Genomic DNA, 55797 nt, shown 5'->3' with positions numbered 1-55797 from the left:
TGCTCTCCAGCACCCATCGGCGCTCCCTGCGTATATTGGGTGGAGGGATAACGCAGGACTCTCAATTGGGCCATCGGCTTCTTGAATTTATCATCGAAGTAATCGATCGGCATATTGAGCGCAAGGGCAAACACGTTTAGCAGTTTTTTTCCGAACGCAAGCATTTGCGAGTGATATTCCCTCATCGCAAGCTTGAAGTCGGGTAATTCCTCTGGCCATACATTGGGGCCGTAAAAAGGTAATTTGGCTTTTACGAACTCGTCGTCAAGCGACAAGTCCGCGGCCATGTCAAAACCCTCTTTGACATCGCCCAATATGCCATCCGACTTATCAGCGCCTTCGCTAAAGTAGCCACGCATATAGGGGGATTTATGAATTTCGATTTTTTCCTTGGCCTGAACAGGCAGGTCAAAAAACGATTCTATTTGAGAGAAGACAGTTGAAATAAGCGTGTTATCTACACCGTGATTGACGACGGTGAAAAATCCGACCTCCCTGCACGCGTTGTCGATCTCCTTTACTAGACGTGGTGATATCTCTGCTCCCTGCGTCAAACTACCGACGTCAATGATAGGTATGTTCTTTTCCATGAATGCACCACTTGCTCTAAAAAAGGCGCAACGAGACCTACTCCATGAACGCTGAAGTGCACTCAGGGATAGACCGTATATAGGCCAGTGTCATTTAGTTAGACTAAAGAATTTCGTCAATCCGCAAGCGCAGTCAGTATGGACTCGACATTCTCGATCGACGCGCCTCCTGTTACCGGCTAGGTGGCGTAGCCTAGAATTCACTTCTATGAAAGCGAAGGCAAATCAGATAAAGTAAGCCTGGCTTAGTTTTTTTACCATGGAAGGGGGATTGATTAATGTTCGCAAAATTGCCGTTGACAGCCATTCGTGCATTTGAATCTGCCGCAAGACTCGGTGGGTTTAAAGCAGCCTCCGCGGAGTTGTTTGTTACCCCAGCGGCAGTATCACAACAAATAAAAACACTTGAAAACTTACTGGGCAGTATGCTTTTTGTACGCACTCCCCACGGTGTTCAACTCACAGCGAACGGTGAGAGGCTATATTCAAAGGTGCATCTTTCGTTTCTGGATATAAGCGGTAGTATGTCTTCGCTCAAGCCACCCGCCGACTCCAACACACTCCGAGTTTCTACCACGCCGGCATTTGCGTCTTTATGGTTGATCCCTCGGCTGGCGAAATTTTATAGCGAACATCCAGACATTCATGTCAGTGTTGAAACCAGTAATGAAGTGGTGGATTTGTTTCGTGACTCATCTGTTGATTTAGCTATTCGTTGTGGGTTTCGCGATTTTCCAGACTTGTACAGCCACGCGCTTATGCGCGAACAGTTTGGTGTTTTCTCTCATGCCCACTGGAGGCAAGAGGAAGTTAAAACTTCGTTGAAACTTATAAATATACGTTGGGCGACGTCATCGCCCGCTTCAATTAGTTGGGCGTCCTGGTGCGCGGCTGCGAATCATGAAAGTTGGCTATCAAACGCGGTCTATCGTGAATACAACGATGAGCATTTTGCGCTCCAGGCCGCTATTGCCGGGCATGGCTTGACGCTGGCGAGCACGGTCTTGGCGGCAGACTATGTTGCGAATGGATTGCTGATTCCTTACAGACCCGACATCAAGATTCCGGGCGCGCAGTTTTCAGCTGTATGCGTGCCGGGGCGTGAGCGTTCAGGTGCCGTAAAGCAGTTTCTGGCGTGGATGGTCAAAGTAATAGCAGACTGCCATATCGATTGCCCTGTCGCTCGGGATGTCGCGTCACAGGCTGTCACTAAGCGCCGAACGTCACTGGCTATCTGATTAGGGGGTGGAGAGCTTGATCAGGCGCGTTCCTATAACAAACCCTGATCCGCACACACCTTCACCACTTGTTCCCGAAACCAGGTATTGGCGCTGTCCTGCCCACTGGTTTCGTTCCACTGCATATCCAGGGTGAACCCCGGCAAACCGTTAGGTGCTTCGCAAACACCGAATGCCGGCGCCGGTGCCAGTAACTTTTGCACGCGGCGGGGCAAGGTGACGATGAAGTCAGTGCCGGCAATCATCTTCAATGCCGCGCTGTAGCTGTTGGCCCGTGCAATCACCTGACGCTTGCGGGCCTGGCGCGCAAGCCAGCCATCTATCATGTTGGTGTCGGAGGTCCACGGCGTAGGGAATACGTGGCGCCGCTCAACGAAGGATTGCAGGCTGAACGCCTGTTCTCTCGGCGCTGAGCGTTGGTCGCACACGCAGACCAAGTCGTCCTCCAACAGCATCTGGGTCTTGAAGTCTTTGTGAGCGCGGTGAAAGTGCGGGCCGAAGCAGATCACCAGGTCCAGGCGACCTTCACGCAGGTCGTCGGCGGGGATGTCGGTTTCCAGCTTCTGCACATTGACGATTACCGGCAGGTCGGCATGGTCGAAGCGCTTCAGCAGGCGCGGCAGGATCAACTGTTCGAAATATTCCGGCGCGCACACATTGAAGGTCACGGCCTGTTGGGTCGGATCAAAAGCCTGGCCACCGGCATGGCACAGGTTGATGCTTTCCAGAATCTTGTGCACGTGCTCGTACATGGTGGTGGCCTTGTACGTAGGACGCATGCCTGCGCGGGTGTTGATAAACAGCTCATCTTCAAAGCTGGTGCGCAGCTTCTTCAGGCTATAGCTCACGGTGGACTGGCTGACGAACAGCGTTTCAGACACCTCGGTAACGCTGCTCTGGTCGTAGACGGCGATAAATACCATCAAATCCTGCATATCGAGCTTTCTGAGCAAGTTACTGTTTAGCATCGGTTTCGTCCGTAAACCCTTTGTACCGAACTCAGTACAAGACTGAGCAAAATGTTAACGGAACGCTCGTACCAATAGAAAGCTCTGTAGGACCCTTCAATGTTTTGTGTGGGACAAAAAATGTTTGTAATACGACGTCAGCGGATATGGCGTGCGTAATGCGCCGGGTTGAAACGCATGACGATCAGCAGCATCAGCCCGCTCACTGCCATCAATGACCACCAGGCCCATTCGAAGCTGCCCAATTGGTCGCGGATTATGCCGGCAATGAGTGGCGACAGGCCGGCGATCAGATAACCGATGCCCTGCACAAACGCGGTAAGGCCACCGGCGCGGCGCGGGTTGTCGAGGTGGTCCAGGGACAGGATCAGGCTCATCGGAAACAGGCCGCCAATCCCCAGGCCGAGCAGGCATGGCCACAACAGGCTCCAGTGTTGCGGGCTGAGAATGAGCCCGCAGAAACCCAGGATGATCAGCACCAGCAACACCGCCACCACGCCACGCTTATCCTGGCGGCGGTTGGCGATGGCCGGGGTGACCAGGCCGGAGATCACTTCCATGGCGGTCAAGAAGCCCAGCAGCAAGCCGGCATTCTGTTCACTCCAACCCTGCTCGACGTAGTAGGGCGCCAGCCACGCCAGCACACAGGTGTAGGACGCGGTGCCGAGGCCAAAAAAGATCGCCAGCAACCAGGCGCGGCGATTGCTGAAAAAAGCCTCCTGAGGGCCCGAACCGGCTTGAGGCAACGGCGGCAGAGCCGCACGCTGGGCATACCAGAACACCAGGGCCAGCAACGCCAGCAGTGCCCAGATAGCCAGGCCGATACGCCAACTGCCGGTCCGGGCTTGCACCAACGGCGAGAACGAAGCAGCCAGGGCCGCGCCGCCCATGATCGCGGTGACATACAGGCCCATGAATAACGAGACATTGGCGCTGAACCGCGACTTGATCAGCGCCGGCATCAATGCCTGAATCAGCGCAATGCCGACTCCCGCCGCGATGGCACTCACTATCAGCTCCAGTGCCGAATCCAGGAACAACCGCGACAAGGTCGCCAGCCCAATCACCAGCAGCGACAGCACAATGCTGCGATGCTCGCCCACGCGCTTGGCCAGGCCCATGCCAAAGAACATCGCCAGGCCCATGGCCATGACCGGCAACATGGTCAGTAAGGCGGCGCTGCTGAAACTTAGCGGCACATCCGCACGAATCGACGCCAGCAAGGGCCCCACGGCCGCCATCGAGGGGCGCAAGTTGAGAGCGACGAGCACTACGCTGATCATCAGCCATAGTGCCGAGGTGGATTTTGCCTGAACGTTTTCCATGGGCCTGCCTTGAATGAACAAGGGCGAATCAGGCCATGGAGCGTGCAGCGGGGCAAATCAGAAAGTCGCAGGGGCTATTGAAAAAATGCGGATGCCGAGTGGTGAGGTAATCGCGCATAGGGCGTTGGCTGGCAGGGCGTCACGGGAGCAAGCTCCCCCGCCACAGGTCCAGCGTTGCGGGATTACAGATTCGTCAACTCCCACCGCCCTTGGTCGATTTCAAGCAGCGTCGGCCCCTGGCGGTCAGCAGCAGCATGCAATGCGGTGCGAAGATGTTCGATGCCGCGGATGCTTTCTGCCGCGCAACCCAGGGCCGTGGCCACGCCGATAAAGTCCGGCGTGTAGATGTCCACACCCACCGGCTCGATATCACGGTTGACCATGTATTTCTTGATCTCTTCATAACCCTGGTTATTCCACAGCAGCACGATCACCGGTGTACGCGCTTCCACCGCGCTGGCCAGCTCCGGCAGGGTAAATTGCAGGCCGCCGTCGCCGATCAGGCACACCACCGCTTGGCCATCGCCGCGCCCGAGCCAGGCACCCATGGCGGCGGGCAGGGCATAACCCAGGGTGCCGTAACCGGTGGAGGAATTGAACCAGCGGCGTGGGTGGTCGAGGTTAAGGGTCAGGTTGCCGCTGTACACCGGTTGAGTGGAGTCGCCCACGAACACCACGCCGGGCAATTCCTCCAGAACGGCGTTGAGAAACCGGGTTTGCGCACGCGTCGAAGCGTCCCAGGCAGGTTCCAGCTCGGCCCACAAACGGGCGACGCGTGCTGCACCCCAGTCGGCAGTGCGCGGCGCCAGCGGCTGGCGGTTGATTTCGGTAAGCAGGGCTTGGGCGGCAATGCGCGCATCGGCCACCAGTGCCACTTGGGGCGGGTAGTTTCGTACGGTCTGGTCCGGGTCGATATCGATGCGCAGCAGCGTTCCGGGAATGTTGAAACCGCCGGCGAAGGTGACGTCGTAGTCGGTCTCCGCCAACTCGGTGCCGATCGCCAATACCACGTCAGCTTCAGCCACCAAGGCACGGGTGGCGGGCAGTGTTTGCGTGGAGCCGATCAGCAGCGGGTGCGCGGCGGGCAACATACCCTTTGCGTTAATGGTCAAGGCCACGGGCGCGCCGAGGGTTTCTGCGAGGTGGGTCAGTTCGGTGGCGGCGTCAATGGCGCCGCCACCGGCCAGGATCAGCGGGCGCTTGGCCGCAGCCAGCCACTGGCGCATCTGCTCAATGGCAGCCGGGGCTGGGCCGGCACGGGTGACGCTGACAGGCGTGCTGCCCAGCAACGCGTCGGCATTTTCCACCAACACATCCAGGGGGATCTCGATATGCACCGGGCGCGGCCGACCAGCCTGGAACAACGCAAACGCCCGCGCCAGCACGGCGGGCAGTTCGGCCGCTGACATCAAGGTATGGGAGAACGCCGCCACCCCGGCTACCAGCGCGCTCTGGTTCGGCAGTTCATGCAACTTGCCGCGCCCGCCGCCCAACTGGCTGCGTGCCTGCACGCTGGAAATCACCAGCATCGGGATCGAGTCGGCATAGGCCTGGCCCATGGCGGTGGTGATATTGGTCATGCCGGGGCCGGTGATGATAAAGCACACGCCGGGCTTGCCAGAGGTGCGCGCATAACCGTCGGCCATGAAGCCGGCGCCCTGTTCGTGGCGCGGGGTGACATGCCGAATACTGGAGCGCGCCAAGCCCCGGTACAGCTCCACGGTGTGTACGCCGGGAATGCCGAACACGTGGTCCACGCCGTAGCGTTCCAGGAGGTGCACCAATACTTCGCCGCAGGTCGCCATACAGGTCGCTCTTGTGATGGATTCGAAGCGCCATTGGAGCGGTTGGCCGGTGGCGGCAACAATCGATAAAAAGTCATACTCGCCATGTCCTCCCGTCATGGCTGCGCCCCGATGAAACGCCTCCCTCCGTTACCTGCGTTGCACACCTTCTGGGTCACGGCCCAGTGCTGCAACTTCACCCGTGCCGCCGAACACCTGCACATCACCCAGGGCGCGGTGAGCCGGCAGGTGGCCGGGTTGGAAAGCCAGTTGGGCTATGCCTTGTTCCGGCGCCAGGCGCGTGGCTTGAGCCTGACGGAGGAGGGGCGCGAATGGCTGGCGTGCGCGCGACAGGTGTTTGGCTTGCTCGCTGACGCGGTGGAGCACATCGGTGACCGGCGCCGCACCTTGCAGCTCAAAGCGTCCACCTGCGTGATGCGCTGGTTGTTGCCGCGCTTGCTGCAATGGCAAAAAGAACGCCCGGATGTGCCGGTGGAGCTCACCACGACGGTGGCCTATAACGTCGACTTTCGTCGTGAGACGTTTGACGCGGCGGTGATCTATGGGCCCATCGCCGAGCAGTCCGCCGAGGCGCGGCACTTTTTCGACGAGCGCCTAACGCCGGTCTGCGTGCCTGGGTTGCTGGGCAGTTTGCGTACGCCGCAGGATTTGCAGCATCAGGTACTGTTGCACCCGACCCGAGACGAGCGCGATTGGACGTTGTGGCTCAAGGCTGCCAATGCCTGCTTGAGCGATCCCATCCAACGGCACCACTTCGAAACCTTGGACTTGGCAATGACCGTAGCGTCCCAGGGCACCGGGGTGGCGATGGGCGACAGTGCGCTGATTGGCGAGGATCTGAAGGCGGGGCGGTTGGCGATGCCGTTTGAACTGCGGGTGTCGACGGGGATGGGGTATTTCCTGGTGTATCCGCCGGGGAAGGAACCGTCGGTTGGGTTGGTCGCGCTGATGGATTGGTTGGTGAGTGAGGCCCGTGCGTGAGCTGGCTTGCCCGTACATCGCCCTATGTAGGAGCGAGCTTGCTCGCGAAAAACGTCAACGATAACGCCTACATCCTGAATGAACGCGGCGCCTGTGAGTTTTTCGCGAGCAAGCTCGCTCCTACAAAAAAGGCAAGTCAGCGTTGGGTCAGTAACCGACGGTAAAGCGCTGGCGCGAATGCTTCGGTGTTTCCACTTCATCCAGCATGGCGATGGCGAAGTCGGCAAAACTGATCGAGCTATTGCCGTCACTGTCCATCAGCAGCTCATCCTTGCCCAGGCGGAATTTGCCCGTGCGCTCGGTGCCGTCGAACAGGGCCGATGGCGACAGAAAGGTCCAATCCAGCTCCTTTTCCTGACGCAACGTTTCCAGGAAGTCAGCCCCGGCACTGGCTTCAGCTTTATATTCAGCCGGGAACCCTTCGCTGTCGATCACGCGCCCGCCACCGGGCAACAACAGCGAACCTGCGCCGCCGACCACCAACAAACGTTTCACCCCGGCCTTTTTCACCGGGCCGATCACGGCGCTGGCGGGAAGGGTGGCGAAGTGCGCCGCGCTGATCACCACGTCGCTACCGCTGATGGCGTGTTGCAAGGCCTCGGCATCCAGGGCATCAACCTGTTTGACCGTAACGCCTGGGCGCACAGCCAGCTTGTCGGTATTGCGGGCGATGGCGGTGACGGTATGCCCGCGACGCAGCGCTTCTTCCAGCAGTTGGCTACCGGCGCGGCCGGTGGCACCAATGATTGCAATCTTGCTCATGATGTTCTCCAACAGGGTTAAGGTTTAAAGCCAGTTACCACTTCATTTCGCCCTTGGCGACTTTGGCGCTCAGTTCCAGCGAGCTTTCGTCGGCGAGGGTGGGGTAGCGTTTTTTCATGGCCGCAATCAGGCCGGCGGAGTCCTTGGCCTTGGCGGTTTCGAGGTCGAAGGCCTTGATGTAATCGGCGGTGAAGTTGACCGAGGCCAGCGATGGCGTGCCCAGGTAATGGCCTGGCACCACGGTGTTCGGTTTCAGGTCTTCAATGCGCTTGAGGGTGGCCAACCAGTCTTTATGGGATTGCGCGCTCTGGGTATCAGCCATCCAGATGTGGATGTTTTCAGCGATAACCACACCACCAACCACGGCCTTGATCGACGGGATCCACACAAAGCTGCGATCTGGCTGCGGGCCGTCGAGGCCCACCACTTCAAGCTGCTGTCTTTCCAGGGTCAGGCTGTGGCCTTTAAGTACCTGCGGTACAAGGGTCTTGGCCGGTTTGTCTGCGCCCATTTTCGGGCCCCAGAAGGCCAGCTTGTCGGCGACAGTGGCGTTGATATGGTCGACCACTGGCTGCGGCGCCAGCACCTTGGCGTCGGGGAAAGCGGCGGTGAGGGTGTCCAGGCCGAAGTAGTAGTCCGGGTCGCCATGGCTGATGTAGATGGTGGTCAGGCGTTTGCCGCTGGCGCGGATCTTCTGCACCAGTTGCTCGGCTTGGCCTTTGCCGAATTGCGCATCCACCAGGATCGCGTCTTTCTCGCCGCTCACCAGCACCGAGCTGACCGGGAAGATCGCGGCTTCGCCTGGGTTGTACACGTCCAGTTTCAGCTCTGCCGCCGCTGCGTGGGCAGCGAATGCCAGGGCGGCAGTAGCCAGGGTCAAGCGTTTGAAGGTCGAGAACATCGGGCAGCTCCTGCCATAGATAAGGGATGCACAGAGCTTAGTTGCATAAAACGCGACAAAAAATGCGATGCTGGGACATAGTTTGTTTCTAAAAGCGGGCAAATCATGGATCGTCTTCAAGCAATGCGCGTGTTTGTCACCGTGGTGGACCTGGGCAGCCAATCCGCCGCCGCCGACCACCTTGACCTGTCGCGCCCGGTGGTCTCGCGTTACCTGGCGGAGCTGGAAGACTGGGTGGGTGCACGCCTGCTACACCGCACCACGCGCAAGCTCAGCCTCACTGCCGCCGGGGGGGAAACACTACCGCGTTGCCGGCAATTGTTGGACTTGTGTGGGGATATGCAGGCCGCCGTCAGCGAACCCGATGACGCGCCCCGAGGTCTGTTGCGCCTGAGCGTCAGCACCTCGTTCGGCCAGGCGCAGCTGGGCGCGGCGATTGCCGAATACGTCAAGCTTTACCCCCTGGTGACGGTGGATTTGCAGATGCTTGATCGCACGGTGAACCTGGTGGACGAGCGCATCGACCTGGCGATCCGCACCAGCAATGATCTGGACCCTAACCTGATCGCCCGGCGCCTGACCGTATGTCGCTCGGTGGTGTGCGCCACACCGGCTTATCTGCGCGAGCATCCGGCGCCGCAGAAAGTCGAAGACCTGGCCCGGCACAATTGCCTGACCCACTCTTACTTCGGCAAGAGCCTGTGGCATTTCGAAGAAAACGGAGAGCATGTGTCGGTGCCGGTCCACGGCAATATCACGGCCAATGAGGCCAGCACGTTGATGCGCGTGACGCTGGCCGGGGCAGGGGTGGCGATGCTGCCCAGTTATCAGGCCGGCGAGCTGATTCGCAGTGGGGAGTTGGTGCGCTTGCTGCCGCACGCCGAGCCACGACAAATGAACATCTATGCGGTGTACGCCTCACGCAAACACATGCCTTCGGCGTTGCGTAGCCTCCTGGATTTCCTGGTGCTGCGCTTTCCTGAAGAGCCGGGTTGGGATGTCGGGCTTTGAGCTGAAATAAGCGCGCTGAATGGCATCGCATCAGGGCAAGTTGACCTATGCTTTAAACAGCACCCTGTAGATCCGTTCAGAGGTCTGTGCCATGAGCATCAAAACCAGAAAGTACCTGACAATTTTCACCCTCTGCGCATTGGCGACAGCGCTGTATGGGACTGCCGCCTACCGCGTCGAGCAAACGCGCATGCAGCCAGCGGCGTTCGCTATCAGTTGCCATCAGGACCAATGCGTTCCCCGCACCGGCAGTTTCAGTGCGCTCAGGTAGGCTGCTCTGCCTTCAGTTGTTCACGAAACGCCTTGGGTGAAAACCCGACCCTGCGGCGAAACAGCCGTGAGAAGTTGGTCGGGTCGGAAAAACCCAGCACCTCGGACATTTCATTGATGGTCATGCTGGTGTAGGTCAGCAGGCGCTTGGCTTCCAGCAATTGGCGGTCATGCATGATCTGCAACGCCGGTTGCCCACCCAATTCCCGACACGTCCCGTTCAAGTGTGAGACCGAGATGCCCAGCTTGTGGGCCAGGTCTTCAATCTTCGGGTGTTCGCGGTAATGCTGTTCGACCAGTTGCGTAAACCGCCGAAAGTACTCACGACCCCGCGGCGCGCGTGGATGGCGGCGCTGGATCGCCTGGCGGCTGACCCATACCAACAACACGCTGACCAGGGCGTGCAGCATCATGTCCCGTGCCGGTTGGTCATCGGCGTATTCGTCCTGCAAGCGTACGAACAGGCTGTTCAAGTAATCGCTGTCCTTGCCCGCCGGGTAGCTGCCAAGTGTGTGCAGGCCATCGACGGTAGAGCCCAGTTGCGCCTGCAAGTGGCTGACCAGCGGCGCCGAAAGCGTTACCACAAACCCTTCCACATCCTCGGAAAAACGAAAGCCATGCACGCACAGCGGTGGCAGCACTTGCAGGCTCGACTCGTTAAGCGTGGTGCGCTGGCCCTCGATTTCCAGTTGTGCCTGGCCTTTGTGCACATACAGCAACTGGCACAGGTCCGCGTGCCGGTGGGGCTGGATTTCCCACTGGTATTCCCGACTGCGCCGGGAAATGGTTTCGCAGTGCAACAAATCGGGAGTCGGCCACTGCTGGCTTTCCCCGTAAAGCTTGAAGACCGGAATCGCGGTTTTGGTCATGGTTTCAATCCGATACTCAGGATAATGGTTCGGTAATCGCCCCGATTGGCGAAAAGCACAGGTTTTGACGCAGTTTTCACCTTCTTATGAGCCTCACTCAAGTGAAAAATGTCAGCCACAAGAGCAATGACAACTCTTTCACTCCATACGTTCGCGTGAAGCTTGAAGGTCATAAAAATAATGAAAACCCTGAAAACCCAAGTCGCCATTATTGGTGCCGGTCCTTCCGGATTGCTGCTCGGCCAACTGCTGCACAACGCTGGCATCCAGACCCTCGTTCTAGAGCGTCAGAGCGCCGATTACGTACAAGGCCGTATCCGCGCCGGTGTGTTGGAACAGGGCATGGTCGACCTGCTGCGCGAAGCCGGCGTCAGCCAACGCATGGACGCCGAGGGTCTGGTGCACGACGGGTTTGATATTGCCCTCAATGGCCAACTCACCTCCATCGACCTCAAGGCCTTGACCGGCGGCCAGTCGGTGATGATCTACGGCCAGACCGAGGTCACCCGCGACCTGATGGCCGCCCGCGCAGCCGCCGGTGCCACCACTCTGTACGAAGCCTCCAATGTTCAACCCCATGACCTGAAAAGTGAACAGCCGTGGCTGACCTTCGAGCACGAAGGCCAAGCCTGTCGCCTGGAGTGCGACTACATTGCTGGCTGCGACGGTTTCCATGGCGTGGCCCGCCAGTCGATACCGGCGCAAGCGCTGAAGGTGTTCGAACGGGTCTATCCCTTCGGCTGGCTGGGCGTGCTGGCCGACACGCCGCCGGTACATGCCGAGCTGGTGTACGCCAAACATGCGCGGGGTTTTGCGCTGTGCAGCATGCGGTCGCCGACCCGCAGCCGTTACTACCTGCAAGTGCCGGTCGAAGAGAAGCTGGAAGACTGGGCGGATGAACGTTTCTGGGATGAACTCAAAAGCCGCCTGCCCGGCTCATTGGCCGAACAATTGGTGACCGGCCCGTCAATCGAGAAAAGCATCGCGCCGCTGCGCAGCTTTGTGGTGGAACCCATGCAGTACGGGCGCCTGTTCCTGCTCGGCGATGCCGCGCACATTGTGCCGCCCACTGGTGCCAAGGGCTTGAACCTGGCAGCCAGTGATGTGAGCACCTTGTTCCGCATCTTGCTCAAGGTGTACCGCGAAGGGCGCCTGGACTTGCTGGAAAAATACTCGGCAATCTGCCTGCGCCGAGTGTGGAAAGCCGAGCGGTTTTCCTGGTGGATGACCTCGATGCTGCATCAGTTTCCCCAGGCGGATGACTTCAGCCAGCGTATTGCCGAAAGCGAACTGGACTATTTCATTCGCTCTGAGGCTGGGCGTAAAACCATCGCAGAAAATTACGTCGGCCTTCCTTACGAGCCTATCGAATAGCCTGCTATCGTATCGAGCATTCCCACCGGTGACCGTTGCCTGTGGGCCCTGCTCGAAGGTTCTGCCGTGACACACCTCAATCAGCCCGCTCCAACCGTTCCCGCCGTGCGCAGTATCCTGGTCGCGCTGATGATGGCGATCTTCCTGGGTGCCCTGGACCAGACCATTGTCGCCGTGTCCATGCCGGCCATTTCCGCACAGTTCCATGACGTCAACCTGCTCGCCTGGGTGATCTCCGGCTACATGGTGGCGATGACCGTGGCGGTGCCGATCTACGGCAAGCTCGGTGACCTGTATGGGCGCCGCCCCATGATGCTCATCGGCATGGGCGTGTTCACCCTCGCGTCGCTGTTCTGCGGCCTTGCGCAAAGCATGGAGCAACTGGTGCTGGCGCGGGTTCTGCAGGGTATCGGCGCTGGCGGGATGGTCTCGGTGAGCCAGGCGATCATTGGCGACATTATTCCTCCCCGCGAACGGGGACGTTATCAGGGGTATTTCAGCAGCATGTACGCGGTGGCCAGCGTGGCCGGGCCGGTACTGGGCGGTTATATGACCGAGTACCTGTCGTGGCGATGGGTGTTTTTGATCAACCTGCCACTGGGCGTCGGTGCCTGGTACGTGGCCCATCGCACTCTGGTGGGGCTGCCGGTGCCGCAGCGCAAGCCGATCATCGATTACCTCGGCACGGTGCTGATGATCGTCGGCCTCACCGCCTTGTTGCTGGGCATCACTGAAATCGGCCAGGGCCATTCGTGGCGTGACGATCAAGTGCTGGGGTTGCTGGCCTGTGCCCTGTTGGCCTTGAGCGTGTTTGTATGGCACGAACGCCGCGCACGGGAACCGCTGTTGCCGATGCACTTGTTTGCCAACCGCAGTGCGGTGTTGTGCTGGTGCACGATTTTCGTCACCAGCTTCCAGGCGATTTCCCTGACGGTGCTGATGCCCCTGCGCTACCAGACCGTGACCGGCGCTGGTGCCGACAGCGCAGCCCTGCACTTGCTGCCGTTGGCGATGGGCTTGCCGATGGGCGCGTATTTCGCCGGGCGCATGACCTCGGTGACCGGCCGCTATAAACCGATGATCCTCAGCGGCGCGGTGTTGAGCCCGCTGGCGATTCTCGGCATGGCCTACAGCGCCCCCCAGGCGGTGGCGCTTACCAGCGTCTTCATGTTGTTGTGCGGTATCGCCGCCGGCATGCAGTTCCCGACCTCGTTGGTGGGTACGCAGAACTCGGTAGAGCAACGGGATATCGGTGTGGCCACCAGCACCACCAACCTCTTTCGCTCCCTGGGCGGGGCAGTGGGGGTGGCTTGCATGTCGGCGTTGCTGCTGGCGCTGTTACACGATTCCAGTTTCGCCCATCTGGCAAGCGGCGCACTGGTGGCCGAAGGCAGTTCCGGCAACGTGCTGCTCGACGGCCTCAACGCCGCACCCGGCCCCGCGCAAGATGCGTTGCGCGGCGAGCTGGCGGTGACGTTCCGGCATTTGCTGATGGTGAGTGCGGCGGTGTCGCTGCTGGGGTTGGCGGCTGCGATAGCGATGCCGAATCGGGTACTGCGCGGCCGTGAAGACAAAGTTAGATAAGCGGACGCGGAGCGTCCCAGGCGGCGTTCCCACGCAGAGCGTGGGAACGATCAGGATCAGGGGCTGTAATACCCCACCGCAACCATGAAATGCCCGCTCTTGCGCACATAGGCGTGCTTGTTCTCGACCTTGCCCGTCACCGGGTTTTTCCAGCGGTATTTGTATTCGCCCTGGTCCTGTTCAGCCATCATCTGGAGGATCGGCACACCCACCGGTTTGCCATCCGGGTCCTTGATCTTGGCAAAATCGGTGTTGATCAGGCGCAGGTTGGTGCCGTGGGCGACGTAGCGCCGGGTGTTCAGGTCCACCACAAACACGTACAGGTCATCTTGCAGGAAGCCACCCTGCAAAGAGTTGATCGCCTTGAGCGTGCCGGTTTCATCCTTGACCAACGCTTCCACCGCCTTGTTGCGCAGCGCCCGTGCCTGTTCCGGCGTGGCGCGCGGCAAGTAATAACCGACCGCCAGGATGCGTTCGCCCACCCGCTGATAAAACACATGCTTGTGTTCGACCTTGCCGTCATTCCAGTTCTGCCAGCGATAGTCAGCCTGCTGGATACCCTGGCCTTCGGGCACGCTAAGGGCTTGTTTGAACGAGGCTTGCAGGTCGGGCCCGAGCACCTCGGACACATCGCGACCGATCAGCGCGGAGGAGGGCCCGCCACTGGCCAACAGCACGCCTTTTGTATCGACCACAAACACATAGCGGTCCTGGTCGATGAACTCGCCCTGACGGCTGAAGGCGGCGAACGCCTTGTCACCTTGCTTGTGGTAGTACGCCAAGGCTTTTTCCAGCAGGGCCTTGGCGGCTTGGGCATCCGCTTCCTGTGCCGTGGCGGCATGCACCTGGCTGCAACACAACAGCAGCAGCCAGGTGAATCGGAGCAGTCTCTTCATTTACCCGTCCCTCGTTCTTGTTGGTGTGCCAAGAGCGTAGACGGTTGGCGGCAAATCAGAAGGGTTTGGTCGGCAGGTATTTACCGTCCAGGGTGATGACCGCACGGGAGCCGCCGTCCGGGTCTTCGACTTTCTTGATGTCCAGCTTGAAGTTGATGGCGCTGATGATGCCGTCGCCGAATTGCTCATGCACCAGGGCCTTCAAGGTAGAGCCGTAGACCTGCAGCATTTCGTAGAAACGGTACATGGTTGGGTCGGTCGGCACACCGCTCGGGAAGCTGCCGCGCAGTGGGACGCTTTGCAGCAGTCGGCTGGCGTCCTCGTCAAGGCCGAGTTTGCCGCACACGATGTCGGCCGCCTCCTTGGGCAGCGGGTGCTGGCCGAGCAGGGCTGCGGTGACGAATGCCAGGCTCAGCCCGGTGCCGTCGGTGAGGTCCTGCCACGACAGGTTTTTGCGTGCCTTGAGGTCGATAACGGTGTCGGCCAGGGCCAGGCGTGGGGTTTGGGCGAATTGGGATTGCAACATGGTGACGTCCTCTTGGGTTGAATAAGGTTCAGGCGGCGTGGGCGCGGGTGCTGGGGTGGTCGAGCAGGGAGACGAAGCGCCCGGTGTGCCCGTCCAAAGCGTCGATGCCGCCGGTTTCGATGTCGTACACCCAGCCATGCAGGTTCATCCGGCCTTGTTCCAGCGCCAGGGCGACCGAAGGGTGGGTCTTGAGATTAGCCAGTTGGGCGACCACGTTTTCGCGCACCAAGGCATCCAGGCGGGCAGCGTCCGAGGCATGCGTACGGACTGCATTGATCACCTTGGCCGACTCGGCATGGCGCAACCAGTTGGCCACGGCGGGCAGGTGGTCCAGGCATTTGCAGGTAGAAATTGCAGTCATTGCACCGCAGTCCGAGTGCCCGCAAATCACAATGTCGCTGACGCCCAGCACCGCTACGGCATATTCGACTGTGGCCGACACGCCTCCCGGTTCCGGGCCGTAGGACGGCACTATGTTGCCGGCGTTACGGATGACGAACAGGTCACCGGGTTCCTGCTGGGTCAACAGCTCGGGGACTACGCGGCTGTCAGAGCAGGACACGAACAAGGTGCCGGGGTTTTGCGTGGTCGCCAGGTGTTTGAACAAGTCACTGCGCGGGGTAAAGGCTTCACGTTGGAATTTGCGAAAGCCGTCGATGAGGTGCTGCATGGTGGTTCTCCTTGCGTCGCTGATGGGGCAAGGATGGAAGTTTTCGGCTATAGCGTCCAAGACCGGTTTATTATGCTTTCTATAAGTTATGCCTATAGTTGGAGCACTGCCCATGCTGTTGCGTCATATCCGTTACTTGCTGGCCGTTGCCGAGCATCGCAATTTCACGCGTGCCGCCGAGGCGCTGCACGTGTCGCAGCCGACCTTGTCGCAACAGATCAAGCAACTGGAAGAAAGCCTGGGCGCGCCACTGCTGGACCGTTCCGGGCGCAGTGTCAGCCTGACCGACGCGGGGCAGGCCTATGTGCGTTATGCGCGGCTGGCCTTGCAGGATCTACAGGCCGGCACCCGCGCCATACATGACGTGCAGGACCTGCGCCGGGGGCATTTGCGCCTGGCCATGACGCCGACCTTCACCGCCTACCTGATCGGCCCGCTGCTGGCACGCTTCAATGCGTCGTATCCCGGCATCACCCTGAGCATTGAGGAACTGACCCAAGACCGCATCGAAGCCGCCCTGGGCGAGGACCTGCTGGATATCGGCATCGGCTTTACCGGCGAGCATGGGCTGGAGATCGACTGTGAGGCGCTGTTTGTCGAAGAGCTGAGCCTGGTCGTCAGTGCCAGCCATCCAGAACGCACACAACCAGCCTGGCTCGAACAGCCCCTGGTGCTACTGAACACAGGCTTCGCCACCCGCCGCTATATCGACGACTACTGCCACCAGCAAGGGGTTAAACCGCAGATTGCCATGGAGGCCAACTCCATCAGCGCGATCATCGAAATCGTGCGCAGCACGCCCCTGGCAACCATCCTGCCCCGCGCACTGGCCGAGGCCCAGGCAGGCCTGCATGCCGTGGTGATCAATCCACCGTTGCCGCAGCGCACCGCGGCACTGCTGAGTCGCAAGGGCGCGTATCGCAGCGCTGCGTGTGCGGCGTTTGTAGCGTTGATCAAGGCGTAGGACCGGGCTGACGCCCCAGGATCCCAATGTGGGAGCTGGCTTGCCTGCGATGACGGCCGGACAATCAACACCGATCTACCTGACACCCCGCATTTCAAGGCGCAGCCAACCACTGCCCCACAATCCCTGCATACGCCCCCGTCGCCACACTCAAATGCAACCACTGATCCACGTAACTCTTCCAGGCCACATCATCTCGCGGCAACAAAAACGCTTTTTCACTGTACTGCATCGGTTGCTCCGGGTTGACCGCGCACAACCCAGGCTTGAGCTTCTGCTGATAACGCGCCTCGCTGGCGTCGGTAATCATCACATCGGCTTTGCCCGCCAGCAGTTCATCAAAAATCGTCACGTTGTCATGCAGGCGAATCTGCGTCTGGCCCAGGTGCGCACGGGCAAACACTTCATTGGTGCCACCGGCGGGTTCGATCACTCGCACCTGGGGCTGGTTGATCTGTTCCACCGTCTGGTAGCGCTGCACATCGGCGCAGCGCACCAGTGGGATCTTGCCATCGACCCCGAGCGACTGGCTGAAGAAGGCTTTTTTCTGACGTTCCAACGACACGGAAATACCGCCCACCGCGATGTCGCAGCGTTGGGTCAGAAAGTCCGGCATCAGGGTTTTCCAGGTGGTGGGCACCCAGTTGATTTTGGCGTTGAGGCTCTTGGCCAGGGACTCGGCCATGGCAATGTCGATACCTTCATAGCCGCCGTCGCTGCGCAGCGAGGTGTAAGGCTTGTAGTCGCCGGTGGTACACACGGTGAGGGTGCCGCGCGCAATCACGTCGTCAAGGCGAGATGCAGCGGTGTCGGCCTGGGCGACATTGGCCAGGCTTGCCAGTACACAGAGGGCCAGAGGCGCTTTCATGGAGTCGAATCCTTGGGGCTCGGTTGAAGCAGCCATAATGCCCGTTTTGGTAGGAACGAGCTTGCTCGCGGAAAAGCTGTGTGCGCCGCTGTGAACCAGGCACCCCGCGTTATCGTTAACGATCTTCGCGAGCAAGCTCGCTCCTCCAGACAGAATGTTTAGCCAAACTGCAACCAAACTCCATCAAGCCTGAATTTACCCGTGTAACCTCGCGTGTGACGCTCAAGTCTTTCTATCACTGTGAATCGCGCATGCACGCTTGCCCCGACACTCACACCGCGACATTGCCGTCTGCGCTTGCGTTCTGGGCCTTGTTCCATTGCCGACACGCGCGCCCGCCAGATACCTCTCTCCTACGTTGATCTACCCCAAGGATGACGCGCACCTGTGCGCATCTGCCCGGCGGCGCCTGCGCGCTTGCCTGACGCAAACGTATGAGAATTCCCATGAGTGTTTTTGCCAGCCTGCATGAAGCCCAGACCTTCCTTGAACAGAACCCCGACATTGAGATGTTCGAGCTGTTTATCCTCGATAACAACGGCGTACCGCGCGGCAAGCTGCTGCACCGCGACGAACTGCTGGCGGTGTACGAAAGTGGCCGGCCTCTGCCCAGTACCATCCTCGGCCTGACCATCAATGGCGATGACGTAGAAAACTCCGGGCTGGTCTGGGAGGTGGGGGATATTGACTGCCGCGCCTACCCGATCAGCGGCAGCTTGCAGCGCATGCCATGGCGCTTGATCCCCACCGCAGCGGTGCAAGTCAGCATGCACCCCACCGAAGGCCTGCCCGCCACCGTGGCCGACCCCAGGCACCTGCTGGCCAATGTTATCGAGGCGCTCAAGGCCGACGGTTATTACCCGGTGATGGCGGCGGAGCTGGAGTTCTATCTGCTCGACCAGAAGCCCGACAGCAACGGCCGCCCGCAACCGGCGCGGGATGTGGATGGCAATCGCCCGCGTTCGACGCAAGTCTACGGCCTGCGCGAACTGGAGCAGATCGAGCCGTTTCTTGCCGACCTCTACAGCGCCTGCAAACTGCAAGGGATTCCGGCGCGCACAGCTATCTCCGAGTACGCGCCGGGCCAAGTGGAAATCACCCTCGAACACCGCACCGACGCGCTGCAGGCGATGGACGAAGCCGTGCGCTACAAACGCCTGGTCAAGGGCGTGGCGCACAAACATGGAATGACCGCCTGTTTCATGGCCAAGCCGTTCGACGACCTGGCCGGCACCGGTATGCACATGCACGTCAGCCTGGCCGATGCCCAGGGCAATAACCTGTTTGCCAGTGAAGCGACCGACGGCACGCCACTGCTGCGCCAGGCCGTGGGCGGCATGCTCAGTACCTTGCTCGATTCACTGTTGATGTTCTGCCCCAACGCCAACTCTTATCGACGCTTCCAAACCAACAGCTATGCGCCGCTCGCTGCCACCTGGGGCGTGGACAACCGCACCGTCAGCCTGCGCGTGCCCGGTGGCCCGGCTCTATCCCGGCATATCGAACACCGCATCTGCGGTGCCGACGCCAACCCCTACCTGGCGGCTGCTGCGATCCTGGCCGGGATTCATCGAGGCATCCGCGAACAGCTCGACCCTGGCGCCCCGGTGCAAGGCAACGGCTACGCCCAGGCCAAGGAACTGCTGCCCACCGACTGGCTGACCACCTTGCGCGCGCTGGAAACCTCCCGCTGGGCACCGGATGCGTTCGGGCGCGAATTCCTAAGCGTTTACCTGGCGGTCAAACGTGCCGAATACCGCCAGTTCATGGGCGAGGTGGGGGAGCAGGATTGGCGGTGGTACTTGCATCAAGCGTGACCGGTTTTAGCGGGGTGGGCTTTCGACCTTTTTTTCACGTTGCGAAGGTTAAGCTGCGGATCAAGGTCGTTCACTACCGTTTCATTCACATGAGCCCGCGATGTCGCCACAACCTCCATCCTCCATCGAGACCGAATTCACCGAGCGCTATGACCGTGAGCATGCCAGGGGCTGTGGCGACCCGCGTCCGCCCAGGCTGTTGCAGCGCCTGTCGGCGTGGCGCGATGCGCGGTTGGTACGCCAGGCCCTGAAAGTGGCGGGCGAGCCAGGGCTTATCCTCGACCTGGCGTGTGGTTCCGGGCGCTTCTGGCCGGTGCTGGCCGAACACGTCAACCGTGTGATCCTGGCCTCGGACAACTCCCAGGCGATGCTCGATCACGCGCGCACCCATCACCCGGGCGCGTTGCTCAAGCGTGTCAAAACATTCCAGGGCTCGGCGTTTTCCATTGGCCTTTCGGCGAATGCGGTGGACTGCATTTTCTGCCTGGATTTGTTTCGCCATGTGCCCGGCAGCGATGCACGGCTCATGTTATTGCATGAGTTTCACCGCGTCAGTCGCGACACGGTGATTGTTGCCGTGAACGTGGGCACGCCGGTAGAGAGCGAGTTTCGCCAAGCCGGCTTCAAAATCCTCAATTACCAAGAGTTCCTGCCGGGCTCGCGGCGATGGTGCGTCTACGTTTTGCGTAAGAGAGGATAACGCCCGTTTGTCGGACTATTCTTCATCTCCTGTCGGAGTTTTCATGATGGCGTGTGCACTGCGGATGCTCGCAAGCCCCTTTCGCGATATATACTGCGCGCCATTCTTCAAGGGAGAGCCGTGTGGCCATCGATATTCACTGGATCTGCGACAACGATAGCCTCGGCCAGCATTGCGCCGAATGGCAGCAGTTGCCATTCGTCGCCCTCGACACCGAATTCATGCGGGTCGACACCTTTTACCCTATTGCCGGGCTGATCCAGATCGGTGATGGCGTGCGCGCTTACCTGATCGACCCCCTGACTATCGACAATTGGCAACCCTTGGCCGCCTTGCTGGAGAACCCGGCGGTGATCAAGGTGGTGCACGCCTGCAGCGAAGACCTGGAAGTGCTGTTGCGCCTGACTGGCAGCTTGCCAGTGCCGTTGTTCGACACCCAATTGGCGGCGGCGTACCTCAACCTCGGTTTCTCCATGGGCTACTCGCGCCTGGTGCAGGCGGTGTTGGATATCGAGCTGCCCAAGGGCGAAACCCGCTCCGACTGGCTGCAGCGGCCATTGTCAGAGACGCAGGTCAGCTACGCCGCCGAAGACGCCGTGCACCTGGCCGAGGTTTACACCCGCCTGCGCCCGCAACTGTCGGACGACAAATACGCGTGGGTATTGGAAGACGGCGCCGAACTGGTGGCCAACCTGCGCCGTGAGATCGACCCCTACGAGCTGTACCGCGACGCCAAGCTGGCGTGGAAATTGTCCCGTGCCCAACTCGCAGTGCTGCGTGAGCTCTGCGCCTGGCGCGAGCAGCAGGCCCGTGCCCGCGACTTGCCGCGCAACCGCATCGTTCGCGAGCACTCGTTATGGCCCCTGGCCAAATCCCAGCCGGATAACCTCGCCGCCCTGGGCAAGATCGAAGACATGCACCCGCGTACGGTGCGCCAGGACGGCCAGTTCCTGCTGGACCTGATCAAACGCACTGCCAGCCTGCCCATGGACCAATGGCCGCCTGCCGTGGCAGAGCCGTTACCGGTGGACGCTGCAGCGTTGATCAAGCAACTGCGTGCCCTGGGCCAAACCTTCGCCGAGCGCCTGGACATGGCGCCGGAACTGATGCTGCGCAAGAAAACCCTCGAAGCCCTGGTTAAAAGTGGCTACCCCGATGGGCCTTACCAATTGCCAGACTCGCTGCGTGGCTGGCGCCGCGAGTTGATGGGCCAGGCGTTGCTCGACAGCCTGGCCAATGCCGGAGAACAGCCTTGAAACGTATTTGCTCCATCTACCGCAGCAAGAAAAAAGACGGCATGTACCTCTATGTGCTCAAAAGCGATGCCCTGGAGCGCGTGCCCGAGCCGTTGATGGAAGCCTTTGGCAAGGCGCATCACGCCTTTGACATGGTGCTGACGCCGGAGCGCAAGCTGTCGCGCGAAGACATCGCCGTGGTGCTGGAAAACCTCGACAAGCAGGGCTACCACCTGCAAATGCCGCCGGCCGAGGACGAGTACATCGAGCACTTGCCCGAAGAGCTGCTGCGCCGCAACGACCCGATGTGATCGACCAGTGCCCGCTTCAGGGCACAGCTTCAATGGAATCGTATTAGAGGACGGTGGCCGTAAGGATGCGGGCGGCCGTCTGCACTGTTTTTTCAAAGGTTTGAACCATGCGTGTTCTGATTGCTGAACAGGATCATCCGCTCTACGCCCAATTGCTCAGGGACGCCGCCCCAGACCTCGAAGTGCTGACCAGCGGCGACTCGGCCGAACTCTCGCGCCTGGCCGCCGACTGTCCGGTGTGGCTGGGCCAGCCCGATCTGTTGGCTACCCTGCTGCGCCAGGGCCATTATCCGCAATGGCTGCAATCGACCTGGGCGGGCATCACGCCCCTGCTGGCCGATGGCTTGCCACGCGACTACCGGCTGACCCGCGCGGTAGGCATTTTTGGCCAGGTCATGGCCGAGTTTGTCCTCACCTACATGCTGGGCCACGAGCGTGAAGTGCTGGCGCGGTTGGTCAGCCAGGTGGAGCGCAAATGGGATAACCGCATGGGCCAGAGCCTGGCGGGGCGTAAGGCGCTGATCGTCGGCACCGGTGACATCGGCCAGCGCGTGGCCGAGTTTCTGCTGCCGTTCGGCGTGCAGTTGTATGGCATCGCCAGCCAGGCCCGCGAGCAGGCACCGTTTATCGAAGTGGCGGGGCTCGACCAGTTGGGCCGGCTGGTGGGGGAGGTAGATTACGTGATCAACCTGCTGCCCAACACGCCTGATACCCATGACCTGTACGACGCGGCGCTGTTCAAGCAATTCCAGCCCACCGGGTTGTTTATCAACGTCGGACGCGGCGTGGCGGTGGTGGACGCCGATCTGGTCGAGGCGCTCAAAGAAGGGCACCTGGCCGGCGCGGTGATCGACGTGTGCCGCCAGGAGCCCTTGCCGCAACGCCACCCGTTCTGGACGGCGTGGGGTTTGCTGTTGACCGGGCACAGCTCGGCCCCGACCTCGCCGCCAATGATGGTGGAGTTGTTTGTGCAGAACCTGCGGGCGTATCAGGCCAAGCAAGCGCTGCGCGGGGAAGTGGATTTCGAGCGCGGCTACTGAAGAGCTTGCCCGATGGCCTCATGTAGGAGCGAGCTTGCTCGCGAAAAACTCACAGGCGCCGCGCTTATTCAGAAAGTGCGCGTCATCGTTGACGTTCTTCGCGAGCAAGCTCGCTCCTACAGAGGATGAGAGGGCGATGCTTAGAGACTGAAGTTCCCCTCGGACACCAGCTCGCTCAACGGCTTGCGCGGGCTCGGCATTTCGCGCCCTTGCAGGTACTCCGGCAAACTCGACTTGTCACCCAGCTTGCCCACCGCCACGGCCGCATGCAGCGCATAACCCTGGGGAATCTTGAGCTCCTTGCGGGTCAGTTCCTGGTCGAAACCGGCCATGCCGTGGGTGTGCCAGCCACTGAGGCTGGCTTGCAGCGCCAGGTGGCCCCAGGCCGAGCCGGTGTCGAAGGTGTGCCACAGCGCCGGGGTTTCTTCGGTAGCACCCGGGGCGATGAAGTCGGTTTTCGACGCGATGATGATCAGGGCCGACGCATGCTGCGCCCAATTGCGGTTGAATTCATTCAGCAGGCCCAGGAAGCGCTCCCAGTCCGGCGTGTCACGGCGCGCATACAGAAACCGCCACGGCTGCGAGTTGTAGGCCGAAGGCGCCCAGCGTGCCGCTTCGAAGAAACTCAGCAGCGTCTCCTGCGGGATGCTCTCGCCGGTAAAGGCGCGGGGCGACCAGCGCTCGGTGAATTGGGTGTGGATCGGATAATCGGCAACACGGGGGTTATTGCTCATGGACAGACCCTGATGAAAAAAACGGGATTCAAAACTACTGCGCCCACCCAGGCCTGACAAGTCTTGCAACACCGTCAGTCGTAAGCGCTTGGCCCCAACGGGCTTGGGCACTAGACTGGCGGCCTTTTCACCTTCCGATACTGATGCAGAGCCATGGCCGCCAAAGTCGAACCTTTCTGGATACGCAAAACCCTTGAGCACCTCGACCAAGAGGAGTGGGAGTCATTGTGCGACGGCTGTGGCCTGTGCTGCCTGCAAAAGCTTGAGGATGAGGACGACAACAGCGTCTATTACACGCGTATCGCCTGCAAACTGCTCGACCTGAAAACCTGCCAGTGCACTGATTACCCCAACCGCCGCGCCTCGGTGCCTGATTGCATCCAGCTCACGCCGGGCCAGGCCGATCAGTTCAAATGGTTGCCGCCGACCTGCGGTTACCGCCTGGTCAGCGAGCGCAAGGACTTGCCGCTGTGGCATCATCTGGTCTGCGGCGACCGTGACGCGGTGCACCACGAACGCATTTCCCAGTCCGGGCGCATGCTCAGCGAAGGCAGCGTGCCCGAGGACGACTGGGAGGATTACCTGATTTTCCGCGCAGGCTGAATGAGGAGTGTGTATGAAGGTGGCCGCCAAGTGGGCAGCGGGCCTGGTCGTGCTGGCGCTGAGCGGGCCGGGCTGGTGCGCGAAGAAAGTCGACCTGGATTACCACATCAAGCTGTTGCCCCAAAGCCAGCAGGCCGAGGTGCGCGTCAGCCTGTCCCAGGGCGCGGCGGTGCGCAGCCTGAACTTCGACCTGGGCCGCGACGGTGACTACAGCGACTTCAAGGCCGATGGCCAGTGGCAAGTCACGGGCAACCGTGGCCTGTGGCAACCCAGCCCTGACAAGGCCAGCCTGACCTACCGGGTGCGCCTGGCCCATGCGCGCAAGCCCGGCGTGTATGACACACGCATCACGCCCGGCTGGGCGTTACTGCGCGGCGAAGACCTGGTGCCGGCCGCACGTCTCGACCAGCAAGACGGCGTCGAGCTGGTCTCACGTCTGATGTTCGAACTGCCGACGGGTTGGAAGAGCGTCGAAACGGCCTGGCCGCGCATCGGCCAGAACAAATTCCGCATCGACAACGTGTCCCGCCTGTTCGACCGTCCCACCGGCTGGATGCTGGCGGGCAACCTCGGCAGCCGCCGCCTGCGCCTGGGTGAAACCGACGTCACCGTGGCCTCGCCCAAGGGCCAGGGCATGCGCCGCATGGACGTGCTGACGTTGCTGACGTTTGTCTGGCCCCAGGTGGAAGCCGCGTTCCCGCGCCATCCCGGCAAACTGTTGATTGTCGGTGCCAGTGACCCGATGCGGCGGGGCGCTTATTCGTTACGCGATTCGATCTACCTCAACAGCCGCACGCCGCTGGTGGGCGAAAATGGCAGCAGCCCGTTGCTGCGCGAAGTGGTGCAGGCCATCGGACGCTTCAATGACCACGACAGCAGCGACTGGATCAGCGAGGGCTTGGGCGAGTACTACGCGATTGAGCTGATGCGACGTGCCGGTGGCATCACCGATGAACGCTATGCGGCGATCCAGGCGCGGCTGACCAAAGAAGGCAAAGACGTCACCACTCTCAAAGGCGAGCACGTCAACGGCGCGACGCTGGCGCGTTCGGTGGTGGTATTGCAGGAGCTGGACCGTGAGATCCGCGTGAAGACCCACAACAAACGCTCCCTGGACGATCTGGCGCAGGCGTTGATGCGGGTGAACAGCGTCAACACCAAAGAGTTCGTGCAGTTGGCCGAGAGCGTGATCGGTGAGTCGTCGGTGGTACTGGACAGCAAACTGCTGCGCTGATCCAAACCCCTGTGCAATTCAAAATGTGGGAGGGGGCAAGCCCCCTCCCACATTTGAATCTCCAGCATGTCCAAGTCTCAGGTCAGGCTTTAGGTTTCACCGCCTTTTCAGCCGCCACTTCGGCCTTGGTCTTCAGGTTCTTCAACTCTTCACCGGCCCGTTCGATCTTGGTGCGCACGCTGTTCATTTCCTTGCGGCCCTGTTCCAGTTTGTCCTTGAGCGAACTGTGCCCGGTAAAGCCACGGGCCAGTGCCACGCCACCAATCGCCACCTGGATCAAGCCGAAAATCCCGCCGCGGCGCAAGCCTTTACCCACCATCATTACCCCGCCGGCCACCGAGCCGATGCGCTCCCAGCCATGCACGTTCTGGGTGGGTTGAGGCTTCAAGGGGGCGGCTTCGATGATAGGTCGCAAGGTTTTGCTGTCGCTCATGATCAGTCTCCAACAAGTGCAAGTGTTACTAGCTGACTGCGCGCATGTGCCGGATGTTCCCGCAATGTCAGTACTTGGGGCCCGAACGGGTGTTATTGCCCTTGGCCAGGCGGTCATAGAGCACCACGTTGACCGTGGCCGCCAGGTTCATGCAGCCGGTGGTGGGGATGTACACCACGTCCTCGCACCAGTCGCGGATCTCTTTGTCCAGGGAGCCGTCTTCGGGGCCGAAAATATACAGGGCGCGGTCGGGGTGGGTGTATTCAGGCAGCGGACGGGCGCCTTCGACCAGTTCCACGGCCACCGGAATGCAGCCCAGGGGCAGGATCTTTTTCAGGTCGTCGATGCCGATCAGCGGGATATCGTGGTGCACCTTCTTGGTGTCGGTGATGAAATCCCGGGCGCGCTCGTAACGCACGCCGGTGTAGAACACCGAGGCCACGCCGTAGCAGCCGGCGGCACGCATCACCGAGCCGACGTTTTCGGGGGATTTGGGGTTATACAGACCGATGCAGCTGTAGCGTTTATTGCCCACGGGAGTGCCTTTGAAAAAGGCAGCAGTATAGCTGCAAGCTACAAGCTGCAAGTTAAAAACCGAGCGGCTTTTTCTTGAGGCTTGCAGCTTGGAGCATTCAGCTGCCTTTTTTCATCAACCCCGCCAACGCCGCAAACGGGTTGTGCGTCGCCTTGGCAATGCTCGGGCTGCTGGTGGAGCCTTCGCCGAAGTATTGCTGGTCGGTGTAGCGCGAGTGTTCGTTGTCGTGGCAGTACAGGCACAGCAACTCCCAGTTGGAGCCGTCCTGGGGGTTGTCATCATGGTTGTGGTTGCGGTGGTGGACGGTCAGTTCACTCAAGCGCTTGCCGGAAAACTCACGGGCGCAGCGGCCACACACGTGGGGGTACATCTTCAAGGCTTTATCGCGGTAGCCCATTTCGCGGTCGCGCTGGGCATCGGCGAGGATGCGGTCCAGCTTGGCGGTGTGGGAGGGCGGGTTGTTCGAGCTCATCATGGCTCCTGGCTATTATTGGGTGGTTCACGGACAAGGTTGATTCTAGCCGCTCCCACAGCGGATTGGCGCGATTGAATCAACCGTGATCAGCCCTTGAGCTTCTCTGCAATCCAGATGGTATGCCGCGTGCCCTTGTTGCCATGGGCAAACACTTGCACTTCCTCGGCCTTGAAACCGGCCTTGCGCAGTTTGTCACTGAACAGCTTGTCGGCGCTGGCCGACCACACCGCCAGCACACCCTTGGGCCGCAGGGCCTTGGCGCACGCGGCCAGGCCACTGGCCGAGTACAGCCAACTGTTAGCTTTTTGCGTGAGCCCCTCGGGGCCGTTGTCGACGTCTAGCATGATCGCATCAAAGCCTTGGGGCTCGGCCTGCAGTACCTTGGCCACGTCTTCCAGGCGGACCACGGTGCGCGGGTCCAGCAGCGGGCGTCCGGATTTCTCCCCCAGCGGCCCACGGTTCCATTCCACGACGCCGGGCACCAGTTCGGCCACCACCACTTCGGCGCTCTTGCCCAAATGCTTGAGCGCCGCGGCCAAGGTAAAGCCCATGCCCAGGCCGCCGATCAGCACACGTGAACCCGGGCGCCCGGCCACTTTGCGGCAGGGAATCTCCGCCAGGGCATCTTCGGAGCCATGCATGCGCGTGTTCATCAACTGGCCACCGTCACCGCCCTGGATCTTGATGACGAAGTCCTCGCCGTATTCGAACAGGCACAAGGCACCGCCGTTGTCGGGGATTGGGGTGGTGTCCAGCAGAACAAAACGTTTCATGGAAATCTCATTGGGAAGGGCATTCTTGCGCGGTTGGGAGTAGCCTTAGGGCATTCCGGTCAGGCCATGGAGCCATCGATGAAGTGCAGCATTCTAACGGTCATTGTGTTGAGCGCGCTCGCATTGGGTACCGCGCAGGCTCAGGAGTTACAAACCGTACCGGTCGCGCCCACGCCAACCCCAGGCGCGCCGGGCACGCCAACACCCACGTTGTACCCGCAAGTCACGCCGCCCGTTGCGCCCAAGACCCAGAATGGCTCGCCGCCGCTGGCGCCCATCGTGCTGCCGGCGCCGCCCAAGGACCAGACGGTCCCTGGCCTGCAGCAGAACGACAGCAAGCCGAAAACGCCGGGCGGTTAGACCAGACCGAGGGCCTTGAACACAAAGGCATATTCGAGGGCCACGTCACGTAAGCCCTGATAGCGCCCGCTCATGCCGCCATGGCCGGCACCCAGCTCGGTCTTGAGCAGCAGCAGGTTGTCGTCCGTCTTGATATCCCGCAGCTTGGCCACCCACTTGGCGGCTTCCCAGTACTGCACGCGGCTGTCGTTATAGCCGGCGATCACCAGCGTGGCCGGGTAAGCCTGGGCGCTGACGTTCTCGTACGGCGCGTAAGCCTTGATGCGCGCGTACACCTCGGGGTCCTCGGGGTTGCCCCACTCGTCGTACTCGGTGATGGTCAGCGGCAGTTCCGGGTCGAGCATGGTATTGAGCACATCGACGAACGGCACTTCGGCAATCGCCGCCTGGAACAATTCCGGACGCTGGTTGAGCACCGCGCCGATCAACAGGCCGCCGGCACTGCCGCCACTGATCGCCAGTTGCTGGGAGGTGGTCAGGCCCTCGGCGATCAAATGTTCGGCGCAGGCGATAAAGTCGCTGAAGGTGTTCTGCTTGTGTTCCTGCTTGCCGTTGCGATACCAGGCTTCCCCCAGCTCACCGCCGCCGCGCACATGGGCGATGGCAAACGCCACGCCACGGTCGAGCAAGCTCAGGCGCGCATGGGAGAACCACGGGTCCAGGCTTGAGCCGTAGGCACCGTAGCCATACAGGTACAGCGGCGTCGGCTTGCCGAGCTGGTCACGCTTGACCACCAGGCTGATGGGTACCTGAGTGCCGTCGGCGGAAGTGGCCCACAGGCGTTGGCTGACGTAATCGTCGGCGTTGAAGACGCCCAGTACCGGGGTTTCCTTGAGCACGACCTGCGCGCCTGTCGCCAGCTCGAGCTGACGCACTTGGGCCGGGCGATTCAAGGCCTCATAGCGCAGGCGGATCTTGTCGCTGGGGAACTCCAGGCTGTTCTGCACGTAGAGGCTGTAGGCGGCGTCAGGCAATTGCACCCGATAGGCCGGCACATCCTCCGGGTGCACTTCGATGACCGGCAGGCCACCGATGCGCAGGCTCAAGGTCATGGCGCTGGCGTTCAGGCTCACGCCGTCAAGCATGACCTCGTCGCTGTGGGGGATCAGGTTCTGCCAGTCGGCTTCGGTGGGCGGCGTGCCGGTGTCGGCGGCCACGTACAGCGCATGGTTGATGCCGTCGCGGTTGCTGCGGATAAACCAGGTCCACTGGCCATTGCGCTTGCCGTGGTCGACGTCGTATTCGTGGTCTTCGACCCGTGGCGCCAGGCAGGTGAAGGCCAGGTGCGGTTGCTCGGCGTCCAGCGCCCAGACTTCGCTGGTGGTCTTGCTGCCCAGGGCCAGCAACAGTTGGCGTTCGGAGCTTGAGCGGTAGCAATGCAGGAAGAAACGGCCGTCGGGCTCGTGGAAGACTTCCTGCGCGGCGGTGCCGTCCAGGCGATAGCGATACAGTTTGTGCGGGCGATGGGTGTCGTCCAGCTCACCGAAAAACAGCGTCAGGCTGTCATTGGCCCAGGTCATGCTGCCATCGCAGTTGTCGAACGCCAGTTCGCTGACCTTGTCGGTCGCCAATTCCTTCACGAACAGGGTGTAGATCTCTTCGCCGCTGGTATCGAGGCTGTAGGCCAAGCGTTGGTGATCGGGGCTGATGCTGAACGCGCCCAGGGAGAAAAATCCGCCATTGGCCAGCACGTTCGGGTCCAGCAACAGCTCTTCGCTGCTGGTGTCCACCTGGTTGCTGTCATCGGCCGGGCGGCGGCAGCGGTAGTGGCGGGCGTATTCGTCGCCGGCGGTGGTGCGGGTGTAATACAGATACGGGCCCCAAGGGGAGGGCAGGGACAGGTCGGTTTCCAGAATGCGGCCCTTGATCTCTTCGAACAGGGTCTCGCGCAACGCTTGCTGATCGGCCAGTTGGGCTTCCTGCCAGGCGTTTTCGGCCTTGAGGTAGTCGAGCACCTCAGGGTTGTCGCGTTCTTGCAGCCAGGCGTACGGGTCTGGGCCTGGGGCCTTGCGGGCAATCGGTGCGGTGGAAATAGGCATGGATAATTTCCTATCTGGCAGACGGTGGCAGGCATTGCAGCCGCGACACGCAAAAGCCGTTATCATAGCCGCCTGTTTGCCAACCTTGCCATGGACACCATGACCGAGAACGACTATCTGACCGCTTGGGGCCTTTACGCCTTCGCCGCTTTGGGCTGCCTGTTGGTGTGGTGGCGCATGACCCGCTGGATCTGGCGCTGGCTGCGCGAGCCCCTGCAATTGCTGATGGCGGTGTTGCTGCTCAGCCCGACCATTGTCGACCCGGTCAAGACCCAGTTTGCGCCGGCCGTGGCCATTACCGCCCTGGACCTGGTGCTCAAAGTCGGCAACAACGCCTGGCGCGCCATTTCCGACCTGTTCATGTACACGATGATCGCGTTTGCCCTGTACATCGTGTTTGTGCTGATCCGCTGGCCCATCGAGCGCGCCGCCAATGCTCGCCGTGAGCGCAAGGCTGCTGCGGATGCGGCCTTGGCCGCCGAGCCGGAAGACGACGAACCCTTCCGTCGTCCGGCGCCTGCCGGTGGTATGCGGGTCGAACCGCGCCTTTAACGTTGTCTGCCCTGCAGCGAGAGCCCTGGCATGTGTGAATTATTGGGCATGAGTGCCAACGTCCCCACCGATATCGTGTTCAGCTTTACCGGGCTGATGCAGCGCGGTGGGCGCACTGGCCCGCACCGCGACGGCTGGGGCATTGCCTTCTATGAAGGCCGTGGCCTGCGCCTGTTCCAGGACCCGGCTGCCAGTAGCGAGTCGGAAGTCGCATTGCTGGTTCAGCGTTACCCCATCAAGAGCGAAGTGGTGATCGGCCATATCCGCCAGGCCAATGTGGGCAAGGTCAGCTTGGCCAATACCCATCCGTTCGTGCGCGAGCTGTGGGGGCGTAACTGGTGTTTTGCCCACAACGGCCAACTGGCGGACTTCAATCCCCGCGCCACTTTCTACCGCCCGGTGGGCGATACCGACAGCGAAGCGGCGTTCTGCGACCTGCTCAACCGCGTGCGCGAGGCCTTTCCCGAGCCGGTGGACATCGAACAGGTGCTGCCCGACCTGATCGCCGCCTGCGCCGAATACCGCAGCAAGGGCGTGTTCAACTGCCTGCTCAGCGACGGCGACTGGCTGTTCTGCTATTGCTCGACCAAGCTGGCGCAGATCACCCGGCGTGCGCCTTTTGGCCCGGCGCGTTTGAAAGATGTCGACGTGATCGTCGATTTTCAGGCCGAAACCACCCCCAATGATGTGGTAACGGTGATCGCCACCGAACCCTTGACCGACAACGAAAACTGGACCCGCTACGAACCGGGCCAATGGAGCCTGTGGCGACGCGGTGAATGTGTCAGCCAGGGCGTTACCGAGTAAGGAATCGAGCATGTTGCTTAGCTATCTGCGGTTGGTGCTGTTTGCCGTTGGCTTGTTGGTCGGCGTGCAGGTGCCGGGGTTTATCAATGACTACGCCAAGCGCGTCGAAGCCCACTTGATCGAGGCCCAGACCGGCTTGCGCGGTTTCGAGTCCACGGCGCAGCAGTTTTTCAACGGTGATATGCAAGCCTTGGTGGCGCATTACCGCGCCAGCGATGACCCGGTGTTCCAGAGCGACGCCAGCAGCCTGGGCGCTATGCTCGATCGCCAACTCGAGTTGGACAAGCAATACCAGGCCATGCAGGGCCCGTGGTACATCCGTGCCCTGCAAGTGGCGGTGGCTGCCGACCCGGATATCCGTTCGGAGACCTGGAATGGCTACAGCTACCAGATTCTGCTGACGCCTGAAGCCATGGGCTGGGGCCTGGGCGGGGCGATGCTGTTGTCGTTCGGCATCGAGTGCCTGTACCGCTTGATCGACTGGGTGGTGTTAGGCGGCCGGCGCCTGCGCCAGAGCCGGCCCATCGAAGAACGGGACCTCAAGGGCCTCTAACGACCCACTGATCGTTCCCACGCTCCGCGTGGGAATGCTTTTTCTGACGCTCCGCGTCGCGCTTGGAGGCGCAGAGCGCCCTAGGCTGCGTTCCCACGCAGGGCGTGGGAACGATTAATCGGGTTTATGCAGTTGCATGCGTTCTGCACCGACTTGCTCGGCATAGCGGGCGACGACTTTCTGGCACAACCCCACAATTTCCTCCACCAACTCCACTCCTACGCGCCACGACACCACCACCTGCAAGTTCGGCAGGCGCTGGGCCATGGGCAGCATCACCAATTCCCCTCGCTCCAGCTCTTCGCTCACCAGCACCGGCGGCAGTGCGCCGATGCCGAAGCCATCGCGCAGCAACCGGGTAATCGCCGACACCGAGTTCACGCAGTTCATGCGCGGTGCGGCCACGCCATTGGCCTGCATCAAACTCAACACGTCCTGATGCGGGTGAGAGTTTTTCGAGTAGGTGATGATGCGCTCCTGGGCCAGTTCGGCGAGGGAGGCGTAGTCGCGGTTGTAGATCGACTGGCTGGCCACGATCCAGGCCATGGGGTGGCTGGCCAGTTCCAGGCTGCGCACGGTTTCCAGGCGCAGCAGGTCGGTTTGCAGGATCAGGTCAAGAAAGCCTTTTTGTAGCTGATCGCTGAGGTTCAGCGCGGTATCGGCGATCAGCTCGATCTCCACCAGCGGGAACAGTTTCATCAGTTCAGCGACCAGCGGGCTGAGCCAGGTGTGGATCACCGTGTCCATCGCGCCGATCCGAATGCGCCCGACCTTGCTGCTGGTGGTCTCCAGAGACTGCTTCAAACCCTGCATGGTCACCATCATTTGCTCGGCATAGTCGAGCACTTTCAAGCCTTCCGGGGTCAGGCTCACGCCTCGCGAGTCACGCAGGAACAGCTTCACGCCCAGCTCGCTTTCAAGCACGGCAATGCGGCTGGAAATCGAGGCCTGGGTGGTGAACAGCTTCTCGGCAGTCAGGCGAAAGCTCTTGAGCCTGGCCACCCAGACGAAGGTTTCGAGGAACTTTAAATTCATGGGATCAACTTTTTCTTATGCATGAATCGGTTTTTATTAGTTGGACGTCGCACCGGGCAAGCGCCAAAAATCGAGCCGTTCCACGATAAGCGTCGTTGGGGTGCCAGGACAAGTTGCGAGTTCTGTGTAATAAATCCCACACTACAAAAAAACAAAACCTACAGGAGCGACCACCGTGAGCCGCCTGCTACTGAACTGCGACATCGGCGAAAGCTTTGGCAACTGGACCATGGGTCTGGACGCCGAAGTCATGCCGTTCATTGATTGCGCCAACGTGGCTTGCGGTTTCCATGCCGGCGACCCGAGCATCATGCGCAAGACCGTCAGTCTGGCGTTCAAGCACGGCGTACAAGTGGGCGCCCACCCGGCCTACCAGGACCTGCAAGGCTTCGGCCGGCGCTCCATGAACTACACGCCGCAGGAAATCCAGGACCTGTTGCACTATCAGATCGGCGCGCTGGACGGCATCTGCCGCGCTCAGGGCGGGCGCGTCAGCTATGTGAAACCCCATGGTGCGATGTACAACGACATGATGGCCAACCCCGCGCAGTTGCGTGCGGTGATCCAGGCCGTGGCCGCCTACGGCGACCTGCCGCTGATGCTGCTGGCCACCCGGGATAACCGCGCGGCCCAAGCGTTGGGTGATGAATACGGGGTGACGCTGTGGTTCGAAGCCTTTGCCGACCGTGCCTATGACAGCAAGGGCCATCTGGTTTCCCGCCAGTTGCCCGGCGCGGTGCACCATGACAGCGAAACCATTGTGCAGCAGGCCCTGACCCTTTCCCGTGGCGAATCGCTGATTGCCAGCGACGGCAGTCCATTGGTACTCCAGGCCAATACCCTGTGTGTGCATGGCGACAACGCCAGCTCGGTGGCTGCCGTGCAGCGTATCCGTGAAGCGTTGAAAACAGCATGAACCCACGCATCGAAGTGGTGGCGATCGACTGCCTGATGGTGCGCCTGTTTGACGTGATCGCCGAAGCCAACATGCCGTGGATGCTCGCGGCTACCGAGCGCCTGCGCAATGGCTTTGGCTTGGCATTGGTGGACCTGGTGCCGTCCTACACCACCTTGATGGTGCATTACGATCTCACTGCGCTAACCCCGGCCCAGGCCCGGGCGCTGATTGACCAGGCCCTTACCGACCTGCAACCCCAGGCCCAGGGCAGCGGCCAATGCCATGTGTTGCCAGTGTGGTACGACCTGAGTGTCGGCCCGGAACTGACCTTGCTGTCCCAGCGCAGCGGGCTGGCCGTGGAGGAGGTGATCCGCCGTCACAGCGCCCACGAGTACCAGGTATTCGCCCTGGGCTTTGCCCCTGGGTTTGCCTTTATGGGGCTGGTGGACGAAGTGCTCGCCACCCCACGCCTCAACACGCCGCGCAAACGCGTGGCCGCTGGCAGTGTCGGTATCGCCGAACGGCAAACCGCTGCGTACCCGGTGGTGTCCCCGGGCGGCTGGAACCTGATCGGCCGCACCCCGGCCAAACTGTTCGACCGGGAGCGCGACGGCTACAGCCTGATGCAACCCGGCGACACGGTGCGCTTCGCCTCGGTCAGCCACGCCGAATTCATCCACTTGGGTGGCGACGACACGCCGCTGGAGGCGCAAGCATGAGCCGCTTGATCATCGAGGCCAGCACGCCACTGTGCCTGTTGCAGGACGCCGGTCGTTTTGGCGTACGCCACCTGGGCGTGACCCAGGGCGGCGCGCTGGATTGGGTGTCGATGTCCTGGGCCAACTGGCTTTTGGACAATGCCCTGGATGCGCCGGTGGTGGAGATCACCCTTGGGGGCTTTACCGTACAGGCCGAGGATTATTGCCTGCTGGCCTTGGCCGGTGCGGATCTGGGCGCCTATGTCGATGAGCGAGCGATAAGCCCCGGTCGCAGTTTTATCCTGCAAAAGGGCCAGCGACTGCGCTTCACCCAGCCGTTCACTGGGGCACGCGCTTATCTGGCCGCGCCCGGTGGTTTTGATGCGCAGACTGTACTGGGCAGTTGTGCCACGGTCGTGCGCGAAGCGTTGGGCGGGGTGGACGGTTGCGGCAAGGCACTGGCCGAAGGCGGGCGGTTGGCCTATTCCGGTACGGGCGGTGCAATGAAGGTGCTGGCCAACCCGGATGTGCAATCCGCTGCATCACTGGACGTGATCATCGGCGCGCAGATAGGCCAGTTCAGCGGGCAGAGCCTGTTCGATGCTTTCAACACCGAATGGGCTCTGGACAGCCGTGCAGACCGCATGGGCATGCGCTTGCTCGGCACGCCGTTGCAGTATCAGGGGCCGTCGTTGATTTCCGAAGGGATACCGTTGGGCGCGATTCAGGTGCCCCCGGATGGGCAACCGATTGTGTTGCTCAATGACCGGCAGACGATCGGCGGTTACCCGCGGTTGGGCGCGTTGACACCTTTATCCTTGGCGCGGCTGGCGCAGTGTCTGCCGGGGGAGAAGGTGCGGTTGGCACCGGTGGTGCAGGAGGCTGCGCATCGGCAGCACATCAAGTTTTTGCAGCAGTTTGCCGATCGCTAAAAAGCATCGCAGGCAAGCCAGCTCCCACAGAGGAATGCATTCCAACTTTGAAATGCAGTCAACATGTGGGCGCTGGCTTGCCTGCGATGAGGCCGGTCAAAACACCGCCTATTTCGAGAGAAAGCGCATACCTTCTTCCAACCCGCGCAGCGTCAGCGGGTACATCTGATCCTCCACCAACTCGCGAACAATCCCCGTCGACGCTGTATAGCCCCAAGTATCTTTCGGGTAGGGGTTAATCCAGATCAGCTTCTTGTACTTGGCCATGAAGCGCTGCATCCACACATACCCCGGCTCCTCGTTCCAATGCTCGACGCTGCCGCCGGCCTGAGTGATTTCATAGGGCGCCATGGCCGCATCGCCGATAAAGATCACTTTGTAGTCGGCGCCGTATTTGTGCAGCAGATCCTGGGTGGACGTGCGCTCCGAGGTGCGACGCTGGTTGTTCTTCCACACCGACTCGTACACAAAGTTATGGAAATAGAAGTACTCCAGGTGCTTGAACTCGGTCTTGCACGCGGAGAACAGCTCTTCGCAGATCTTCACGTGGGCATCCATCGAGCCGCCGATGTCGAACAGCAGCAACAGCTTGATAGTGTTACGCCGTTCGGGGCGCATCTGAATATTCAGCAAGCCGGCATCGCGAGCGGTGTGGTCGATGGTGCCATCGATATCCAGCTCTTCGGCCGCACCCTGGCGCGCAAACTTGCGCAGGCGGCGCAGGGCGATCTTGATGTTGCGCGTGCCCAGTTCCACCTGGTCGTCGAGGTTCTTGTACTCGCGCTGGTCCCAGACTTTCACCGCCTTGCCCTGACGCTTGCCGGCGTCACCGACGCGAATGCCTTCAGGGTTGTAGCCGCCAGAACCAAAGGGGCTGGTGCCGCCGGTGCCGATCCACTTGTTGCCACCGGCGTGGCGTTCTTTCTGTTCTTCCAGGCGTTTCTTGAACTCCTCGATCAGCTTGTCGAGGCCACCCAGGGACTGGATCTGCGCGCGTTCTTCATCGCTCAAGGAACGTTCGAATTCCTTGCGTAGCCATTCTTCGGGGATCAGCGCCTGCAGGTGGTCGTCGAGCTTTTCCAGGCCGTTGAAATAGGCGCCGAAGGCCCGGTCGAACTTGTCGAAATGCCGCTCGTCCTTGACCAGGATCGCCCGGGCCAGGTAGTAGAACTCGTCCATGTCGGCGAAGGTCACGCGCTGTTTGAGCGCGTTGATCAGGTCGAGCAGCTCGCGCACCGACACCGGTACCTTGGCGGCACGCATTTCGTTGAACAGGTTGAGCAGCATCAGCGATTACCGCGACGGCTCATGAACGCCAGACGCTCCAGCAACTGCACGTCTTGCTCGTTCTTCACCAAGGCGCCAGCCAGGGGAGGGATGGCCTTGGTCGGGTCGCGCTCGCGCAGCACTGCTTCGCCAATATTGTCGGCCATCAGCAGCTTGAGCCAGTCGACCAGCTCGGAGGTGGACGGTTTTTTCTTCAGGCCCGGCACCTTGCGCACATCGAAGAACACGTCCAGCGCTTCGCTGACCAGGTCTTTCTTGATGTCCGGGTAGTGCACATCCACGATCTTTTGCAGGGTGGTACGGTCGGGGAAGGCGATGTAGTGGAAGAAGCAGCGGCGCAGGAACGCGTCCGGCAGCTCTTTTTCGTTGTTGGAGGTAATGATGATGATCGGGCGCTTCTTGGCTTTGATGGTCTCATCGATTTCGTAGACGTAGAACTCCATCTTGTCGAGTTCTTGCAGCAGGTCGTTGGGGAACTCGATGTCGGCCTTGTCGATTTCATCGATCAGCAGGATCACCCGCTCTTCGGACTCGAAGGCTTCCCACAGCTTGCCCTTCTTCAGATAGTTGCGCACGTCGTGCACCTTGTCCACGCCCAGTTGCGAGTCGCGCAGGCGGCTGACCGCGTCGTACTCGTACAGGCCCTGGTGCGCCTTGGTGGTGGACTTGATGTGCCAGGTGATCAACCTGGCACCGAAGGATTCGGCCAGTTGCTCGGCAAGCATGGTCTTGCCGGTGCCCGGTTCGCCCTTGACCAGCAGCGGCCGCTCCAGGGTGATGGCGGCGTTGACGGCCAGTTTCAGGTCATCGGTAGCCACATAGGCCTGGGTGCCTTCGAACTTCATCGGTCATTCCTCGAATTCATCAATGGCCTGACTATACCGCGCAGCCCCGGCGACTGTGAACGCAGACGGGTTATTCAGTCTCTGAATGGCCGGTCACATCAGCCCTGGCCCATGCAGGAAGTTGTGGGAGCTGGCTTGCCTGCGATGACGGTGTATCAGTGACAGATGAGCTGGCTGACCCACCGCCATCGCAGGCAAGCCAGCTCCCACAGGGTTAATCAGCGCTGGGCCTGGGCTGTTCGTAACGAGCATTGAACGCCTGGATGAACCCATTGCGCAGAATCGCGATCACCGCAGAAAACGCGCTGACATTTTGCTGATGCACGCTACCGCTCAGCTCTACACGGGTGGCGAACTGGTTTTTACGCTGGTTTTTCAGCACGGTTTCGCTGGCGCCCACCACGGCTTCCCAGATCGAACGGAAGATATTCTTGTCCTGGTTTTCAACGTCTTGTTGCCAGTCGAACACCTCCACATCGCGCAGCAGCGGCTTGATGTAGCCGCTGAGCCGGCCACTTTCAGCCTGGGCTTCGATCACCACATCGCCCGTGCCAGCCTTGAAGTCGAACTTGCCATAGGCAGAGGCGAAGTCATTCATGCGTTTTAGTTGCAGGTCGCGGGCACGGAAGCGGAACTCGAACTCTTCGAAATCGCTCAGCGGGTCAAAGGTGGCGTTGGCTTCCAGAGGCGCCTGGCCTTGCAGCAGTGCCTTGCCTTCAAAGCGTGCATCGCGCTTGCCTTTGACATCCACCACATTGGTCAGGTTATAGAAGCTGGCGTTGACCGCGGTGGCGTTGATATTCACCTGGGGCTTGGAGCTGAAGTTATGGAAGGCGATCTCGCCGTCTTCGATGCGCACTTCATTGAGGGTAATCGGCAGCAGCTTGCGCAGTTGTTCCTGCCAGTCGGTGCCCTTACCGGTCTGGGACGCCTGTTTGTTGGCCCCGCCATCGACGAAGTTGATCTGCGGGCGCACAAAATGCCCCTCGGCCACGACGGCATGGTCGTACCACAGCGAATGCCAGCTCACCGCGAACTCGATCAGCGGCGCCTTGACGAACGGCACCGGGACCTTGCCGTCCACCTTGACGATTTGCAGGCCGTTGATCCGGTATGCGCCGCGCCATAGCGCAAGGTCCACATCGGCAATCTCGCCACGGTAATCGCCCATGTTGGCGAGTTTGTCGTTCAGGTAGTTGCGCACCAGGTAGGGCAGCGCGATGTGCACGGCAATCAGGACCAGCACCAGAGCGGCGATTGTCCCTAACGGCCAACTGTAGCGACGTTTCATTGGGCAGTTCTCCTAGCTTGTAGGGGATTGACTGTTCTGATCGTCGCAACGTTCCTCCTTCTGGACGCTTGGGAGCACGAGGCATACCCTTGGGGCCTTTCCCAAAGTCTCGACAACAGGAATCGCCATGAGCCGCATCTTCGCAGACAACGCGCACTCCATCGGTAATACGCCTCTGGTTCAGATCAACCGCATCGCACCGCGTGGCGTGACGATCCTGGCCAAGATCGAAGGGCGCAACCCGAGTTATTCGGTCAAGTGTCGCATTGGCGCCAGCATGGTCTGGGATGCAGAAAGCAGCGGCAAGCTCAAGCAGGGCATGACCATTGTCGAGCCGACTTCGGGCAACACCGGTATCGGCCTGGCGTTTGTCGCCGCCGCCCGTGGCTACAAATTGCTGCTGACCATGCCGTCGTCCATGAGCCTTGAGCGCCGTAAAGTGCTCAAGGCTCTGGGCGCCGAACTGGTGCTGACCGAGCCGGCCAAGGGCATGAAGGGCGCCATCGACAAGGCTGCCGAGATCGTCGCCAGCGACCCGGCCACCTACTTTATGCCGGCCCAGTTCGATAACCCGGCAAACCCTGCGATCCACGAGAAAACCACCGGCCCGGAAATCTGGAACGACACCGATGGCGCCGTGGACGTGCTGGTGGCAGGCGTGGGGACCGGCGGCACGATCACCGGAGTATCACGCTATATCAAGAACACGGCGGGCAAGCCGATTCTGTCGGTGGCCGTGGAACCCATGGTTTCCCCGGTGATCACTCAGGCCTTGGCGGGTGAAGAGATCAAGCCCAGCCCGCACAAGATCCAGGGCATCGGCGCCGGTTTCGTGCCAAAAAACCTCGACCTGTCGATGGTCGACCGCGTGGAGCTGGCGACCGACGAAGAGTCCAAGGCCATGGCCCGACGCTTGATGCTGGAAGAAGGCATCTTGTGCGGGATCTCCTGTGGCGCCGCCATGGCCGTGGCCGTGCGCCTGGCCGAGAAGCCGGAGATGCAGGGCAAGACTATTGTGGTGATCTTGCCGGACTCCGGTGAGCGCTACCTGTCGAGCATGTTGTTCAGCGATTTGTTTACCGAGCAGGAAAACCAGGCCTGATCTTAAGGGCAACCCTGTGGCGAGGGAGCTTGCTCCCGCTGGGTTGCGCAGCGGCCCCATTATTCTGGGAGCGCTTCGCACTCCAGCGGGAGCAAGCTCCCTCGCCACAAGGTTGATGTATGTCACCCGGTCGGTCTGGGCCTTCTGCATAATGGCTCAAGTGTTTATCATGGCCGGCTGTTACGTCTGGTTTCCCATTGACGGAAATTTGCTGGCCAGGCGCTTATTTCCAGGAGTTGCTGCATGACCTTTTCTTTGGCCGCCAAACTGTCGGTGTTGCTGCTGTTCATCGGCAGCACGCTGTATGTGCACCTGCGTGGCAAGGCCCGTTTGCCGATGTTGCGTCAGTTCGTCAACCATTCGGCGCTGTTCGCCCCATATAACGCCCTGATGTACCTGTTTTCTGCGGTGCCGTCCAAGCCCTACCTGGACCGCAGCAAGTTCCCGGAACTGGATGTGCTCAAGGACAACTGGGAAGTGATCCGCGAAGAGGCCATGCACCTGTTCGACGAGGGCTATATCCGCGCTGCCGAAAAGAACAACGACGCCGGCTTCGGTTCGTTCTTCAAGAAGGGCTGGAAGCGTTTCTACCTCAAGTGGTACGACAAACCGCTGCCTTCGGCCGAGGCACTGTGCCCCAAGACTGTGGCTCTGGTGAGCAGCATCCCTAACGTCAAGGGCGCGATGTTCGCGCTGTTGCCGGGTGGCAGCCACCTCAACCCGCACCGCGACCCGTTTGCCGGTTCCCTGCGTTATCACCTGGGGCTGTCCACGCCGAACTCCGACGACTGCCGTATCTTCGTCGACGGCCAGGTCTACGCCTGGCGCGACGGTGAAGACGTGATGTTCGATGAAACCTACGTGCACTGGGTGAAAAACGAAACCGAACAGACCCGTGTGATCCTGTTCTGCGACATCGAACGCCCATTGAGCAACCGCGTGATGACCCGCATCAACCGCTGGGTCAGCAAGCAACTGGGCCGCGCAACCGCACCGCAGAACCTCGATGACGAGCGCGTGGGCGGCATCAACCAGGCGTACGCCTGGAGCAAGACCTTCAGCGACAAGTTCAGCGGCCAGGTCAAACAGTGGAAGCGCAAGCATCCCAAAGCCTACCGCATTGCGCGGCCGGTGCTGGCGGTGGCGGTGCTGGTGCTGCTCTGGAAGTGGTTGTTCGGGTAAAAGCAGTTTCTAGAGACAAGCTACAAGCTACAAGCTACAAGCTGGCAACTTACTTGCAGCTCAAAGCTTGTAGCTTGAGGCTGTCCTTTAGGACGCGATCAACTGGCGCAGCACGTAGTGCAGAATCCCACCGGCCTTGAAATACTCCACTTCATTCAAGGTATCAATCCGGCACAGCACCTCAACCTTCTCGCTGCTGCCATCCTCCCGAGTGATCACCAACGTCAGGTTCATCCGCGGCTCGATCTCGGCATCGGTCAGCCCGAGGATATCGATCTTCTCCCTGCCGGTGAGCTTAAGTGTCTTGCGGTTCTGATCCAGCTTGAACTGCAACGGCAACACGCCCATGCCTACCAGGTTGGAGCGATGGATACGCTCGAAACTCTCGGCGATCACCGCCTTGACCCCTAGCAGGTTAGTGCCCTTGGCCGCCCAGTCGCGGCTGGAGCCGGTACCGTATTCCTGGCCGGAGATCACCACCAGCGGTGTGCCCGAGGCCTGGTACTGCATGGCGGCATCGTAGATCGCCATTTTCTCGCCCGTAGGGATATACAGCGTGTTACCGCCTTCTTCGCCGCCGAGCATTTCATTGCGGATACGGATATTGGCGAAAGTGCCGCGCATCATCACTTCATGGTTGCCCCGGCGTGAGCCGTAGGAGTTGAAGTCACGCGGCTCCACGCCCTGTTCGCGCAGGTAGCGCCCGGCCGGGCTGTCGGCCTTGATATTGCCGGCAGGGGAGATGTGGTCGGTGGTTACCGAATCCCCCAGCAGGGCCAGCACGTTGGCGCCCTTGACGTCCTCGATCACCGGCAGCGGGCCAGCAATGTCGTCGAAGAACGGCGGGTGCTGGATGTAAGTGGAATCTTGCTGCCATACGTAGGTGGCTGCCTGCGGTACTTCAATGGCTTGCCATTGCTCGTCGCCGGCAAACACTTCGGCATATTCCTTGTGGAACATGCTGGTGCTGACTTGGGCCACCGCTTCGGCGATTTCCTGGCTGCTGGGCCAGATGTCCTTGAGGTACACCGGATTACCCTGCTGGTCATTGCCCAGCGGCTCGCTGCTGATGTCGATGCGCACGGTGCCGGCCAGCGCGTAGGCGACGACCAGGGGGGGCGAGGCCAGCCAATTGGTTTTCACCAGTGGGTGCACGCGGCCTTCGAAGTTACGGTTGCCGGACAGCACCGAGGCCACGGTGAGGTCGGCCTTCTGGATGGCTTTTTCGATCGGCTCGGGCAGGGGCCCGGAGTTGCCGATACAGGTGGTGCAGCCGTAGCCCACCAGGTCGAAGCCAAGCTTGTCCAGGTACTGGGTGAGGCCCGCAGCCTTGTAGTAGTCGGTGACCACTTTGGAGCCCGGCGCCAGGGAGCTTTTCACCCAGGGCTTGCGGGTCAGGCCTTTTTCCACGGCTTTTTTCGCCACCAGCCCGGCCGCCATCATCACGCTGGGGTTGGAGGTGTTGGTGCAGGAGGTAATCGCGGCGATCACCACCGCGCCGTTTTTCAGGCGATAGGTGTTGCCTTCGTATTCATAATCCGCCTCGCCGACCAGGTCGGCATTGCCCACGGCAACGCCGCCTCCGCCCTCGCTTTCCAGGCGGCCTTCTTCTTTGCTGGTGGGCTTGAATTGCAGGTCGAGAAAATCGCTGAACGCTTGGCCTACATTCGGCAGGGCGACGCGGTCCTGGGGGCGTTTGGGCCCGGCAAGGCTGGCCTCGACAGTGCCCATGTCCAGGGCCAGGGTATCGGTGAACACCGGCTCCTGGCCAACGTTGCGCCACAGGCCCTGGGCCTTGGTATAGGCTTCCACCAACTTGACCGTCTCAGCCGGGCGGCCGGACAGGCGCAGGTAGTCCAGGGTCACCTCATCCACCGGGAAAAAGCCACAGGTCGCGCCATATTCCGGTGCCATGTTGGCGATGGTCGCGCGGTCGGCCAGGGGCAAATCGGCCAGCCCGTCGCCGTAGAACTCGACGAACTTGCCCACCACGCCTTTCTTGCGCAGCATTTGCGTCACGGTCAGCACCAGGTCGGTGGCGGTGATGCCTTCCTTGAGCTTGCCGGTGAGCTTGAAGCCGATCACTTCCGGGATCAGCATCGACACCGGCTGGCCAAGCATCGCCGCTTCGGCTTCGATGCCGCCCACGCCCCAGCCGAGTACGCCGAGTCCGTTGATCATGGTGGTGTGGGAGTCGGTGCCGACCAGGGTGTCGGGGAAGGCGTAGGTGCGGCCGTCTTCCTCTTTGGTCCACACGGTGCGGCCCAGGTATTCGAGGTTGACCTGGTGGCAGATGCCGGTACCCGGCGGTACCACGCTGAAGTTGTCGAAAGCGCTCTGGCCCCAGCGCAGGAAGGCGTAGCGTTCGCCGTTGCGCTGCATCTCGATATCGACGTTCTGCTCGAAGGCGCTGGTGCTGCCAAACTTGTCGACCATCACCGAGTGGTCAATCACCAGGTCCACCGGTGACAGCGGGTTGATGCGCTGTGGGTCACCCCCGGCCTTGGCCACGGCAGCGCGCATGGCGGCCAGGTCGACCACGGCGGGTACCCCGGTAAAGTCTTGCATCAGCACGCGAGCGGGGCGGTACTGGATCTCGCGGTCGGACTGGCGTTCTTTGAGCCAGGCGGCGATGGCCTTGAGGTCGGTGCCGGTGACGGTCTTGGCGTCTTCCCAGCGCAGCAGGTTTTCCAGCAGCACCTTGAGGGACATCGGCAGCTTGTCCAGGTCACCCAGGCTCTTGGCGGCTTCGGGCAGGCTGAAGTAGTGGTAGGTTTTGCTGTCTATTTGCAGTGTCTTAAGGGTTCTCAGGCTATCAAGGGATGACATTACATGACTCCTTATGGTCCGCACGGCTACGGACCTGACGGGACGAACAGAGCTATCACGTTAGCGCTGTTTTCATTAGCAGGCTAATAACTGGACTCTATCGCTGAGTCCAAGGTTCCGAACTCGGCTATCATGCGCGCGTTTTCATGACAGGTATTGCGATAGCGCAACGCCGGTTGATTCACCAGGAGATTCAATGAACACCCTTTTTATGCACTGCCGCCCGGGTTTTGAAGGCGAAGTCTGTTCCGAGATCGCGGAGCACGCTGCGCGCCTGAACGTTTCCGGCTACGCCAAGGCCAAGACCGGCAGCGCCTGCGCCGAATTTGTCTGCACCGAAGAAGACGGCGCCCAGCGCCTGATGCACGGCCAGCGCTTTGCCGAGCTGATCTTCCCAAGGCAGTGGGCGCGCGGGGTGTTTATCGACCTGCCGGAAACCGACCGCATCAGCGTGATCCTCGCCCACCTGCGCGAATTCCCCGTGTGCGGCAGCCTGTGGCTGGAGATGGTCGACACCAATGACGGCAAGGAACTGTCGAACTTCTGCAAGAAATTCGAAGTGCACCTGCGCAAAGCCCTGCTTAACGCCGGCAAGCTGGTGGACGACCCGAGCAAGCCGCGCCTGCTGCTGACCTTCAAGAGCGGCCGCGAAGTGTTCATGGGCCTGGCCGAGTCGAACAACTCGGCGATGTGGCCCATGGGCATCCCGCGCCTCAAGTTCCCGCGTGATGCGCCCAGCCGCTCGACCCTCAAGCTGGAAGAGGCCTGGCACCACTTCATCCCCCGTGACCAGTGGGACGAACGCCTGCACGGCGACATGACCGGCGTCGACCTCGGCGCAGCACCGGGCGGCTGGACCTGGCAACTGGTCAACCGTGGCATGCTGGTGACCGCCATCGACAACGGCCCCATGGCCGAAAGCCTGATGGACACAGGCCTGGTGCAACACCTGATGGCCGACGGCTTCACCTTCGTGCCCAAGCAGCCGGTAGACTGGATGGTCTGCGACATCGTTGAGAAGCCCGCTCGCAACGCGGCACTCTTGGAAACGTGGATTGGCGAAGGGCATTGCCGCGAGGCGGTGGTGAACCTGAAGTTGCCGATGAAACAGCGTTACGCCGAAGTGAAGCGTTTGCTGGAGCGCATCGAAGATGGCTTCAAGGCGCGTGGCATTCGTGTGGAGATCGGCTGCAAGCAGCTCTACCATGATCGCGAAGAAGTGACCTGTCACCTGCGCCGCCTGGTAGACGTAAAGAAATCCAAAGGCCGCTGATATTAAATGTGGGAACTGGCTTGCCTGCGAAAGCGGTATAACAGTCGAAATTTATGTTGAATGTGCCCCCGTCATCGCGGGCAAGCCCGCTCCCACATTGTTGAGCGGTGCCAGTTTTAGGAGTGAAGTATGAGTCTTGAACTGCCGGTTGATGGCACCCTCGACGCCACCGGCCTCAACTGCCCGGAACCCGTGATGATGCTGCACCAGCACATCCGCGACCTGCCGGCGGGCGGCCTGCTCAAGGTGATCGCGACCGACCCGTCGACCCGTCGCGATATCCCCAAGTTCTGCGTGTTTCTCGACCATGAACTGGTGGATCAGCAGGAAGATGCTGGCACCTACCTGTACTGGATCCGCAAGAAAGCCGATTAAGCCTGCGCCTTTTCGGCCCGAATGCGTCGGCGTGCACTGCGCGCCAGGCGCACCACCAACATCCCCGCCGCACAGCTCAAGCCCACGATCAGCCCTTGCCATAAACCGCTCGGGCCGCTGGGTTCGCCGAGCCAGTTGGTCAGGCCCAGGGCGTAACCCACCGGCAGGCCCACGCCCCAATAGGCGAACAAGGTCAGCACCATGGTCACCCGGGTGTCCTGGTAGCCGCGCAATGCGCCGGCGGCGGTGACCTGGATCGAGTCAGAGAACTGGAACAGCGCCGAGAACACGATCAGCATCGACGCCAGGTGGATCACTACCGGATCGGGGGTGTAGATCGCTGCAATCTGCTCGCGAAACAACAGCATCAAGCTGCAGGAAAAACAGGCATACGCCAGTGCGGTGCCCATGCCGACGCCGGCGGCGAAGCGTGCTTGCCGAGGTTCGCCGCGCCCCAGCGCCTGGCCGACGCGCACGGTGACGGCCATGCTCAGGGAATAGGGGATCATGAACACCAGGGAGCTGACGTTCAGCGCGATCTGGTGACCGGAGACCACCGTGGCGCCCAGGCTGCCGATCAACAAGGCGATCACCGCAAAAATACTCGATTCGGCAAAGATCGCCACGCCTATCGGCAGGCCAATGCCCAACACGCGCTTGATCACCGCCCACTGCGGCCAGTCGAAGCGCTTGAACAATTCGCTGCTTTGATAGGCCGCGCCCCAGCGCGTCCAGATGGCCAGGCCGATCATCATCACCCACATCGCAATCGCGGTAGCCCAGCCACAACCCACGCCGCCCATGGCCGGTACGCCCAAGTGGCCGTAGATGAAGATGTAGTTCAGCGGAATATTCAGCGCCAAGCCGCACAAGCCCATGACCATGCTCGGCCGTGTGCGGCCCAGGCCGTCACTGAAACAGCGAAACACGTAGTACAACGCCACCGCCGGCATACCGGCGGCGATGCCGTGCAGGTAGCCCATGGACGGCGCGATCAAGTCGGGTTCGACCTTCATCGCATGCAGGATCGGCTCGGCGCATAGCAACAACAGCGCCCCTGCGATGCCAACCACGGCGGCCAGCCACAATGACTGACGCACCAAGGGCCCGATCTCGCTGAACTGGCCCGCACCGTAGCGCTGGGCGACTTTCGGCGTGGTGGCAAGCAGAGTGCCGGTCATCAACAGGTACACCGGGATCCAGATCGAATTACCCAGGCCCACCGCCGCCAGGTCCTGCGGGCTCACGCGCCCGGCCATCACCGCGTCGACGAAGCTCATCGCGGTGGTGGCCAGTTGGCCGATCATGATCGGCAAGGCCAGCGTCAGCAGGCCGCGCACTTCCCGGCTGATGCGGGCGGGGCGGGAGAGGGTAGCGGTGGCAGTGTTCACGTACAGGTGTCCAATAAAAAGGCAGTCGCAAGGACGGCGGATTCTACGCGTTGACGCAGCGGTCAGGAAAAAACCTGTGTTAGGGATTTGTAAGCGATGCGCCCGGGCCAGCGCTGATCCCTGTGGGAGCTGGCTTGCCTGCGATGCAGGCACCTCGGTACATCAGGCAAACCGGGTCGATGCAATCACAGGCAAGCCAGCTCCTACACAGGATCTTCTGTACACTGCCAATCCGCCAAAGGAGCCTGCCATGCTGATTGTTGCCGACGAAAATATCCCGCTGATCGATGCATTCTTCGAAGGGTTTGGCGAGATTCGCCGGGTGCCCGGCCGCTCCATCGACCGCGCCACCGTCGAGCAGGCCGATGTACTGCTGGTGCGCTCGGTGACCAACGTCAACCGTGCCTTGCTTGAGGGCAGTAACGTGCGCTTTGTCGGCACCTGCACCATCGGCACCGACCACCTGGACCTCGACTACTTCAAGCAAGCGGGTATCCAGTGGTCCAGCGCGCCCGGCTGCAATGCGCGTGGGGTGGTGGACTACGTGCTTGGCAGCTTGCAGACCCTGGCTGAAATCGAAGGCGCTGACCTCAAGCAGCGTACCTATGGCATCGTCGGTGCCGGCGAAGTCGGCGGGCGCTTGGTCAAGGTGCTCAAGGGCCTGGGCTGGAATGTGTTGGTGTGCGATCCGCCGCGCCAGATTACCGAGGGCAGTAATTTCGTCAGCCTGCAGCAGATCATCGAGCAATGTGACGTGATCAGCTTGCATACGCCGCTGATCAAGTCCGGCAACGGTTCGACCTGGCACCTGCTTGATCGCCAGCGCCTGGAACAGCTCAAGCCAGGCACATGGCTGATCAACGCCAGCCGGGGTGCGGTGGTGGATAACGCCGCGCTGCGCGAGGTGTTGCTGGCGCGCGAAGACCTGCAAGCGGTGCTGGACGTGTGGGAAGGCGAGCCCGAGGTGGACGTCGACCTGGCTGACCTGTGCGTGCTGGCCACACCGCATATTGCCGGCTACAGCCTCGATGGCAAGCAGCGCGGCACCGCGCAGATTTACCAGGCGCTGTGCGCGCACCTGGGCCAGGAACCGAGTATTCACTTAAGTGATTTGCTGCCGGCCCCCTGGCTGGCCGAGATGCACCTGCATCCTGAGACTGACCCGGCCTGGGCACTGGCGACCTTGTGCCGCAGTGTGTACGACCCACGCCGTGACGACGCGGATTTCCGCCGCAGCCTGGTGGGCACCGTGCAGGAACAGCGCCAAGCTTTCGACCTGCTGCGCAAGCACTATCCGGAGCGTCGCGAGATCGATGGCTTGAAGGTGCGCATCAACGGGGAGTCGGCGGTGCTGTCACAGATCGTGACTGCTCTGGGTGCCGAACAGCTGTAACGGTTATCGCGGTGCTCTTGAGGCCTTCGCGAGCAAGCTCGCTTCTACAGCGGGCATAAAAAACCCGGCCATCTGGGCCGGGTTTGAAAGAGCGTGGGCGCTTCAGCCTTGCTGGGCAGGCTTGACCAGTCGCTGTTCCAGCTCGCTGCAGGCTTGCTGGATCATTTCTTCGGTAATCTGCACTTCCCGGCCCTTGGCATCGATGTACGAGCAAGGCAGCTGCTGCGGCTGGCGGATCACTTCAATCTTGGCGTCGCTGCTATTTTGCAAGGTCATGGCCTGTCTCCTCATCAGGTTGTGTACCTACTTTAATTCCCCCTCATGAACGCGCTGTTACAACTCCTTACACGCTCATCGGTTTGAACACCCAGTCCACCAGAAACCGGTACATATTTCCAGATCAGGCTTAGACCGATAGCCTCTAGCGGCCTGCATCGGCGGGCATAATTAACCTGACTCATTGTTATTTGTGCAAGTTCCCCCAATGTTGATGGATAGACTCTCCATTGGTGATCCTTCCATGTTCTCAATCCGTCAACGCCGTGCGATTCGCCTGGCCAGCCGCTTTATTGCGCCCTACCGTTGGCAGGCGCTTGGCGCACTGCTGGCGCTGATCGTCACCGCTGGCATCACCTTGTCCATGGGGCAGGGCATACGCCTGTTGGTGGACCAGGGCTTCATGACCCAGTCGCCGCATCTGCTCAACCAGTCTATAGGCCTGTTCATGCTGCTGGTGCTCGGCCTAGCCGTGGGCACCTTCACGCGGTTTTACCTGGTGTCGTGGATTGGCGAGCGGGTGGTGGCCGATATTCGTCGGCAGGTGTTCAACCACCTGATCTACCTGCACCCAGGCTTCTACGAGAACAACCGCAGCTCGGAAATCCAGTCGCGGCTGACCACCGATACCACCTTGCTGCAATCGGTGATCGGCTCATCACTGTCGCTGTTTCTGCGCAACGCCCTGATGGTGATCGGCGGCATCGTGTTGCTGTTTATCACTAACCCCAAGCTCACCAGCATCGTGGTGGTGGCGTTGCCGCTGGTGCTGGCGCCGATTTTGATCTTCGGACGCCGGGTGCGCAGCCTGTCGCGCTTGAGCCAGGACCGTATCGCGGACGTCGGCAGCTATGTCGCCGAGACGCTGGGCCAGATCAAGACCGTGCAGGCCTATAACCATCAGGTGCAGGACGAACAGCGCTTCGCCGTTACCGTCGAGGACGCCTTTGTCACGGCACGTAAACGCATCTTGCAGCGTTCCTGGCTGATCACCCTGGTGATCATGCTGGTGCTCGGCGCGGTAGGCGTGATGCTGTGGGTGGGCGGCATGGACGTGATCAGCGGACGCATTTCCGGCGGTGAGCTGGCGGCGTTCGTGTTCTACAGCCTGATTGTCGGCAGCGCCGTCGGCACCCTGAGCGAAGTGCTTGGCGAGTTGCAGCGTGCCGCCGGGGCAGCCGAGCGTATCGGTGAGCTGTTGCAGTCAGGCAACGAGATCCAGGCGCCGACCACAGGCGGCGTACGTTTGCCGGAACGGGTCAGTGGCCGCATGGAACTGCAGGACCTACGCTTTTCCTATCCTTCGCGACCGGACAGCTACGCCATCGACGGCTTGAACCTGACCATCAACCCGGGCGAAACCCTGGCGTTGGTAGGGCCGTCCGGTGCGGGCAAGTCGACGATTTTCGATCTGCTGCTGCGCTTCTACGACCCCCAGCAAGGCCGCATCCTGCTCGAAGGCCAGCCGCTGACCGAGCTTGACCCGTTAGACCTGCGGCGCCATTTCGCTCTGGTGTCCCAGAGCCCGGCGTTGTTCTTCGGCAGCGTCGAGGACAATATCCGCTACGGCAACCCCTCTGCCACCATCGCCCAGGTAGAAGCCGCCGCCCGAATCGCCCACGCCCACGACTTCATCCTGAAAATGCCCGACGGCTACCAGACCCATTTAGGTGAAAGTGGCCAGGGCCTCTCCGGCGGCCAGCGCCAACGCCTGGCCATCGCTCGCGCCTTGCTGGTCGACGCGCCGATCCTGCTGCTGGACGAAGCCACCAGCGCCCTCGATGCCCAGAGTGAACACCTTATCCAGCAAGCGCTGCCGCAGCTAATGCAGGGGCGCACCACGCTGGTGATCGCCCACCGTTTGGCCACGGTGAAGAATGCCGACCGCATTGCGGTGATGGACCAGGGAAAGCTGGTGGCGGTGGGCACGCATCAGCAGTTGATTGCGAGCAATCCGCTGTATGCGCGGTTGGCGGCGTTGCAGTTCAGTGATGGAGATGAACAGGTGAATCAGCGCCCATAAAAAATGCCCGCATCTTTCGATGCGGGCAATGAAACCTCTGTAGGAGCGAGCTTGCTCGCGAAAAACTCACAGGCGCCGCGTTTATCCAGGAAGCACGCGTTAGCGTTGACGTTCTTCGCGAGCAAGCTCGCTCCTACTGGTCGTCGAAGTACCGCTCATGCCAATCCACCAAAGGCTGTGGTGAGTTGAGCTTCTGCCCGTAGATCACCGAATAAGACAGCACGTTCTGCACATACTGGCGGGTTTCGTCGAAGGGGATGCTTTCCACCCATACGTCGAAACTCAGGTGGTCTGCGCCGCGCAGCCATTGGCGCACGCGGCCTGGGCCGGCGTTGTAGGCAGCGGAGGCGAGCACGCGGTTGCCGTTGAACTGGCTGTGAACCTGGCTCAGGTAAGCAGCGCCGAGCTGGATGTTTTTATCCGGGTCCAGCACCTGGGCCGGGGAGGCCAGGGGGATGCTGAACTTGCGTGCGGTTTCTTTGGCGGTGCCGGGCATCAGTTGCATCAGGCCGCTGGCGCCGACGCCGGAGCGGGCATCGTCCATGAACGCGCTTTCCTGGCGGGTGATGGCAAAGATCCAGCTGGAGTGCAGGCCACGTACCTTGGCTTCGCGCACCAGGGTGTCGCGGTGGGCCATCGGGAAGCGGATGTCCAGATCGTCCCAGTACTGCGCCTGGCTGATGGTGCGGATGGCCGGAAAGTACCACTTCATGTCGTAGGCCAACTTGGCCTGGGCGACCATCTCGTCACGGTTGAAATGACGGCTGACGTGGTACCACTCACGGCGACCGTCGACGATCTGGCCACGGGCGTAGAATTCCAGGGCACGCCGCACCCCAGGGGTATTGCGCACCTTGTTGACCAGCGCCTGGCTCATCACCAGCGGCTTGTTGTTCAACTGGTAAGGAGATTTGGAGCGGTCAGCGGCGAGGAAACCGTAGAAGTCCCGCTCCTTGGCCACGTTTTTGTACAGGACCAAGGCTTGCGGGTTCTTCGGCTCGGCCAGCTCCAGGCTGCGTGCCTGCCAGTAGCGCCAACGGTTGGTGGTGGCCAGGTCCTGTGGGAGTTTGCGGGTCAACTGGTAGGCGTCTTCCCAGCGCGCCAGGCGCAACAGCAGGCGCAGACGCCACTCTGAAACCGTATTGTCGCGCAACTCGGGGTCGTACTTGGTCATGACCTCCAGCGCGCGCGGGTCGAAGCGCTTGGCCAGGGTCAAGCCGATCTCGCGGGCAATCGACACCTTTTCGTCACGGGAGAAGTGCATGCTGCTGGCGTAGCCATCGAGCAGCGACATGGCTTTGTCCGGATCCTGGCGCGCCAGGCGACGCAGGCCCAGGCCCACGGCGTCAGACATGGCCTCGGTGGCCGGCTGGAAGCGTGACGGGTCGCTGAGCATGTCTGGCTTCTGTGCCACATCCACCATCAGGCGGCCCTGGGCGCCAAGGGTCGGCAGGGTTTTCACCAGGCTGTTGGCCAGCGCGTAATTACGCGCTTCGGCGGCGAGCTTGGCGCGGTCCCAGATCTTCTGCTCGGTGAGTTGGCCGGCAGCGGCCCATTGGCCAAACGTGACGTCACAGGCGGCTGGCTGGGATTTGCCGGTCATCCACAGTTTTTCGGCGGTCTTGTAGCCTTCGGCCTTCAGGTTGTGGCTGAGCTGGTATTGGCCATGCAGGCAGTCCAGCTCGACGAAATTGAGCTTGGTGTCGTAGTACTTTTCAAAAGTCTGCCAATCGCCGCGTTCGGCCAGCCAGCGCAGCCAACGCAGTTTCATCCAGTTGGCCTGGGGCAGGTCGCCGTGTTTGGCGAGGAATTGTTCGATTTCCTCGTTACTTGCGGTTTTCAGGCGCGCGGTCAGTTCGTCATAGGCCAGATAGGGCGTGAGCGGGTAGTCGGCCAGGGCCTGGCTGTATTGCATGTAAGGGCCGGTGTCGCCCTTGGCCAGGGCGCGTTTGGCTTGATCGTAATACTGGCGTTGAGTGGTGAGATCCACCGCCTGGGCGGATTGAACGGCAGTGGCGGAAAGGAGCAGACAAGACAAAAAGTTGAAAAGGCGACTGCGCATGAGACGTCCGTGCAGAGAAATCACGACTAGCACCGGCACCGCCGACACTGATTGCCCCTAGCTTAGCCTTTTGCCAGCGGCCCGCGAAAGCTTTGCCGGCTGGTTCGTTCAAGTTCGCCGGAAATGTCCTACAGAACGTGTCTATACAGAAAATCCCGACCGCATCCCACCTTCAACTCAGGTAGAATGCGCGCCCAGTTTTTGGAGAAGCGTATGACCCTGCTCAAATTCAGCGATGTGTCCCTTGCTTTCGGCGCCATGCCGTTGTTGGACAAGGTGTCCTGGCAGATCGCCCGTGGTGAGCGGGTGTGCATCATCGGCCGCAACGGCACCGGCAAGTCCAGCATGATGAAGCTGGTAAAAGGCGACCAGAAGCCCGATGACGGCTCTGTCTGGCGTGCCCCGGGCCTCAAGATCGGCGAATTGCCGCAAGAATTGCCGGTGGCCGACGGACGGACAGTGTTCGACGTGGTAGCCGAAGGCCTGGACGGCGTAGGCGAGTTGCTCGCGCAATACCATCACCTGGCACAGAACTGCGTCACCGAAGAAGACCTGGACAAACTGATGCACGTCCAGCAAGACCTCGAAGCCCGTGATGGCTGGCGCTTGCAGCAACTGGTGGACAGCACCCTGAGCCGTCTGCAACTGCCGGCCGACAAGACCCTCGCCGAATTGTCCGGCGGCTGGCGTCGTCGCGTGCTGCTGGCCCAGGCCCTGGTGTCCGAGCCGGACCTGCTGCTGCTCGACGAACCGACCAACCACCTGGACATTGGCGCCATCGCCTGGCTTGAAGAAGCCATCAAGGACTTCCAGGGCGCCGTGCTGTTTATCACGCACGACCGTGCGTTCCTGCAGAGCCTGGCCACGCGCATCCTCGAGCTGGACCGTGGCGGCCTGATCGACTGGAACGGCGACTACGCCAGCTTCCTGGTGCACAAGGAAGCCGCCCTGGCGGCCGAAGAAACCGCCAACGCGCTGTTCGACAAGAAGCTGGCCCAGGAAGAAGTCTGGATCCGCCAGGGCATCAAGGCCCGTCGCACCCGTAACGAAGGCCGCGTGCGTGCCTTGAAAGCCTTGCGCGTCGAGCGCAGTGAGCGCCGCGAGCGTACCGGCAAGGCCAATATCCAGCTCGATACTGCCGACAAGTCGGGCAAGCAAGTGATGGTGCTGGAGAACGTCAGCTTCCATCACCCGGACGGCCCGTTCCTGATCAAGGACTTCTCCATGGTCCTGCAGCGTGGCGATCGTATCGGCCTGCTGGGCGCCAACGGTACCGGCAAGACCACCTTGCTCAAGCTGATGCTCAGCGGTCTGCAACCGACCAGCGGCAAGGTAGAAGAGGGCACTCGCATCGACGTGGCCTACTTTGACCAGTTGCGCCACCAGTTGGACCTGGAAAAGACCGTGATCGACAACGTCGCCGAAGGTCGCGACTTTATCGACATCGACGGCCAGAGCCGCCACGTACTCAGCTACCTGGGCGACTTCCTGTTCAGCCCGCAACGTGCGCGCACGCCGGTCAAGGCTCTGTCTGGTGGTGAGCGCGCGCGCCTGCTGCTGGCCAAGCTGTTCAGCAAGCCGGCCAACCTGCTGGTGCTCGACGAACCGACCAACGACCTCGACGTGGAAACCCTGGAACTGTTGGAAGAGGTCTTGCTGACCTTCAACGGCACCGTGCTGATGGTCAGTCACGACCGGGAATTCCTCGACAACGTGGTCACCAGCACCCTGGTTTTTGAAGGCGAAGGCAAGGTGCGCGAATACGTGGGCGGTTATCAGGACTGGCTGCGTCAGGGCGGCTCGCCGCGCCTGCTGGGCGTGACCGAGAGCAAGTCGGGCAAGGCCGACCTGAACACGGCGGTGGTGGCGCCGGTCGCTGCCGAAACGCCTGCACCGGCTGCTGAAGCTGCGCCTGCCAAGAAAAAGCTCAGCTACAAGTTGCAGCGTGAACTGGAAGCCTTGCCAGGCGATATCGATGCCAAGGAACAGCAGATCGCTGCGGTCGAAGCGGAAATGGCTGACGCCGGCTTCTACCTGCGCCCTGCGGCAGAAACCGCCAAGGTCATCGCCTCTCTGGAGACGCTGAACCAGGAGCTGGAAGCGTTGGTTGAGCGTTGGGCCGAGCTGGATGCCTGACTGATCGACCCGCAATAAAAAAGCCCGGCGCTCTTCTATGAGCGCCGGGCTTTTTAATATGAAATGCGATTCAACTGTGGGAGCTGGTTTGCCTGCGATAGCAGTCTGTCAGTTGATGCATCGGGTGGCTGATACACCGCTATCGCAGGCAAGCCAGCTCCCACATTAGACCTTCATCGGTCTTACGAACTCTTTACCAGTTTGACGGCCAGTACATCGCACGGTGCGCCGTGCAATACATCATTGGCGGTCGAGCCCAGCAGCAGTGCCAAACCGTGTCGCCCATGACTACCCACTACGATCAGGTCACAACCCTGTTCTTTGGCCAAGTGGTGGATTTCCTGGCGCGGTTGGCCGTAGGTAAGATGGGAATTTTCCTTGCTGACCTTGGGATACTTGAGAATCAAGCGGTCAAGGCGCTCCTTGGCCTGGTCGAACTGTTGCTGCTGCAGTTGGGAAAGGTCCATTGGCACGTCACCACCAAAGGCCATAGCCATGGGCTCGACGATGTGTACCAACGACAGTTTGGCGCCATTGGCAATCGCGGATTCCTGTGCGCGCTTGATCACTGGATCGCACTCTTCGGTCAGGTCGACAGCGACCAGAATATGTTCGTAGGGCATGAGGCGTTCCTCCAGGGGGCTGCAATAAGTTCAGTATGGCTGCTTTCAAGCGGATGGGGTTGCCGCAGATCAAATCCGCTCATCTAGAAATTCGGGAGTACACATATGACGGTCTGGATAGTGGTGTCAATCCTTGCGGTGGTTTTAAGCCCCCTGGTATGGCTGCGCCCTTCGCGCCAGCAGAGTGGGCGCATGGCCCTGCGCATGGAGGCACGCCGCATCGGGCTGGCCATGCAGTTGGCGCCCCAGGAGTGGCCGCACTGGCTCAAACAGGAGCCGCCGAGCCCGTGCGCGCAGTATTGCCGGCCACGACGCGGCAACGCGCCCGCAACCTGGAGCTACT

General features: G+C 61.0%; 55 protein-coding genes (2 of these 55 only partly in view). 29 read left to right on the top strand and 26 right to left on the bottom strand.

Annotation, left to right across the window (positions count from 1 at the left end; genetic code table 11):
• Window positions 1–590: the 5' portion of a 2-oxoglutarate and iron-dependent oxygenase domain-containing protein gene (locus HBO10_RS02195; RefSeq protein WP_034126602.1), read on the bottom strand. 370 nt of this gene lie to the left of the window's left edge; 590 of the gene's 960 nt are visible here — the first part of the coding sequence; the start codon lies at window positions 588–590; its stop codon lies beyond the left edge, outside the window.
• A 278-nt stretch (window positions 591–868) separates the two neighbouring features.
• On the opposite strand from HBO10_RS02195, the gene HBO10_RS02190 reads away from it, so the two are divergent.
• Window positions 869–1828 carry a LysR substrate-binding domain-containing protein gene (locus HBO10_RS02190; RefSeq protein WP_080757711.1) on the top strand — a complete coding sequence of 320 codons (960 nt, stop codon included), beginning with the start codon at window positions 869–871 and terminating at the stop codon, window positions 1826–1828.
• Window positions 1829–1860: 32 nt separating this feature from the next.
• Here the strand turns inward: HBO10_RS02190 and HBO10_RS02185 are convergent, their stop codons facing one another.
• The 3 genes from HBO10_RS02185 to HBO10_RS02175 all read right to left on the bottom strand — a co-directional run bounded on the left by HBO10_RS02185 (window position 1861) and on the right by HBO10_RS02175 (window position 5926).
• Window positions 1861–2796 (bottom strand): LysR family transcriptional regulator, encoded by a 936-nt coding sequence (locus HBO10_RS02185; protein WP_034126603.1) that lies wholly within the window; start codon window positions 2794–2796, stop codon window positions 1861–1863.
• Window positions 2797–2933: 137 nt separating this feature from the next.
• On the bottom strand, window positions 2934–4121 hold the full coding sequence (locus tag HBO10_RS02180; protein ID WP_034126604.1) for a cyanate transporter: 1188 nt from the start codon (window positions 4119–4121) through the stop codon (window positions 2934–2936).
• A 182-nt stretch (window positions 4122–4303) separates the two neighbouring features.
• Window positions 4304–5926: a 5-guanidino-2-oxopentanoate decarboxylase gene (locus HBO10_RS02175; RefSeq protein WP_034126605.1), complete on the bottom strand. Its 1623-nt coding sequence runs from the start codon at window positions 5924–5926 to the stop codon at window positions 4304–4306.
• A 111-nt stretch (window positions 5927–6037) separates the two neighbouring features.
• Between HBO10_RS02175 and HBO10_RS02170 the strand changes: the two genes are divergently transcribed.
• Entirely contained in the window at window positions 6038–6907 is an 870-nt protein-coding gene (locus tag HBO10_RS02170) for a LysR substrate-binding domain-containing protein (protein ID WP_034126606.1), read from the top strand.
• A 147-nt stretch (window positions 6908–7054) separates the two neighbouring features.
• Here the strand turns inward: HBO10_RS02170 and HBO10_RS02165 are convergent, their stop codons facing one another.
• Together HBO10_RS02165 and HBO10_RS02160 are read right to left on the bottom strand one after the other, a co-directional pair.
• A complete protein-coding gene (locus HBO10_RS02165; RefSeq protein ID WP_034126607.1) occupies window positions 7055–7669 on the bottom strand; it encodes an NAD(P)-dependent oxidoreductase in 615 nt (204 codons plus the stop codon).
• Between the two features lie 34 nt (window positions 7670–7703).
• Entirely contained in the window at window positions 7704–8570 is an 867-nt protein-coding gene (locus tag HBO10_RS02160; protein WP_169921924.1) for an MBL fold metallo-hydrolase, read from the bottom strand.
• 105 nt (window positions 8571–8675) lie between these two features.
• Between HBO10_RS02160 and HBO10_RS02155 the strand changes: the two genes are divergently transcribed.
• Both HBO10_RS02155 and HBO10_RS02150 read left to right on the top strand, forming a co-directional pair.
• A complete protein-coding gene (locus tag HBO10_RS02155; protein WP_034126609.1) occupies window positions 8676–9581 on the top strand; it encodes a LysR family transcriptional regulator in 906 nt (301 codons plus the stop codon).
• Window positions 9582–9672: 91 nt separating this feature from the next.
• Entirely contained in the window at window positions 9673–9852 is a 180-nt protein-coding gene (locus HBO10_RS02150; protein ID WP_003189580.1) for a hypothetical protein, read from the top strand.
• Here HBO10_RS02150 and HBO10_RS02145 read toward each other — a convergent pair.
• Entirely contained in the window at window positions 9845–10720 is an 876-nt protein-coding gene (locus HBO10_RS02145) for a helix-turn-helix domain-containing protein (RefSeq protein ID WP_014717471.1), read from the bottom strand. The genes HBO10_RS02150 and HBO10_RS02145 overlap by 8 nt on opposite strands.
• Window positions 10721–10909: 189 nt before the next feature.
• On the opposite strand from HBO10_RS02145, the gene pobA reads away from it, so the two are divergent.
• The gene (gene pobA / locus HBO10_RS02140) at window positions 10910–12094 is read left to right on the top strand and encodes a 4-hydroxybenzoate 3-monooxygenase (RefSeq protein WP_169921948.1); all 1185 of its coding nucleotides are present in this window, start codon (window positions 10910–10912) and stop codon (window positions 12092–12094) included.
• A 66-nt stretch (window positions 12095–12160) separates the two neighbouring features.
• Window positions 12161–13678: an MDR family MFS transporter gene (locus HBO10_RS02135; protein WP_034126611.1), complete on the top strand. Its 1518-nt coding sequence runs from the start codon at window positions 12161–12163 to the stop codon at window positions 13676–13678.
• Window positions 13679–13734: 56 nt separating this feature from the next.
• Here the strand turns inward: HBO10_RS02135 and HBO10_RS02130 are convergent, their stop codons facing one another.
• The 3 genes from HBO10_RS02130 to HBO10_RS02120 are packed head-to-tail and all read right to left on the bottom strand — an operon-like array spanning window position 13735 to window position 15770.
• Window positions 13735–14574, bottom strand: coding sequence for a cache domain-containing protein (locus HBO10_RS02130; protein WP_034126612.1), 840 nt, complete (start codon window positions 14572–14574; stop codon window positions 13735–13737).
• 55 nt (window positions 14575–14629) lie between these two features.
• Window positions 14630–15100, bottom strand: a complete 471-nt coding sequence (cynS, locus tag HBO10_RS02125; RefSeq protein ID WP_014717475.1) for a cyanase — start codon at window positions 15098–15100, stop codon at window positions 14630–14632.
• 28 nt (window positions 15101–15128) lie between these two features.
• Window positions 15129–15770: a carbonic anhydrase gene (locus tag HBO10_RS02120; protein ID WP_034126613.1), complete on the bottom strand. Its 642-nt coding sequence runs from the start codon at window positions 15768–15770 to the stop codon at window positions 15129–15131.
• A gap of 112 nt (window positions 15771–15882) precedes the next feature.
• Here HBO10_RS02120 and cynR point away from each other — a divergent pair, with 112 nt between their 5' ends.
• The gene (gene cynR, locus HBO10_RS02115; protein WP_034126614.1) at window positions 15883–16734 is read left to right on the top strand and encodes a transcriptional regulator CynR; all 852 of its coding nucleotides are present in this window, start codon (window positions 15883–15885) and stop codon (window positions 16732–16734) included.
• 94 nt (window positions 16735–16828) lie between these two features.
• Here cynR and HBO10_RS02110 read toward each other — a convergent pair whose 3' ends face one another.
• Window positions 16829–17602, bottom strand: a complete 774-nt coding sequence (locus tag HBO10_RS02110) for a transporter substrate-binding domain-containing protein (protein ID WP_034126615.1) — start codon at window positions 17600–17602, stop codon at window positions 16829–16831.
• Between the two features lie 446 nt (window positions 17603–18048).
• Between HBO10_RS02110 and HBO10_RS02105 the strand changes: the two genes are divergently transcribed.
• The 5 genes from HBO10_RS02105 to HBO10_RS02085 all read left to right on the top strand — a co-directional run bounded on the left by HBO10_RS02105 (window position 18049) and on the right by HBO10_RS02085 (window position 22705).
• Window positions 18049–19419 carry a glutamine synthetase family protein gene (locus HBO10_RS02105; RefSeq protein WP_034126616.1) on the top strand — a complete coding sequence of 457 codons (1371 nt, stop codon included), beginning with the start codon at window positions 18049–18051 and terminating at the stop codon, window positions 19417–19419.
• A 100-nt stretch (window positions 19420–19519) separates the two neighbouring features.
• Window positions 19520–20119 carry a class I SAM-dependent methyltransferase gene (locus HBO10_RS02100; protein ID WP_034126617.1) on the top strand — a complete coding sequence of 200 codons (600 nt, stop codon included), beginning with the start codon at window positions 19520–19522 and terminating at the stop codon, window positions 20117–20119.
• Between the two features lie 122 nt (window positions 20120–20241).
• Window positions 20242–21375, top strand: coding sequence for a ribonuclease D (gene rnd, locus HBO10_RS02095; protein WP_034126618.1), 1134 nt, complete (start codon window positions 20242–20244; stop codon window positions 21373–21375).
• Window positions 21372–21665 carry a YcgL domain-containing protein gene (locus tag HBO10_RS02090; RefSeq protein ID WP_003189597.1) on the top strand — a complete coding sequence of 98 codons (294 nt, stop codon included), beginning with the start codon at window positions 21372–21374 and terminating at the stop codon, window positions 21663–21665. Before rnd ends, HBO10_RS02090 begins: the two co-directional genes overlap by 4 nt.
• Window positions 21666–21772: 107 nt before the next feature.
• Window positions 21773–22705: a D-2-hydroxyacid dehydrogenase gene (locus tag HBO10_RS02085; protein WP_034126619.1), complete on the top strand. Its 933-nt coding sequence runs from the start codon at window positions 21773–21775 to the stop codon at window positions 22703–22705.
• A 140-nt stretch (window positions 22706–22845) separates the two neighbouring features.
• On the opposite strand, the gene HBO10_RS02080 is transcribed toward HBO10_RS02085, so the two are convergent.
• A complete protein-coding gene (locus HBO10_RS02080; RefSeq protein ID WP_034126620.1) occupies window positions 22846–23439 on the bottom strand; it encodes a nitroreductase family protein in 594 nt (197 codons plus the stop codon).
• A gap of 153 nt (window positions 23440–23592) precedes the next feature.
• On the opposite strand from HBO10_RS02080, the gene HBO10_RS02075 reads away from it, so the two are divergent.
• Together HBO10_RS02075 and HBO10_RS02070 are read left to right on the top strand one after the other, a co-directional pair.
• Window positions 23593–24042, top strand: coding sequence for a YcgN family cysteine cluster protein (locus tag HBO10_RS02075; RefSeq protein WP_003172524.1), 450 nt, complete (start codon window positions 23593–23595; stop codon window positions 24040–24042).
• Window positions 24043–24055: 13 nt separating this feature from the next.
• Window positions 24056–25276, top strand: a complete 1221-nt coding sequence (locus HBO10_RS02070) for a hypothetical protein (protein WP_034126621.1) — start codon at window positions 24056–24058, stop codon at window positions 25274–25276.
• Between the two features lie 82 nt (window positions 25277–25358).
• On the opposite strand, the gene HBO10_RS02065 is transcribed toward HBO10_RS02070, so the two are convergent.
• The 4 genes from HBO10_RS02065 to HBO10_RS02050 all read right to left on the bottom strand — a co-directional run bounded on the left by HBO10_RS02065 (window position 25359) and on the right by HBO10_RS02050 (window position 27492).
• A complete protein-coding gene (locus tag HBO10_RS02065) occupies window positions 25359–25709 on the bottom strand; it encodes a DUF2892 domain-containing protein (RefSeq protein ID WP_034126622.1) in 351 nt (116 codons plus the stop codon).
• 67 nt (window positions 25710–25776) lie between these two features.
• Window positions 25777–26244 (bottom strand): RNA methyltransferase, encoded by a 468-nt coding sequence (locus tag HBO10_RS02060; RefSeq protein WP_003189607.1) that lies wholly within the window; start codon window positions 26242–26244, stop codon window positions 25777–25779.
• A gap of 97 nt (window positions 26245–26341) precedes the next feature.
• Entirely contained in the window at window positions 26342–26716 is a 375-nt protein-coding gene (locus tag HBO10_RS02055) for a YajD family HNH nuclease (RefSeq protein ID WP_034126623.1), read from the bottom strand.
• A gap of 89 nt (window positions 26717–26805) precedes the next feature.
• Window positions 26806–27492 carry a hypothetical protein gene (locus tag HBO10_RS02050; RefSeq protein ID WP_034126624.1) on the bottom strand — a complete coding sequence of 229 codons (687 nt, stop codon included), beginning with the start codon at window positions 27490–27492 and terminating at the stop codon, window positions 26806–26808.
• Window positions 27493–27570: 78 nt separating this feature from the next.
• Here HBO10_RS02050 and HBO10_RS02045 point away from each other — a divergent pair, with 78 nt between their 5' ends.
• Window positions 27571–27852, top strand: coding sequence for a hypothetical protein (locus HBO10_RS02045; RefSeq protein ID WP_034126625.1), 282 nt, complete (start codon window positions 27571–27573; stop codon window positions 27850–27852).
• Here the strand turns inward: HBO10_RS02045 and HBO10_RS02040 are convergent.
• Window positions 27849–29891: a S9 family peptidase gene (locus HBO10_RS02040; protein WP_034126626.1), complete on the bottom strand. Its 2043-nt coding sequence runs from the start codon at window positions 29889–29891 to the stop codon at window positions 27849–27851. The genes HBO10_RS02045 and HBO10_RS02040 overlap by 4 nt on opposite strands.
• Window positions 29892–29915: 24 nt before the next feature.
• Between HBO10_RS02040 and HBO10_RS02035 the strand changes: the two genes are divergently transcribed.
• Genes HBO10_RS02035 through HBO10_RS02025 form a run of 3 tightly spaced genes read left to right on the top strand, consistent with a single transcriptional unit; the run spans window position 29916 to window position 31803 of the window.
• Complete coding sequence (locus HBO10_RS02035; protein ID WP_034126627.1) at window positions 29916–30443, top strand: hypothetical protein; 528 nt, start codon at window positions 29916–29918, stop codon at window positions 30441–30443.
• Window positions 30444–30473: 30 nt separating this feature from the next.
• On the top strand, window positions 30474–31250 hold the full coding sequence (locus HBO10_RS02030) for a class II glutamine amidotransferase (RefSeq protein ID WP_003189615.1): 777 nt from the start codon (window positions 30474–30476) through the stop codon (window positions 31248–31250).
• A gap of 10 nt (window positions 31251–31260) precedes the next feature.
• The gene (locus HBO10_RS02025) at window positions 31261–31803 is read left to right on the top strand and encodes a DUF2937 family protein (protein ID WP_034126628.1); all 543 of its coding nucleotides are present in this window, start codon (window positions 31261–31263) and stop codon (window positions 31801–31803) included.
• A gap of 114 nt (window positions 31804–31917) precedes the next feature.
• On the opposite strand, the gene HBO10_RS02020 is transcribed toward HBO10_RS02025, so the two are convergent.
• A complete protein-coding gene (locus HBO10_RS02020) occupies window positions 31918–32838 on the bottom strand; it encodes a LysR family transcriptional regulator (RefSeq protein WP_034126629.1) in 921 nt (306 codons plus the stop codon).
• Window positions 32839–33013: 175 nt separating this feature from the next.
• Here HBO10_RS02020 and HBO10_RS02015 point away from each other — a divergent pair, with 175 nt between their 5' ends.
• From HBO10_RS02015 to HBO10_RS02005, 3 genes are read left to right on the top strand one after another with little or no spacing between them, the layout of a single operon-like run.
• A complete protein-coding gene (locus tag HBO10_RS02015) occupies window positions 33014–33754 on the top strand; it encodes a 5-oxoprolinase subunit PxpA (protein ID WP_034126630.1) in 741 nt (246 codons plus the stop codon).
• On the top strand, window positions 33751–34455 hold the full coding sequence (locus HBO10_RS02010; RefSeq protein WP_034126631.1) for an allophanate hydrolase subunit 1: 705 nt from the start codon (window positions 33751–33753) through the stop codon (window positions 34453–34455). Before HBO10_RS02015 ends, HBO10_RS02010 begins: the two co-directional genes overlap by 4 nt.
• A complete protein-coding gene (locus tag HBO10_RS02005) occupies window positions 34452–35366 on the top strand; it encodes a biotin-dependent carboxyltransferase family protein (RefSeq protein ID WP_034126632.1) in 915 nt (304 codons plus the stop codon). The genes HBO10_RS02010 and HBO10_RS02005 overlap by 4 nt, the downstream gene beginning before the upstream one ends.
• Window positions 35367–35474: 108 nt before the next feature.
• Here HBO10_RS02005 and HBO10_RS02000 read toward each other — a convergent pair whose 3' ends face one another.
• The 3 genes from HBO10_RS02000 to HBO10_RS01990 form a co-directional block, all read right to left on the bottom strand.
• Complete coding sequence (locus tag HBO10_RS02000; protein ID WP_003189625.1) at window positions 35475–36653, bottom strand: VWA domain-containing protein; 1179 nt, start codon at window positions 36651–36653, stop codon at window positions 35475–35477.
• Window positions 36653–37498, bottom strand: coding sequence for a MoxR family ATPase (locus HBO10_RS01995; protein WP_003189627.1), 846 nt, complete (start codon window positions 37496–37498; stop codon window positions 36653–36655). Before HBO10_RS01995 ends, HBO10_RS02000 begins: the two co-directional genes overlap by 1 nt.
• A gap of 214 nt (window positions 37499–37712) precedes the next feature.
• Window positions 37713–38789: a DUF748 domain-containing protein gene (locus HBO10_RS01990; RefSeq protein ID WP_034126633.1), complete on the bottom strand. Its 1077-nt coding sequence runs from the start codon at window positions 38787–38789 to the stop codon at window positions 37713–37715.
• Window positions 38790–38916: 127 nt separating this feature from the next.
• Between HBO10_RS01990 and cysK the strand changes: the two genes are divergently transcribed.
• Both cysK and HBO10_RS01980 read left to right on the top strand, forming a co-directional pair.
• A complete protein-coding gene (cysK, locus tag HBO10_RS01985; protein WP_034126634.1) occupies window positions 38917–39891 on the top strand; it encodes a cysteine synthase A in 975 nt (324 codons plus the stop codon).
• Between the two features lie 243 nt (window positions 39892–40134).
• Window positions 40135–41073 carry an aspartyl/asparaginyl beta-hydroxylase domain-containing protein gene (locus HBO10_RS01980; RefSeq protein ID WP_034126635.1) on the top strand — a complete coding sequence of 313 codons (939 nt, stop codon included), beginning with the start codon at window positions 40135–40137 and terminating at the stop codon, window positions 41071–41073.
• A gap of 87 nt (window positions 41074–41160) precedes the next feature.
• On the opposite strand, the gene acnA is transcribed toward HBO10_RS01980, so the two are convergent.
• Window positions 41161–43902, bottom strand: a complete 2742-nt coding sequence (gene acnA, locus HBO10_RS01975) for an aconitate hydratase AcnA (RefSeq protein WP_034126636.1) — start codon at window positions 43900–43902, stop codon at window positions 41161–41163.
• A gap of 196 nt (window positions 43903–44098) precedes the next feature.
• Between acnA and rlmM the strand changes: the two genes are divergently transcribed.
• Window positions 44099–45175 carry a 23S rRNA (cytidine(2498)-2'-O)-methyltransferase RlmM gene (gene rlmM / locus HBO10_RS01970; RefSeq protein WP_034126637.1) on the top strand — a complete coding sequence of 359 codons (1077 nt, stop codon included), beginning with the start codon at window positions 44099–44101 and terminating at the stop codon, window positions 45173–45175.
• A gap of 129 nt (window positions 45176–45304) precedes the next feature.
• On the top strand, window positions 45305–45550 hold the full coding sequence (tusA, locus tag HBO10_RS01965; protein WP_014717501.1) for a sulfurtransferase TusA: 246 nt from the start codon (window positions 45305–45307) through the stop codon (window positions 45548–45550).
• Here tusA and HBO10_RS01960 read toward each other — a convergent pair.
• Window positions 45547–46941 carry an MATE family efflux transporter gene (locus HBO10_RS01960; protein ID WP_034126638.1) on the bottom strand — a complete coding sequence of 465 codons (1395 nt, stop codon included), beginning with the start codon at window positions 46939–46941 and terminating at the stop codon, window positions 45547–45549. The genes tusA and HBO10_RS01960 overlap by 4 nt on opposite strands.
• Before the next feature lie 250 nt (window positions 46942–47191).
• Between HBO10_RS01960 and pdxB the strand changes: the two genes are divergently transcribed.
• Complete coding sequence (pdxB, locus tag HBO10_RS01955; protein WP_034126639.1) at window positions 47192–48334, top strand: 4-phosphoerythronate dehydrogenase PdxB; 1143 nt, start codon at window positions 47192–47194, stop codon at window positions 48332–48334.
• Window positions 48335–48436: 102 nt separating this feature from the next.
• Here the strand turns inward: pdxB and HBO10_RS01950 are convergent, their stop codons facing one another.
• On the bottom strand, window positions 48437–48610 hold the full coding sequence (locus HBO10_RS01950) for a PA1571 family protein (protein ID WP_014717504.1): 174 nt from the start codon (window positions 48608–48610) through the stop codon (window positions 48437–48439).
• A gap of 214 nt (window positions 48611–48824) precedes the next feature.
• Here HBO10_RS01950 and HBO10_RS01945 point away from each other — a divergent pair, with 214 nt between their 5' ends.
• On the top strand, window positions 48825–50633 hold the full coding sequence (locus HBO10_RS01945; protein WP_167514238.1) for an ABC transporter ATP-binding protein/permease: 1809 nt from the start codon (window positions 48825–48827) through the stop codon (window positions 50631–50633).
• A gap of 133 nt (window positions 50634–50766) precedes the next feature.
• Here HBO10_RS01945 and HBO10_RS01940 read toward each other — a convergent pair whose 3' ends face one another.
• Window positions 50767–52695 (bottom strand): transglycosylase SLT domain-containing protein, encoded by a 1929-nt coding sequence (locus HBO10_RS01940; RefSeq protein WP_034126641.1) that lies wholly within the window; start codon window positions 52693–52695, stop codon window positions 50767–50769.
• Window positions 52696–52908: 213 nt separating this feature from the next.
• Between HBO10_RS01940 and HBO10_RS01935 the strand changes: the two genes are divergently transcribed.
• Window positions 52909–54831 (top strand): ATP-binding cassette domain-containing protein, encoded by a 1923-nt coding sequence (locus tag HBO10_RS01935; RefSeq protein WP_034126642.1) that lies wholly within the window; start codon window positions 52909–52911, stop codon window positions 54829–54831.
• A 182-nt stretch (window positions 54832–55013) separates the two neighbouring features.
• Here the strand turns inward: HBO10_RS01935 and HBO10_RS01930 are convergent, their stop codons facing one another.
• Window positions 55014–55454 carry a universal stress protein gene (locus tag HBO10_RS01930; RefSeq protein WP_034126643.1) on the bottom strand — a complete coding sequence of 147 codons (441 nt, stop codon included), beginning with the start codon at window positions 55452–55454 and terminating at the stop codon, window positions 55014–55016.
• A 105-nt stretch (window positions 55455–55559) separates the two neighbouring features.
• Between HBO10_RS01930 and HBO10_RS01925 the strand changes: the two genes are divergently transcribed.
• Window positions 55560–55797, top strand: the 5' portion of a protein-coding gene (locus HBO10_RS01925; RefSeq protein ID WP_034126644.1) for a hypothetical protein. 200 nt of this gene lie beyond the right edge of the window; only the first 238 of its 438 coding nucleotides appear in the window; the start codon lies at window positions 55560–55562; the stop codon falls past the right edge of the window.

Source organism: Pseudomonas sp. WS 5503 (assembly GCF_012985385.1).
GTDB classification, from domain to species: Bacteria; Pseudomonadota; Gammaproteobacteria; order Pseudomonadales; family Pseudomonadaceae; genus Aquipseudomonas; species Aquipseudomonas paracarnis.
The sequence above is the reverse complement of the archived record's forward strand: the minus strand, read 5'-3'. Positions and strand labels throughout refer to the sequence as shown.

Bases quoted from the DNA above. Each gene is read 5' to 3' on its own strand.
- HBO10_RS02190 (WP_080757711.1), top strand. From the start codon at position 869: ATGTTCGCAAAATTGCCGTTGACAGCCATTCGTGCATTTGAATCTGCC.
- HBO10_RS02185 (WP_034126603.1), bottom strand. From the start codon at position 2,796: ATGCTAAACAGTAACTTGCTCAGAAAGCTCGATATGCAGGATTTGATG.
- HBO10_RS02180 (WP_034126604.1), bottom strand. From the start codon at position 4,121: ATGGAAAACGTTCAGGCAAAATCCACCTCGGCACTATGGCTGATGATC.
- HBO10_RS02175 (WP_034126605.1), bottom strand. From the start codon at position 5,926: ATGGCGACCTGCGGCGAAGTATTGGTGCACCTCCTGGAACGCTACGGC.
- HBO10_RS02170 (WP_034126606.1), top strand. From the start codon at position 6,038: ATGAAACGCCTCCCTCCGTTACCTGCGTTGCACACCTTCTGGGTCACG.
- HBO10_RS02165 (WP_034126607.1), bottom strand. From the start codon at position 7,669: ATGAGCAAGATTGCAATCATTGGTGCCACCGGCCGCGCCGGTAGCCAA.
- HBO10_RS02160 (WP_169921924.1), bottom strand. From the start codon at position 8,570: ATGTTCTCGACCTTCAAACGCTTGACCCTGGCTACTGCCGCCCTGGCA.
- HBO10_RS02155 (WP_034126609.1), top strand. From the start codon at position 8,676: ATGGATCGTCTTCAAGCAATGCGCGTGTTTGTCACCGTGGTGGACCTG.
- HBO10_RS02150 (WP_003189580.1), top strand. From the start codon at position 9,673: ATGAGCATCAAAACCAGAAAGTACCTGACAATTTTCACCCTCTGCGCA.
- HBO10_RS02145 (WP_014717471.1), bottom strand. From the start codon at position 10,720: ATGACCAAAACCGCGATTCCGGTCTTCAAGCTTTACGGGGAAAGCCAG.
- HBO10_RS02130 (WP_034126612.1), bottom strand. From the start codon at position 14,574: ATGAAGAGACTGCTCCGATTCACCTGGCTGCTGCTGTTGTGTTGCAGC.
- cynS (WP_014717475.1), bottom strand. From the start codon at position 15,100: ATGTTGCAATCCCAATTCGCCCAAACCCCACGCCTGGCCCTGGCCGAC.
- HBO10_RS02120 (WP_034126613.1), bottom strand. From the start codon at position 15,770: ATGCAGCACCTCATCGACGGCTTTCGCAAATTCCAACGTGAAGCCTTT.
- cynR (WP_034126614.1), top strand. From the start codon at position 15,883: ATGCTGTTGCGTCATATCCGTTACTTGCTGGCCGTTGCCGAGCATCGC.
- HBO10_RS02110 (WP_034126615.1), bottom strand. From the start codon at position 17,602: ATGAAAGCGCCTCTGGCCCTCTGTGTACTGGCAAGCCTGGCCAATGTC.
- HBO10_RS02105 (WP_034126616.1), top strand. From the start codon at position 18,049: ATGAGTGTTTTTGCCAGCCTGCATGAAGCCCAGACCTTCCTTGAACAG.
- HBO10_RS02100 (WP_034126617.1), top strand. From the start codon at position 19,520: ATGTCGCCACAACCTCCATCCTCCATCGAGACCGAATTCACCGAGCGC.
- HBO10_RS02085 (WP_034126619.1), top strand. From the start codon at position 21,773: ATGCGTGTTCTGATTGCTGAACAGGATCATCCGCTCTACGCCCAATTG.
- HBO10_RS02080 (WP_034126620.1), bottom strand. From the start codon at position 23,439: ATGAGCAATAACCCCCGTGTTGCCGATTATCCGATCCACACCCAATTC.
- HBO10_RS02075 (WP_003172524.1), top strand. From the start codon at position 23,593: ATGGCCGCCAAAGTCGAACCTTTCTGGATACGCAAAACCCTTGAGCAC.
- HBO10_RS02070 (WP_034126621.1), top strand. From the start codon at position 24,056: ATGAAGGTGGCCGCCAAGTGGGCAGCGGGCCTGGTCGTGCTGGCGCTG.
- HBO10_RS02065 (WP_034126622.1), bottom strand. From the start codon at position 25,709: ATGAGCGACAGCAAAACCTTGCGACCTATCATCGAAGCCGCCCCCTTG.
- HBO10_RS02055 (WP_034126623.1), bottom strand. From the start codon at position 26,716: ATGAGCTCGAACAACCCGCCCTCCCACACCGCCAAGCTGGACCGCATC.
- HBO10_RS02050 (WP_034126624.1), bottom strand. From the start codon at position 27,492: ATGAAACGTTTTGTTCTGCTGGACACCACCCCAATCCCCGACAACGGC.
- HBO10_RS02045 (WP_034126625.1), top strand. From the start codon at position 27,571: ATGAAGTGCAGCATTCTAACGGTCATTGTGTTGAGCGCGCTCGCATTG.
- HBO10_RS02040 (WP_034126626.1), bottom strand. From the start codon at position 29,891: ATGCCTATTTCCACCGCACCGATTGCCCGCAAGGCCCCAGGCCCAGAC.
- HBO10_RS02030 (WP_003189615.1), top strand. From the start codon at position 30,474: ATGTGTGAATTATTGGGCATGAGTGCCAACGTCCCCACCGATATCGTG.
- HBO10_RS02025 (WP_034126628.1), top strand. From the start codon at position 31,261: ATGTTGCTTAGCTATCTGCGGTTGGTGCTGTTTGCCGTTGGCTTGTTG.
- HBO10_RS02020 (WP_034126629.1), bottom strand. From the start codon at position 32,838: ATGAATTTAAAGTTCCTCGAAACCTTCGTCTGGGTGGCCAGGCTCAAG.
- HBO10_RS02010 (WP_034126631.1), top strand. From the start codon at position 33,751: ATGAACCCACGCATCGAAGTGGTGGCGATCGACTGCCTGATGGTGCGC.
- HBO10_RS02005 (WP_034126632.1), top strand. From the start codon at position 34,452: ATGAGCCGCTTGATCATCGAGGCCAGCACGCCACTGTGCCTGTTGCAG.
- HBO10_RS02000 (WP_003189625.1), bottom strand. From the start codon at position 36,653: ATGCTGCTCAACCTGTTCAACGAAATGCGTGCCGCCAAGGTACCGGTG.
- HBO10_RS01995 (WP_003189627.1), bottom strand. From the start codon at position 37,498: ATGAAGTTCGAAGGCACCCAGGCCTATGTGGCTACCGATGACCTGAAA.
- HBO10_RS01990 (WP_034126633.1), bottom strand. From the start codon at position 38,789: ATGAAACGTCGCTACAGTTGGCCGTTAGGGACAATCGCCGCTCTGGTG.
- cysK (WP_034126634.1), top strand. From the start codon at position 38,917: ATGAGCCGCATCTTCGCAGACAACGCGCACTCCATCGGTAATACGCCT.
- HBO10_RS01980 (WP_034126635.1), top strand. From the start codon at position 40,135: ATGACCTTTTCTTTGGCCGCCAAACTGTCGGTGTTGCTGCTGTTCATC.
- acnA (WP_034126636.1), bottom strand. From the start codon at position 43,902: ATGTCATCCCTTGATAGCCTGAGAACCCTTAAGACACTGCAAATAGAC.
- rlmM (WP_034126637.1), top strand. From the start codon at position 44,099: ATGAACACCCTTTTTATGCACTGCCGCCCGGGTTTTGAAGGCGAAGTC.
- tusA (WP_014717501.1), top strand. From the start codon at position 45,305: ATGAGTCTTGAACTGCCGGTTGATGGCACCCTCGACGCCACCGGCCTC.
- pdxB (WP_034126639.1), top strand. From the start codon at position 47,192: ATGCTGATTGTTGCCGACGAAAATATCCCGCTGATCGATGCATTCTTC.
- HBO10_RS01950 (WP_014717504.1), bottom strand. From the start codon at position 48,610: ATGACCTTGCAAAATAGCAGCGACGCCAAGATTGAAGTGATCCGCCAG.
- HBO10_RS01945 (WP_167514238.1), top strand. From the start codon at position 48,825: ATGGATAGACTCTCCATTGGTGATCCTTCCATGTTCTCAATCCGTCAA.
- HBO10_RS01940 (WP_034126641.1), bottom strand. From the start codon at position 52,695: ATGCGCAGTCGCCTTTTCAACTTTTTGTCTTGTCTGCTCCTTTCCGCC.
- HBO10_RS01935 (WP_034126642.1), top strand. From the start codon at position 52,909: ATGACCCTGCTCAAATTCAGCGATGTGTCCCTTGCTTTCGGCGCCATG.
- HBO10_RS01930 (WP_034126643.1), bottom strand. From the start codon at position 55,454: ATGCCCTACGAACATATTCTGGTCGCTGTCGACCTGACCGAAGAGTGC.